General features: G+C 69.1%; 58 protein-coding genes and 1 pseudogene (2 of these 59 cut by a window edge). 13 read left to right on the forward strand and 46 right to left on the reverse strand.

The features are described 5' to 3' along the window. From nuoK to ACQR3U_RS10930, 12 genes are all read right to left on the reverse strand, one after another. On the reverse strand, nucleotides 1-27 hold the beginning of the coding sequence (nuoK, locus tag ACQR3U_RS10875; RefSeq protein WP_230810515.1) for an NADH-quinone oxidoreductase subunit NuoK. It extends 273 nt beyond the left edge of the window; 27 of the gene's 300 nt are visible here — the first part of the coding sequence; it begins with the start codon at nucleotides 25-27; the stop codon falls past the left edge of the window. After that, nucleotides 24-815, reverse strand: coding sequence for an NADH-quinone oxidoreductase subunit J (locus tag ACQR3U_RS10880; protein WP_006554036.1), 792 nt, complete (start codon nucleotides 813-815; stop codon nucleotides 24-26). The genes nuoK and ACQR3U_RS10880 overlap by 4 nt, the downstream gene beginning before the upstream one ends. Next, complete coding sequence (gene nuoI, locus ACQR3U_RS10885; RefSeq protein ID WP_006554037.1) at nucleotides 812-1,357, reverse strand: NADH-quinone oxidoreductase subunit NuoI; 546 nt, start codon at nucleotides 1,355-1,357, stop codon at nucleotides 812-814. The genes ACQR3U_RS10880 and nuoI overlap by 4 nt, the downstream gene beginning before the upstream one ends. Continuing rightward, complete coding sequence (gene nuoH / locus ACQR3U_RS10890) at nucleotides 1,357-2,658, reverse strand: NADH-quinone oxidoreductase subunit NuoH (RefSeq protein WP_006554038.1); 1,302 nt, start codon at nucleotides 2,656-2,658, stop codon at nucleotides 1,357-1,359. Before nuoH ends, nuoI begins: the two co-directional genes overlap by 1 nt. After that, nucleotides 2,655-5,126 (reverse strand): NADH-quinone oxidoreductase subunit G, encoded by a 2,472-nt coding sequence (locus tag ACQR3U_RS10895; protein ID WP_230810514.1) that lies wholly within the window; start codon nucleotides 5,124-5,126, stop codon nucleotides 2,655-2,657. The genes nuoH and ACQR3U_RS10895 overlap by 4 nt, the downstream gene beginning before the upstream one ends. Then, nucleotides 5,123-7,309 (reverse strand): NADH-quinone oxidoreductase subunit NuoF, encoded by a 2,187-nt coding sequence (nuoF, locus tag ACQR3U_RS10900; RefSeq protein WP_230810513.1) that lies wholly within the window; start codon nucleotides 7,307-7,309, stop codon nucleotides 5,123-5,125. Before nuoF ends, ACQR3U_RS10895 begins: the two co-directional genes overlap by 4 nt. Then, nucleotides 7,306-8,610 carry an NADH-quinone oxidoreductase subunit D gene (locus tag ACQR3U_RS10905; protein ID WP_006554041.1) on the reverse strand — a complete coding sequence of 435 codons (1,305 nt, stop codon included), beginning with the start codon at nucleotides 8,608-8,610 and terminating at the stop codon, nucleotides 7,306-7,308. The genes nuoF and ACQR3U_RS10905 overlap by 4 nt, the downstream gene beginning before the upstream one ends. After that, nucleotides 8,607-9,323, reverse strand: coding sequence for an NADH-quinone oxidoreductase subunit C (locus ACQR3U_RS10910; protein ID WP_006554042.1), 717 nt, complete (start codon nucleotides 9,321-9,323; stop codon nucleotides 8,607-8,609). The genes ACQR3U_RS10905 and ACQR3U_RS10910 overlap by 4 nt, the downstream gene beginning before the upstream one ends. Continuing rightward, entirely contained in the window at nucleotides 9,320-9,874 is a 555-nt protein-coding gene (locus ACQR3U_RS10915; RefSeq protein WP_006554043.1) for a NuoB/complex I 20 kDa subunit family protein, read from the reverse strand. The genes ACQR3U_RS10910 and ACQR3U_RS10915 overlap by 4 nt, the downstream gene beginning before the upstream one ends. Before the next feature lie 101 nt (nucleotides 9,875-9,975). Next, nucleotides 9,976-10,335, reverse strand: coding sequence for an NADH-quinone oxidoreductase subunit A (locus ACQR3U_RS10920; protein WP_016935086.1), 360 nt, complete (start codon nucleotides 10,333-10,335; stop codon nucleotides 9,976-9,978). A 259-nt stretch (nucleotides 10,336-10,594) separates the two neighbouring features. After that, complete coding sequence (locus tag ACQR3U_RS10925) at nucleotides 10,595-10,999, reverse strand: response regulator transcription factor (protein ID WP_080678464.1); 405 nt, start codon at nucleotides 10,997-10,999, stop codon at nucleotides 10,595-10,597. An 80-nt stretch (nucleotides 11,000-11,079) separates the two neighbouring features. Then, nucleotides 11,080-11,328 carry a hypothetical protein gene (locus ACQR3U_RS10930; RefSeq protein ID WP_230810512.1) on the reverse strand — a complete coding sequence of 83 codons (249 nt, stop codon included), beginning with the start codon at nucleotides 11,326-11,328 and terminating at the stop codon, nucleotides 11,080-11,082. Nucleotides 11,329-11,662: 334 nt separating this feature from the next. On the opposite strand from ACQR3U_RS10930, the gene ACQR3U_RS10935 reads away from it, so the two are divergent. Continuing rightward, on the forward strand, nucleotides 11,663-12,694 hold the full coding sequence (locus ACQR3U_RS10935; RefSeq protein WP_230810511.1) for an iron-siderophore ABC transporter substrate-binding protein: 1,032 nt from the start codon (nucleotides 11,663-11,665) through the stop codon (nucleotides 12,692-12,694). A 36-nt stretch (nucleotides 12,695-12,730) separates the two neighbouring features. Here ACQR3U_RS10935 and ACQR3U_RS10940 read toward each other — a convergent pair whose 3' ends face one another. The 4 genes from ACQR3U_RS10940 to ACQR3U_RS10955 all read right to left on the reverse strand — a co-directional run bounded on the left by ACQR3U_RS10940 (nucleotide 12,731) and on the right by ACQR3U_RS10955 (nucleotide 16,375). Then, nucleotides 12,731-13,399: a methionine ABC transporter permease gene (locus ACQR3U_RS10940; protein ID WP_006554049.1), complete on the reverse strand. Its 669-nt coding sequence runs from the start codon at nucleotides 13,397-13,399 to the stop codon at nucleotides 12,731-12,733. 13 nt (nucleotides 13,400-13,412) lie between these two features. Then, nucleotides 13,413-14,432, reverse strand: a complete 1,020-nt coding sequence (locus tag ACQR3U_RS10945; RefSeq protein WP_006554050.1) for a methionine ABC transporter ATP-binding protein — start codon at nucleotides 14,430-14,432, stop codon at nucleotides 13,413-13,415. Next, nucleotides 14,432-15,268 carry a MetQ/NlpA family ABC transporter substrate-binding protein gene (locus tag ACQR3U_RS10950; protein WP_019289697.1) on the reverse strand — a complete coding sequence of 279 codons (837 nt, stop codon included), beginning with the start codon at nucleotides 15,266-15,268 and terminating at the stop codon, nucleotides 14,432-14,434. Before ACQR3U_RS10950 ends, ACQR3U_RS10945 begins: the two co-directional genes overlap by 1 nt. Nucleotides 15,269-15,346: 78 nt before the next feature. Further along, nucleotides 15,347-16,375, reverse strand: a complete 1,029-nt coding sequence (locus tag ACQR3U_RS10955; protein ID WP_230810510.1) for an isopenicillin N synthase family dioxygenase — start codon at nucleotides 16,373-16,375, stop codon at nucleotides 15,347-15,349. A gap of 351 nt (nucleotides 16,376-16,726) precedes the next feature. On the opposite strand from ACQR3U_RS10955, the gene ACQR3U_RS10960 reads away from it, so the two are divergent. Together ACQR3U_RS10960 and ACQR3U_RS10965 are read left to right on the forward strand one after the other, a co-directional pair. Beyond that, nucleotides 16,727-17,344, forward strand: a complete 618-nt coding sequence (locus ACQR3U_RS10960) for a DJ-1/PfpI family protein (RefSeq protein WP_019289699.1) — start codon at nucleotides 16,727-16,729, stop codon at nucleotides 17,342-17,344. After that, nucleotides 17,341-17,838: a MarR family winged helix-turn-helix transcriptional regulator gene (locus ACQR3U_RS10965; RefSeq protein ID WP_024101204.1), complete on the forward strand. Its 498-nt coding sequence runs from the start codon at nucleotides 17,341-17,343 to the stop codon at nucleotides 17,836-17,838. The genes ACQR3U_RS10960 and ACQR3U_RS10965 overlap by 4 nt, the downstream gene beginning before the upstream one ends. On the opposite strand, the gene ACQR3U_RS10970 is transcribed toward ACQR3U_RS10965, so the two are convergent. From ACQR3U_RS10970 to ACQR3U_RS11015, 10 genes are all read right to left on the reverse strand, one after another. Then, on the reverse strand, nucleotides 17,805-18,689 hold the full coding sequence (locus tag ACQR3U_RS10970; RefSeq protein WP_230810509.1) for an acyl-CoA thioesterase II: 885 nt from the start codon (nucleotides 18,687-18,689) through the stop codon (nucleotides 17,805-17,807). The two genes, ACQR3U_RS10965 and ACQR3U_RS10970, sit on opposite strands and share 34 nt — an antisense overlap. Continuing rightward, the gene (pyk, locus tag ACQR3U_RS10975; RefSeq protein WP_006554056.1) at nucleotides 18,686-20,107 is read right to left on the reverse strand and encodes a pyruvate kinase; all 1,422 of its coding nucleotides are present in this window, start codon (nucleotides 20,105-20,107) and stop codon (nucleotides 18,686-18,688) included. The genes ACQR3U_RS10970 and pyk overlap by 4 nt, the downstream gene beginning before the upstream one ends. A 169-nt stretch (nucleotides 20,108-20,276) precedes the next feature. Next, nucleotides 20,277-21,197: a TM2 domain-containing protein gene (locus ACQR3U_RS10980; RefSeq protein ID WP_230810508.1), complete on the reverse strand. Its 921-nt coding sequence runs from the start codon at nucleotides 21,195-21,197 to the stop codon at nucleotides 20,277-20,279. After that, a complete protein-coding gene (lgt, locus tag ACQR3U_RS10985) occupies nucleotides 21,194-22,231 on the reverse strand; it encodes a prolipoprotein diacylglyceryl transferase (protein ID WP_039585217.1) in 1,038 nt (345 codons plus the stop codon). The genes ACQR3U_RS10980 and lgt overlap by 4 nt, the downstream gene beginning before the upstream one ends. Next, nucleotides 22,228-23,031 (reverse strand): tryptophan synthase subunit alpha, encoded by an 804-nt coding sequence (gene trpA, locus ACQR3U_RS10990; RefSeq protein ID WP_006554059.1) that lies wholly within the window; start codon nucleotides 23,029-23,031, stop codon nucleotides 22,228-22,230. The genes lgt and trpA overlap by 4 nt, the downstream gene beginning before the upstream one ends. After that, on the reverse strand, nucleotides 23,028-24,290 hold the full coding sequence (gene trpB / locus ACQR3U_RS10995) for a tryptophan synthase subunit beta (RefSeq protein WP_006554060.1): 1,263 nt from the start codon (nucleotides 24,288-24,290) through the stop codon (nucleotides 23,028-23,030). Before trpB ends, trpA begins: the two co-directional genes overlap by 4 nt. Nucleotides 24,291-24,402: 112 nt before the next feature. Next, the gene (gene trpC / locus ACQR3U_RS11000) at nucleotides 24,403-25,212 is read right to left on the reverse strand and encodes an indole-3-glycerol phosphate synthase TrpC (protein WP_230810507.1); all 810 of its coding nucleotides are present in this window, start codon (nucleotides 25,210-25,212) and stop codon (nucleotides 24,403-24,405) included. Nucleotides 25,213-25,303: 91 nt separating this feature from the next. Next, entirely contained in the window at nucleotides 25,304-25,969 is a 666-nt protein-coding gene (locus ACQR3U_RS11005) for a TIGR02234 family membrane protein (RefSeq protein ID WP_230810506.1), read from the reverse strand. Next, nucleotides 25,966-27,549, reverse strand: coding sequence for an anthranilate synthase component I (locus ACQR3U_RS11010; protein WP_230810505.1), 1,584 nt, complete (start codon nucleotides 27,547-27,549; stop codon nucleotides 25,966-25,968). The genes ACQR3U_RS11005 and ACQR3U_RS11010 overlap by 4 nt, the downstream gene beginning before the upstream one ends. Before the next feature lie 44 nt (nucleotides 27,550-27,593). Continuing rightward, the gene (locus ACQR3U_RS11015; RefSeq protein WP_006554064.1) at nucleotides 27,594-28,382 is read right to left on the reverse strand and encodes a dioxygenase family protein; all 789 of its coding nucleotides are present in this window, start codon (nucleotides 28,380-28,382) and stop codon (nucleotides 27,594-27,596) included. Between the two features lie 110 nt (nucleotides 28,383-28,492). Between ACQR3U_RS11015 and ACQR3U_RS11020 the strand changes: the two genes are divergently transcribed. After that, nucleotides 28,493-28,978 (forward strand): MarR family winged helix-turn-helix transcriptional regulator, encoded by a 486-nt coding sequence (locus ACQR3U_RS11020; RefSeq protein WP_006554065.1) that lies wholly within the window; start codon nucleotides 28,493-28,495, stop codon nucleotides 28,976-28,978. Nucleotides 28,979-29,245: 267 nt separating this feature from the next. Here ACQR3U_RS11020 and ACQR3U_RS11025 read toward each other — a convergent pair whose 3' ends face one another. The 7 genes and pseudogenes from ACQR3U_RS11025 to ACQR3U_RS11055 form a co-directional block, all read right to left on the reverse strand. Beyond that, nucleotides 29,246-29,425, reverse strand: coding sequence for a tautomerase family protein (locus tag ACQR3U_RS11025; protein WP_016935788.1), 180 nt, complete (start codon nucleotides 29,423-29,425; stop codon nucleotides 29,246-29,248). A 56-nt stretch (nucleotides 29,426-29,481) separates the two neighbouring features. After that, a pseudogene (locus ACQR3U_RS11030) lies at nucleotides 29,482-29,934 on the reverse strand (cutinase family protein); the annotation flags it as partial. A gap of 21 nt (nucleotides 29,935-29,955) precedes the next feature. Beyond that, the gene (hisI, locus tag ACQR3U_RS11035) at nucleotides 29,956-30,321 is read right to left on the reverse strand and encodes a phosphoribosyl-AMP cyclohydrolase (protein WP_006554067.1); all 366 of its coding nucleotides are present in this window, start codon (nucleotides 30,319-30,321) and stop codon (nucleotides 29,956-29,958) included. Further along, nucleotides 30,318-31,091: an imidazole glycerol phosphate synthase subunit HisF gene (hisF, locus tag ACQR3U_RS11040; RefSeq protein ID WP_006554068.1), complete on the reverse strand. Its 774-nt coding sequence runs from the start codon at nucleotides 31,089-31,091 to the stop codon at nucleotides 30,318-30,320. The genes hisI and hisF overlap by 4 nt, the downstream gene beginning before the upstream one ends. Then, complete coding sequence (locus ACQR3U_RS11045; RefSeq protein ID WP_033097643.1) at nucleotides 31,088-31,930, reverse strand: inositol monophosphatase family protein; 843 nt, start codon at nucleotides 31,928-31,930, stop codon at nucleotides 31,088-31,090. The genes hisF and ACQR3U_RS11045 overlap by 4 nt, the downstream gene beginning before the upstream one ends. Before the next feature lie 3 nt (nucleotides 31,931-31,933). Next, nucleotides 31,934-32,668, reverse strand: coding sequence for a bifunctional 1-(5-phosphoribosyl)-5-((5-phosphoribosylamino)methylideneamino)imidazole-4-carboxamide isomerase/phosphoribosylanthranilate isomerase PriA (gene priA / locus ACQR3U_RS11050; RefSeq protein WP_230810504.1), 735 nt, complete (start codon nucleotides 32,666-32,668; stop codon nucleotides 31,934-31,936). A gap of 215 nt (nucleotides 32,669-32,883) precedes the next feature. Next, on the reverse strand, nucleotides 32,884-35,019 hold the full coding sequence (locus tag ACQR3U_RS11055; protein ID WP_230810503.1) for an ATP-binding cassette domain-containing protein: 2,136 nt from the start codon (nucleotides 35,017-35,019) through the stop codon (nucleotides 32,884-32,886). A gap of 62 nt (nucleotides 35,020-35,081) precedes the next feature. Between ACQR3U_RS11055 and ACQR3U_RS11060 the strand changes: the two genes are divergently transcribed. Next, entirely contained in the window at nucleotides 35,082-36,068 is a 987-nt protein-coding gene (locus tag ACQR3U_RS11060; protein WP_006554070.1) for a helix-turn-helix transcriptional regulator, read from the forward strand. A 113-nt stretch (nucleotides 36,069-36,181) separates the two neighbouring features. Here ACQR3U_RS11060 and ACQR3U_RS11065 read toward each other — a convergent pair whose 3' ends face one another. The 7 genes from ACQR3U_RS11065 to hisD are packed head-to-tail and all read right to left on the reverse strand — an operon-like array spanning nucleotide 36,182 to nucleotide 41,455. Further along, a complete protein-coding gene (locus ACQR3U_RS11065) occupies nucleotides 36,182-36,436 on the reverse strand; it encodes a hypothetical protein (protein WP_006554071.1) in 255 nt (84 codons plus the stop codon). Then, nucleotides 36,433-37,068, reverse strand: coding sequence for an imidazole glycerol phosphate synthase subunit HisH (hisH, locus tag ACQR3U_RS11070; RefSeq protein WP_230810502.1), 636 nt, complete (start codon nucleotides 37,066-37,068; stop codon nucleotides 36,433-36,435). Before hisH ends, ACQR3U_RS11065 begins: the two co-directional genes overlap by 4 nt. Nucleotides 37,069-37,078: 10 nt before the next feature. Next, nucleotides 37,079-38,236: an MFS transporter gene (locus ACQR3U_RS11075; RefSeq protein ID WP_138843506.1), complete on the reverse strand. Its 1,158-nt coding sequence runs from the start codon at nucleotides 38,234-38,236 to the stop codon at nucleotides 37,079-37,081. A 1-nt stretch (nucleotide 38,237) separates the two neighbouring features. Next, a complete protein-coding gene (locus ACQR3U_RS11080) occupies nucleotides 38,238-38,393 on the reverse strand; it encodes a hypothetical protein (protein ID WP_016696019.1) in 156 nt (51 codons plus the stop codon). A gap of 4 nt (nucleotides 38,394-38,397) precedes the next feature. Continuing rightward, on the reverse strand, nucleotides 38,398-39,012 hold the full coding sequence (gene hisB, locus ACQR3U_RS11085; RefSeq protein WP_006554074.1) for an imidazoleglycerol-phosphate dehydratase HisB: 615 nt from the start codon (nucleotides 39,010-39,012) through the stop codon (nucleotides 38,398-38,400). Then, complete coding sequence (locus ACQR3U_RS11090) at nucleotides 39,009-40,136, reverse strand: histidinol-phosphate transaminase (protein WP_006554075.1); 1,128 nt, start codon at nucleotides 40,134-40,136, stop codon at nucleotides 39,009-39,011. The genes hisB and ACQR3U_RS11090 overlap by 4 nt, the downstream gene beginning before the upstream one ends. After that, entirely contained in the window at nucleotides 40,133-41,455 is a 1,323-nt protein-coding gene (gene hisD / locus ACQR3U_RS11095; protein WP_006554076.1) for a histidinol dehydrogenase, read from the reverse strand. The genes ACQR3U_RS11090 and hisD overlap by 4 nt, the downstream gene beginning before the upstream one ends. A 121-nt stretch (nucleotides 41,456-41,576) precedes the next feature. Here hisD and ACQR3U_RS11100 point away from each other — a divergent pair, with 121 nt between their 5' ends. The 4 genes from ACQR3U_RS11100 (at nucleotide 41,577) to ACQR3U_RS11115 (ending at nucleotide 45,539) form a co-directional block, all read left to right on the forward strand. Then, a complete protein-coding gene (locus ACQR3U_RS11100) occupies nucleotides 41,577-41,960 on the forward strand; it encodes a helix-turn-helix domain-containing protein (RefSeq protein WP_230810501.1) in 384 nt (127 codons plus the stop codon). A gap of 111 nt (nucleotides 41,961-42,071) precedes the next feature. Then, the gene (locus ACQR3U_RS11105) at nucleotides 42,072-43,826 is read left to right on the forward strand and encodes a PHA/PHB synthase family protein (RefSeq protein WP_230810500.1); all 1,755 of its coding nucleotides are present in this window, start codon (nucleotides 42,072-42,074) and stop codon (nucleotides 43,824-43,826) included. 109 nt (nucleotides 43,827-43,935) lie between these two features. Then, on the forward strand, nucleotides 43,936-44,355 hold the full coding sequence (locus ACQR3U_RS11110; protein ID WP_006554079.1) for a hypothetical protein: 420 nt from the start codon (nucleotides 43,936-43,938) through the stop codon (nucleotides 44,353-44,355). 65 nt (nucleotides 44,356-44,420) lie between these two features. Continuing rightward, nucleotides 44,421-45,539, forward strand: coding sequence for an alpha/beta fold hydrolase (locus ACQR3U_RS11115; RefSeq protein WP_230810499.1), 1,119 nt, complete (start codon nucleotides 44,421-44,423; stop codon nucleotides 45,537-45,539). A 52-nt stretch (nucleotides 45,540-45,591) separates the two neighbouring features. Here ACQR3U_RS11115 and ACQR3U_RS11120 read toward each other — a convergent pair whose 3' ends face one another. From ACQR3U_RS11120 to nadA, 4 genes are all read right to left on the reverse strand, one after another. Next, entirely contained in the window at nucleotides 45,592-47,034 is a 1,443-nt protein-coding gene (locus ACQR3U_RS11120) for a WS/DGAT/MGAT family O-acyltransferase (RefSeq protein WP_230810498.1), read from the reverse strand. 199 nt (nucleotides 47,035-47,233) lie between these two features. Continuing rightward, a complete protein-coding gene (gene nadC, locus ACQR3U_RS11125; protein ID WP_006554082.1) occupies nucleotides 47,234-48,100 on the reverse strand; it encodes a carboxylating nicotinate-nucleotide diphosphorylase in 867 nt (288 codons plus the stop codon). Between the two features lies 1 nt (nucleotide 48,101). After that, entirely contained in the window at nucleotides 48,102-49,673 is a 1,572-nt protein-coding gene (locus tag ACQR3U_RS11130; protein WP_230810497.1) for an L-aspartate oxidase, read from the reverse strand. Next, nucleotides 49,670-50,701, reverse strand: coding sequence for a quinolinate synthase NadA (gene nadA / locus ACQR3U_RS11135; protein WP_230810496.1), 1,032 nt, complete (start codon nucleotides 50,699-50,701; stop codon nucleotides 49,670-49,672). Before nadA ends, ACQR3U_RS11130 begins: the two co-directional genes overlap by 4 nt. Before the next feature lie 82 nt (nucleotides 50,702-50,783). Between nadA and ACQR3U_RS11140 the strand changes: the two genes are divergently transcribed. Then, complete coding sequence (locus ACQR3U_RS11140; RefSeq protein WP_071935159.1) at nucleotides 50,784-51,494, forward strand: NUDIX hydrolase; 711 nt, start codon at nucleotides 50,784-50,786, stop codon at nucleotides 51,492-51,494. Between the two features lie 15 nt (nucleotides 51,495-51,509). Here ACQR3U_RS11140 and ACQR3U_RS11145 read toward each other — a convergent pair whose 3' ends face one another. Together ACQR3U_RS11145 and ACQR3U_RS11150 are read right to left on the reverse strand one after the other, a co-directional pair. Continuing rightward, entirely contained in the window at nucleotides 51,510-51,650 is a 141-nt protein-coding gene (locus ACQR3U_RS11145) for a hypothetical protein (protein WP_006554085.1), read from the reverse strand. A 62-nt stretch (nucleotides 51,651-51,712) separates the two neighbouring features. Further along, a complete protein-coding gene (locus ACQR3U_RS11150) occupies nucleotides 51,713-52,342 on the reverse strand; it encodes a TetR/AcrR family transcriptional regulator (RefSeq protein ID WP_230810495.1) in 630 nt (209 codons plus the stop codon). A 111-nt stretch (nucleotides 52,343-52,453) separates the two neighbouring features. Here ACQR3U_RS11150 and ACQR3U_RS11155 point away from each other — a divergent pair, with 111 nt between their 5' ends. The 3 genes in view from ACQR3U_RS11155 to ACQR3U_RS11165 are tightly spaced (at most 45 nt apart) and all read left to right on the forward strand, a layout consistent with a single transcriptional unit that may run on beyond the window. After that, nucleotides 52,454-53,353 (forward strand): SDR family NAD(P)-dependent oxidoreductase, encoded by a 900-nt coding sequence (locus ACQR3U_RS11155; RefSeq protein ID WP_230810494.1) that lies wholly within the window; start codon nucleotides 52,454-52,456, stop codon nucleotides 53,351-53,353. Nucleotides 53,354-53,398: 45 nt separating this feature from the next. Continuing rightward, nucleotides 53,399-54,046, forward strand: coding sequence for a maleylpyruvate isomerase family mycothiol-dependent enzyme (locus ACQR3U_RS11160; protein ID WP_230810493.1), 648 nt, complete (start codon nucleotides 53,399-53,401; stop codon nucleotides 54,044-54,046). Nucleotides 54,047-54,061: 15 nt separating this feature from the next. Beyond that, a protein-coding gene (locus ACQR3U_RS11165) for a DUF488 family protein (protein ID WP_230810492.1) crosses the window boundary here: on the forward strand, nucleotides 54,062-54,380 show its 5' portion. Its footprint extends 248 nt past the window's final position; 319 of the gene's 567 nt are visible here — the first part of the coding sequence; the start codon lies at nucleotides 54,062-54,064; its stop codon lies beyond the right edge, outside the window.

Consider the following 54,380-nt stretch of genomic DNA (forward strand, 5'->3'; position numbering starts at 1 on the left):
CAGGTAGAGGTAGTTCTCGGGGTTCATCGCCGATCCTTCCTCGCGTCGTCGCCGGGTTCGCGCAGGCCGAGTTCGGTGTGGTCCCAGTCGCGCCCGATGCGGCCGAGCAGCTCACCGACCGACAGTTCGGAGAACGATCCGTCCGGGAGCAGGGCCGGGACGTCGGCGGCGTTGTGGCGGGCATAGACACCCGCGGCCGGCAGCGGTGTGACGCGCTCCCCTTCGCGGAACCGGCGTGCGGCGAGTTCGCGTTGGGTCTGCCTCGGCTGCAGACGTTCCCGGTGGGCGAGCACCATCGCACCGACGGTGGCGGTGATGAGCAGCGCTCCGGTGAGTTCGAACGCCCAGACGTAGTCGATGAACAGCAGCACCGCCAGGCCCTCGACGTTGCCGCCGGCGTTGGCCGCGTCGAGTCCCGCGAAGCCGGAGACCGCGGTGTTCCCGATGCCACCGATGAGCATCGCCGCGAAGCCGACCGCCACGACGATCGCGAGAACGCGCTGTCCCTTGATGGTTTCGACGAGGGAGTCGGCGGAGTCGATACCGACGAGCATGAGCACGAACAGGAACAGCATCATCACGGCGCCGGTGTAGACGACGATCTGCACCACACCGAGGAACAACGCATCCTGCGCGATGTAGAAGACGGCGAGCACGATCATCGTCATGGCGAGGAACAGCGCCGAGTACACGGCCTTCGGGGCGACGACGACACCGAGCGCCCCGAGTACCGCGACGGCACCGAGGATCCAGAACTGCACGGCCTCCCCGGTGGAGGTCGTGGTGAGTTCGGCGGCGAGCAGCGCGGTGGTCACCGGTGTTCCTCCCCGTCGGCGGCGGACGCATGTTCCGGGACGGGGATCGTGCCCCGGTAGTAGTCCTCGTCGGTGGCGCCGGGTGCCATGGGATGCGGGGGTGGCTGCATCCCGGGTTCGAGCGGCGCGAGCAGGCGGTCCTTCTCGTAGATCATGTCGGTGCGGTTGTCGGCGGCCATCTCGTACTCGTTCGTCATCGTCAGCGCGCGGGTCGGGCACGCCTCGATGCACAATCCGCAGCCGATGCACCGCAGGTAGTTGATCTGGTAGACGCGCCCGTACCGTTCGCCGGGCGAGTACCGCTCCTCGTCGGTGTTGTCGGCACCCTCGACGTGGATGGCGTCGGCGGGGCAGGCCCACGCGCACAGTTCGCAGCCGATGCACTTCTCGAGTCCGTCCGGATACCGGTTGAGCTGGTGGCGTCCGTGATAGCGGGGGGCGGTGGGTCTCTTCTGTTCCGGATACTGCTCGGTGTTGGGCTTCTTGAACATCGTCGTGAGCGTCACACCGAAACCGGCGAGCGGGCCGCGGAATTCGACCATCACGATCCTCCTGGGAGACGACCCGCCGGGGCGGGCGGACTCGATCGGGTGCTCGACCGAGCAGGTAGTGGCGGCACGGGGAAACCTCCGGCCATGGCGTCGAACTCCTCGTCGACGCCGGCGGGTGGTTCCGTCGCCTGTGCGATGCGCCGGCTCCGCCGCCCCTGCAGGGTGAGGTAGGCGAACAGCAGAGCGGTGGACAGCACCCCGGCGACGATGAGGCTCGCGGTGCCGGGCAGGACGTCGTCGGTGTCGAGGATGCGCAGCGCGGCCACGATCATCACCCACACCACCGAGACGGGGATGAGCAGTTTCCAGCCCAGGGCCATGAACTGGTCGTAGCGCAGTCGCGGCAGGGTGCTGCGCAGCCACACGAAGACGAACAGCACGACCCACACCTTGATCACGAACCACAGCAGCGGCCACCAGCCCGAGTTCGCGCCGCTCCACAGTGTCAGCGGCCACGGCGCGTGCCAGCCACCGAGGAACAGGGTGGTCGCGAGCGCGGAGACGGTGACCATGTTGACGTACTCCGCGAGCATGAACATCGCGAACCGCAGCGACGAGTACTCCGTGTGGAAACCGCCCACGAGTTCGCCCTCGGCCTCGGGCAGGTCGAAGGGGGCGCGGTTGGTCTCCCCCACCATCGACACCGAGTACACCAGGAAGGACGGCAGCAGCAGCACGACGAACCACAGGTCGTTCTGCGCGGCGACGATGCCCGAGGTCGACATCGTGCCCGCCTGCAGGAAGACCGCGGCGAACGCGAGTCCCATCGCAATCTCGTAGGAGATGACCTGCGCGGTCGAGCGGAGACCACCGAGCAGCGGATAGGTCGAACCCGAGGCCCAGCCGGCGAGCACGATCCCGTAGACGCCGACGGAGGTGATCGCCAGGACGTAGAGCACCGCGACGGGAAGATCGGTCAGCTGCAGCGGCGTCCGGTTCCCGAGGATCGACACCTCGGGCCCGAAGGGAATGACCGCGAACGCCATGAACGCCGGGGCCGTCGCGATGATCGGGGCGAGCATGTAGATCGGCTTGTCCACCCCGGTAGGGATGATGCCTTCCTTGAGCGCGAGTTTCAGACCGTCGGCGACGGTCTGGAACAGTCCCTTCGGCCCCACCCGGTCGGGTCCGACCCGCATCTGCATCCAGGCCATGATCTTGCGTTCGGCGAGGATCATCACGAGGGTCGTCAGGACGAGGAACGCGAAGATCGCCACGGCCTTGACGACGACGAGCCACCAGGGGTCGATGCCGAACATCGACAGGTCCACGGGCTGGGCGGTGACGCTCATCGCGGATCCTCCTCGTCCGATCCGGAGCCCGTCGTGGCGGTGGCCCGGATCCGCACCACGTCACCGGCGGTGACACCGAGATCGGCGTGCACCATCGATCCCGGCGAGGCGGTGGGCAGCCAGACCACGCGGTCGGGCAGGTCGTCGACCACCAGCGGCAGAGTGATCGAGCCGCGCTCGGTGGAGACGGTGAGCGAATGATGGTCGGCGGCACCGATCTCCGCGGCTGTCGCGGCGGACAACCGGGCGACGGGTTCGTGCGCCGTTCCGGCGAGGTGCGGTTCGTCGTCCTGCAACCGGCCCGCGTCGAGCAGCATCCGCCAGGTGGCCAGGACCGCTTCCCCGAGGACGGGACGTCGCGGGGGTCGCGGGGACACTCCCGGCGATTCGGGAACGGTGCCCGTCCATCGTCCGAGCTCCGCGAGTTCGTGGCGGAGGGTCTCGACGTCGTGGGGGCCGGGATCGTCGAGGCCTCCATCGAGGTCCATCGCGTCGGTGATCGCCGCGAGCACCCGGTGGTCGGGCAGTGCTCCGGTGTCGCGGAGGGCGATCGGGAAGGCACGTTCGCGTCCCTCCCAGTCGAGGAAGCTCCCGGCCTTCTCGACCACCGGCGCGACGGGGAAGACGACGTGGGCGCGGTCGGTCACCGCGCTGCGTCGCACTTCCAGACTCACGACGAAGCCGGCACCGTCGAGACCCGCGAGTGCGGCATCGGGGTCGGGCAGGTCGGCGGGGTCGACGCCGGCGACCACGAGCGCAGCCACATCACCTTCGGCGGCCGCGGCGAGGATGGCGTCGGTGTCGCGGCCCGGCTCCGACGGCAGGGTGTCAGCCGGTAGACCCCACGCCGACTCGATGTCGCGCCGGGCCTGCGGGTCGCCGATCGGGCGACCGCCGGGGAGAAGTGTCGGGAAGGCGCCGGCTTCGAGTGCTCCGCGATCACCGGCGCGGCGCGGGATCCACGCGAGGCGGGCTCTGGTCTCGTCGGCGAGGGCCGCAGCGGCGGACAGCGTGCCGGGCGATGCTGCGGCCCGCTCCCCCACCAGCACGATCGCACCGGGAGTCCCGAGCGCCGCCGCGGCATCGGCGGATGCGCCGGTGCGGATCGCGTCGAGCGCGCGTGCCTCGTCGCCCGGGACGCACTGTTCGACCCGGCCCGACAGCTTGTGGACACCGCGCGAGGCGAACGGTGCGATCGTGAAGACCTGCAGCCTGTTCCGCCGGACCGCCTTGCGCAGCCGCAGGAAGACGATCGGCGACTCCTCCTCCGGCTCGAATCCGACGAGGAGCACCGCCGGCGCGCGGTCGAGGTCGCGGTAGGTGACGTCGAGGCGCCGCCCGGCGACCCGCGAGGCGAGGAAGTCCGTCTCCTCCCCCGACAGGGCTCGACTGCGGAAGTCGATGTCGTTGGTGCCGAGCGCCGTTCGCGCGAACTTCGCGTACGCGTAGGCGTCCTCGACGGTGAGCCGGCCACCGGTCAGGACTGCGGCCCTGCCACGTGCCGCCGCGAGCCCGCGGGCGGCGACGCCGAGCGCCTCGATCCACGAGGCGGGGACGAGCGCTCCGGTGTCGTCGCGGACGAGGGGCGTGGTGAGGCGGTCGTCGGCGGTGGCGTAGGTGAACGCCCAGCGTCCCTTGTCGCAGTTCCATTCCTCGTTGACCTCGGGGTCGTCCCCGGCGAGGCGGCGCAGCACGGCTCCACGACGATGGTCGGTGCGCTGGGCGCAGCCGCTCGCGCAGTGTTCGCACACACTCGGCGTGGAGACCAGGTCGAACGGGCGGGCGCGAAACCGGTAGGCGGCGCCGGTGAGCGCGCCGACCGGACAGATCTGGACGGTGTTGCCGGAGAAGTACGACTCGAACGGTTCCTCGGTGTAGATACCGACCTGCTGCAGCGCCCCGCGGTCGAGCATGTCGACGAACCGGTCGCCCGCGATCTGGTCGGCGAAGCGGGTGCACCGCGCGCACAGCACGCACCGTTCGCGGTCGAGGAGCACCTGCGAGGAGATCGCGATGGGTTTCGGGTAGGTGCGTTTGGTGTCCTCGAAGCGGGACTCGGCGCGTCCGTTGGACATCGCCTGGTTCTGCAGCGGGCACTCGCCGCCCTTGTCGCATACCGGACAGTCGAGCGGATGGTTGATGAGCAGCAGTTCCATCACGCCGCGCTGGGCCTTGTCGGCCACCGGTGAGGTGAACTGGGTGCGCACGACCATCCCGTCGGTGACCACGGAGGTGCACGAGGCGAGCGGTTTGCGCTGGCCCTCGACCTCGACGAGGCACTGGCGGCACGCACCGACCGGTTCGAGCAGCGGGTGGTCGCAGAACCGCGGGATCTGGACCCCGATCAGTTCGGCGGCGCGGATCACGAGAGTGCCCTTGGGCACGGCGATCTCGGTGTCGTCGATGGTGACGTTCACGAGGTCGGTGGTCTCGGACTTCTCCGCACCGGCACCGGACACTGCGGTCATCGCTCGCCTCCTTTCGCGGGGGCGTCGGCGGCGAGCGTCGACAGGTGCGGGTCGAACGGGCAGCCGCCGTGCTCGAAGTGGGCGACGTATTCGTCGCGGAAGTACTTCAGCGACGACGTGATCGGGCTGGTCGCGCCGTCCCCGAGCGCGCAGAACGCCCGGCCGAGGATGTTGTCGGAGATGTCGAGCAGCTTCTCCAGGTCGGCTTCGGCGCCCCGGCCGTGTTCGAGCCGCTCGAGGATCTGCACGAGCCACCAGGTGCCCTCGCGGCAGGGGGTGCACTTGCCGCACGATTCGTGCGCGTAGAACTCGGTCCAGCGCAGCACCGTGCGGACGACGCAGGTGGTCTCGTCGAAGATCTGCAGGGCCCGGGTCCCGAGCATCGACCCGGCGGCGGCGACGTTCTCGTAGTCCAGGGGGACGTCGAGGTGTTCGTCGGTGAAGATCGGGGTCGACGAACCGCCGGGTGTCCAGAACTTGAGCCGGTGGCCGGCGCGCACACCTCCGGCGTAGCCGAGCAGCTCGCGCAGGGTGATGCCGAGCGGGGCCTCGTACTGGCCGGGGGTGGTGACGTGCCCGGACAGCGAGAACATCGCGAATCCCGGTGATTTCTCGGTGCCCATCGAGCGGTACCAGTCCACACCGTTGCGGATGACGAACGGGATGTTCGCGATGGATTCGACGTTGTTGACGACGGTCGGGCATGCGTACAGGCCGGCGACGGCGGGAAAGGGCGGGCGCAGGCGTGGTTGGCCGCGGCGGCCCTCGAGGGAGTCGAGCAGCGCCGTCTCCTCACCGCAGATGTATGCGCCCGCACCGGCGTGGACGACGAGTTCGAGGTCGTATCCGGAGCCGAGGATGTCGCGTCCGAGATAACCGGCCTCGTAGGCCTCGGCGACCGCCGCGTGCAGGCGCCGCAGCACCGGGACGGCTTCGCCGCGGAGATAGACGAACGCGTGCCGGGCGCGGATCGCGTAGGCGGCGATGATCACGCCTTCGACGAGGGCATGCGGGGTGGCCAGCATGAACGGGATGTCCTTGCAGGTGCCCGGTTCGGATTCGTCGGCGTTGACGACGAGATAGTGCGGCTTGTCGTCGCCCTGCGGGATGAACGACCACTTGGTGCCCGTGGAGAATCCGGCGCCGCCGCGACCGCGGATCCCGGAATCCTTGACTGCGGCGATGACCGCATCCGGGTCCATGCCGAGCGCGATGGGCAGGGCTTCGTATCCACCGTGCCGCCGGTAGGCGTCGAGGGTCCACGCCTGTTCCTCGGCCCAATAACGGGTGAGTACGGGGGTCAGACCTGTCGGTGATTTCGCGACGGCGACGACGGCCTCGTCATTCTCCGGCGGTTCGGGTGCCCGCATGTCGTGCTTGCGGGCGACCTCGAGCCCGGCGAGGGAGGCCGGCCCGGCGGTACCGGCGGCCTCGAGCGCACCGGGCCGGTCGTCGGGGATCCCCGCGAGCAGGCGTGCGGTGTCGCGGAAGCTGCGCAGCGGGGCGCCGCGCGTCGGTGCGGGGGTGCCGCCGGCGAGCAGGTCGTCGACGAGTTCGATCGCGGAGTCGATAGTGCGGTTGTCGAACAGTTCCCAGTCGACGGTCATCACCGGGGCGTAGTCGCACGCCGCGTTGCATTCGATGTGCTCGAGGGTGATCGCGCCGTCGGCGGTGGTCTCGTCGTGCCCGATGCCGAGCCGGGTGCACAGCGCGGAGAAGATCTCGTCGCCGCCCATCGTCGCGCACAACGCGTTCGTGCACACTCCGACGTGGTGGCGGCCGGTCGGCGAGCGGCGGTACATGGTGTAGAAGGTGGAGACGGCGGCGACCTCGGCGCCGGTGAGTCCGAGCCGCCGGGCGCAGAACTCGATGCCGGCCGGCGTGATGTAACCGTCCTCCGCCTGCACGAGGTGCAGCAGCGGCAGCAGCGCTGATCGTGGCTGCGGGTAGCGCGCGATGATCCGGTCGGCGTCGGCGTCGAGGCGGGCGCGCGCGTCGTCGGGATAGCGGCGCGGTGCGTCAGGTGGGGTGAGATAGGTGTCCTCGTCGGGTCGCGGCCCGAGCGGCACGAGGACGGGTTCGCGTCCGGCCGGTTCGGTCATCGGCACGGCGGCGGTGGTCTCGCTCGTGGCCGCGGTGCCGGTGGTCTCCGCGCCCGCAGCCCGCACGAATTCGGTGCTCATCGGTCCACTCCCCCCATCACCGGGTCGATGCTGGCGACGGCAGCGATCACGTCGGAGACCATGCCGCCCTCGCACATCGCCGCGACGGCCTGCAGATTCGTGAACGACGGGTCGCGGTAGTGCACGCGGTACGGGCGTGTGCCGCCGTCGCTGACCATGTGGACGCCGAGTTCGCCGCGTGGCGATTCGACGCCGATGTAGACCTGTCCCGCGGGGACACGTATGCCTTCGGTGACGAGCTTGAAGTGGTGGATCAGACCCTCCATCGACTCGCCCATGATGTGCCGGATGTGGTCGGGCGAGTTGCCGAGTCCGTCCGGTCCGAGCTGCAGTTCCGACGGCCAAGCGATCTTGCCGTCCTGGACCATCACCGGTCCGGGGCGGAGCCGGTCGAGGCACTGTTCGACGATCTTCAACGATTCGTGCATCTCCCCGATCCGGACGAGATAGCGCGCGTAGCAGTCGGATCCCTCTGCGGTGACGACGTCGAACTCGTAGGTCTCGTAGCCGCAGTAGGGTTCGGCGCGGCGCAGGTCGTAGGGCAGTCCGGTGGACCGTAGGATCGGTCCGGTGATCCCGAGGGCCATGCAGCCGGTGAGGTCGAGGCAGCCGATGTCGCGGGTGCGTGAGATGAAGATGGGGTTGTCGGTGAACAGGGCTTCGAGATCGGCGAGCCGGCCGGGTAGGAGGGCGAGCAGGTCGCGGATCATCGGCACGGCTTCGTCGGGCAAGTCCTGGGACAGTCCGCCGGGCCGGATGTAGGAGTGGTTCATCCGCAGTCCGGTGATCGTCTCGAAGACGTCGAGGATCAGTTCGCGTTCGCGGAAACCGAACAGCATCGGGGTGGTCGCGCCGAGTTCCATGCCACCGGTGGCCAGCGCCACCAGGTGCGAGGAGATGCGGTTGAGTTCCATGAGCATCACCCGCACGACCTGCGCGCGTTCGGGGACGAGATCCTCGATGCCGAGCAGCTTCTCGACGCCGAGGCAGTAGGCCGTCTCGTTGTGAAACGGGGCGAGGTAGTCCATGCGAGTGACGAAGGTGACGCCCTGCGTCCAGTTGCGGAATTCGAGGTTTTTCTCGATTCCGGTGTGCAGATAGCCGATTCCACATCGGGCCTCCGTGACGGTCTCGCCGTCGATCTCGAGGATCAGGCGCAACACTCCGTGGGTGGATGGGTGCTGGGGGCCCATGTTGACGACGATGTGGTCCTCGCCGCTGTCGCGTACGGCAGCGGTGATGCCGTCCCAGTCGCGTCCGACGGCGTCGAAGACGGTCTCGGTCGCGGGTTCGCTCGTCACGTGTACGCCCTCCGTTCGTCGGGTGGCGGGATCCGGGCGCCCTTGTATTCCACCGGGATGCCGCCGAGAGGGTAGTCCTTGCGTTGGGGATGTCCGTGCCAGTCGTCGGGCATCTCGATGCGGGTGAGCGCGGGGTGCCCGTCGAAGACGATTCCGAAGAAGTCGTAGGTCTCGCGCTCGTGCCAGTCGTTCGTCGGGTAGGTGCGGTAGAGCGAGGGGACGTACGGGTCGCTGTCGGGGATCGCGACCTCGAGCCGTATCCGGCGGTTGTGGGTGATCGAGACGAGCGGATACACCGCGTGCAGTTCGCGGCCCGTCTCCTGCGGGTAATGCACCCCGCTGACCCCGAGGCACAGCTCGAAGCGGAGGTCCGCATGGTCGCGCAGGGTGCGGGCCACGAGCGGCAGATGTTCGCGGCGGACGAAGACGGTCAGCTGGTGGCGGTGCGCGACGACCTTCTCGACCGCCTGGGCATAGCCGACGCCGGTGTCGCCGGATCGCTCGTCGAGGACGTCCTCGAGCGTGTCGACGAGGTCGTCGAGGTACCCGCCGTAGGGTCGCTCGGTGCTGCCGGGCAGCGTCACCCGGCGCACGAGGCGGCCGTAGCCGCTGGTGTCACCGGATCCACGCACCCCGAACATGCCGCGTCGGACGGCGATCACCTCGTCGGCGCGGTCGTCGTGGTCGGATCCTGTCCGTTCGAGATCGGTCATCGCGGCGGCACCGTCAGTTCGATGAGGGGACGTTGGGCCAGGGCCGCTTCCTCGGCGGCGCGGATCGCCTCGGCCCGGTTCACACCCAGTGGCATCTGCGCGATCTTCTCGTGCAGCATGAGGATGGCGTGCAGGAGCATCTCGGGCCGGGGCGGGCAGCCCGGAAGGTAGATGTCGACGGGGACGACGTGGTCGACCCCCTGAACGATCGCGTAGTTGTTGAACATGCCGCCCGACGAGGCGCACACGCCCATCGCGAGCACCCACTTCGGTTCGACCATCTGGTCGTAGACGCGGCGCAGGGCGGGAGCCATCTTCTGGCTGACTCGGCCGGCGACGATCATGACGTCGGCCTGTCGCGGGGAGGCCCGGAAGGCCTCCATACCGAAGCGGGCGATGTCGTAGCGGCCACCGGCGGTGGCCATCATCTCGATGGCGCAGCACGCGAGCCCGAAGGACGCCGGCCACAAGGAGCCTTTGCGCGCGAAACCGGCCAGGGTCTCGACGGTGCTGAGCAGAAAACCGCTGGGGACCTTCTCCTCGATGCCCATCGCCCGTCACCTTCCCCGGAATCGGACCGGACGCCCGGTCGTTTGTCGTCCGCTCTCGTAAACCCTTCGCTGGCAGGACATCCCGTCGTATACGCGGGTCGTCAGTCCCATGTCAGGCCTCCTCGTTTCCACTCGTAGGCGTAGGCGACGAAGACGTTGAACATGAACAGCGCCATCGCCGCCAGACCGAAGACGCCGAGCGCGTCGAAATGGACCGCCCACGGGTACAGGAAGACGATCTCGATGTCGAAGATGATGAACAGCATCGCGGTGAGGTAGTACTTCACCGGGAAGCGGCCACCTCCCACCGGCTGGGGTGTGGGGTCGATGCCGCACTCGTACGCATCGAGCTTGGCGCGGTTGTATCGGCTCGGGCCCGCGAGGCTCGCCACCGCGACGGAGAAGACCGCGAAGGCAAGCGCGATGCCACCGAGTACCAGGATCGGTACGTAAGCGTTCATGCGACCTCCGGTTGCTTGCGCGAATCCGGCCGCGGGTCTGCTCGTCGCCCGCGAACCCACCCCCGCCGTGCACCGGGCGGTTCCGTCCCGGCCCAGGGTTGTGAGTCACGGCACACACTAGTGCTGTTCGCGTCGGACTTGTCGCGATTTCACGCCCTCGATTCGGGGCGGCGTGTCGGGCTGCTCGACAACGGGAAGGAGGGTAGATTTTCCGGCCCCACATACGAGTTCGCGGCCGGGCGGTCGCGCGTCGGAAGGGTCAGGAGGGGCGGGAGCGAGGGGTGAGCAGCGCGAGGACCTGCCGGCCGAGCCGAATCGGGTCGACGGGATGACGCAGCGCCACCTCGGCGCCCGACCAGCGGGCGAGCCATTCGTCGTCGGCCCGGGCGATCAACACGATGATCGGCGGGCACGAGTCGAGTTCGTCCTCGAGTTGTTTCGCGAGGCCCATGCCGCCCGCGGGGGCGGCCTCACCGTCGAGCACGGCGAGGGCGATGTCGCCGGCGTGCATGCGTTCGACGACGACCGGCGGTGTCGCGACCTCGACGTAGTCGAGTGGAGGCAGATCCGGGTGCAGCCGGGTACCGAGGGCATCACGAACCTGTTGCCGCACGGTCGCATCGTCGCTGTAGACGAGGATGCGCAGCGAGTCGGTCACGGGCAAGATGCTAACCGAGCACACCCGCCCGTCCGGGGAACCCGCGTGTCGCGGCGGCGCCGCGACGTCGGCGGGCCGGGACGAGCTCAGGATTCGCTACCGAGCGGATGCCACCGCTCGCGGATCTCGGGACGGATGGCCGTCTCCGTCTCGTCGTCGTGGATGATCGAGGCGGGCGCGATCATCAGGTGCGCCAGCACGATGCATGCGCCGGTGAGCATGGCGAATGCGGCACCGATCAGATACGACGCGGTGAACACCGCAGCCAGGAATCCGATCGTGAGCATTCCCGTGAGCGCGATGATCGCGAGAATCCGCCGGTTCGAGCGTGGCATCGAATCGGACCTCTTATCCGTGGATGCAACCATGAGCATCTCCGTTCCTCCCCGGAACGACGCATCCGGTACCCCCGCATCCACTCATCGTTCCCGGTCGACGAATCGTCGGTGATGAGCGAACCCCCGCGGTGGCCGAGTGCGGCCGTCCCCTTTCCCGCTCGGGACGTGAGCGGTTTCGATAACAGAATTCTATCAAATATGACATCCGTCTCGTGATCCGTTTGTGGGACATCACGAAGTTGCGGACGGCCCGGAAATCTGCCGATAACCGTCATCCCCTTCAGAAGGTTAGGCTCACCTCTCGAACCGGTCCGATCAGTGAGAGGTATCCATGAAATTTCTGTCCCCGCGCCGCCTCGGGTCACGCGCGGTAGTCGCGCTCGCCGCCGCCGTCGCACTCACCGCCTGCTCGTCCGGCAGTGGCGACAACTCGAACGGTTCTCCGACGGGCGACTTCGAACCCGTCGCGATCGAGCACGCACTGGGCACCGCCGAGATCGACGCGCAGCCCGAAAGGGTCGTCACGCTCGGGATGGGTTCGGCCGAGACGGCGATCGCACTGGGTGTCACCCCAGTGGGGATGGAGGAATATCCCTGGGGCAGCGACGAAACCGGATATCTGCCCTGGATCCACGAGGAACTGACCGAACGCGGCGAGCCGCTGCCCGAGCAGTTCACCGGTGGCGCCCAGGTGGACGTCGAGGCGATCGCCCGACTCGCCCCGGACGTCATCCTCGCGCCGTGGTCGGGCATCACGCAGGAGCAGTACGACCTGCTGTCGGCGATCGCCCCGACCGTCGCCTACCCCGAACTGCCCTGGACGATCACCTGGCAGGACCAGATCGAGACCATCGGCACCGCACTCGGCAGGCACGACGAGTCGCTGGATCTGATCACGGGGATCGACGACACCTTCGAACGCACCGCGGCGGAGCATCCCGAATACGCCGGGGTGACGTTCTCGTATATCTACAACACCGGCCCCAGCACGCTGGGCGTGTTCATGCCCGACGAGCAGCGCGTGGCGATGGTCCGCGGACTCGGGCTGACGGTCGACCCGGTCGCGGAGACGCTCGAGGAGACCGAGGGCACCGACTCGGCGGTCATCGGGCTCGAGAACGCCGGACTGCTGAAGGACTCGGATCTGATCTTCACGTTCTATTCCGACCCGGCGAACCGCGCGGAGATCGAATCGCAGGCCGTCTACCAGCAAATTCCGGCGATCGCGCGCGGCTCGCTCGTCGCGCCGGAGGAACAGCCGTTCGTCACGGGATCGTCGATGATCAATCCGCTCACCGTGCCGTGGTCGATCGACCGCTACGTCCCGCTCGTCGACGAGGCGATCGCGAAGCTCGACCGCTGAGCCGGACGCACCGGTGGTGCGCCCGGCTCTCGGGCGTCACCGCCGGTGCGCGAGCCTGCGGACCATGAGATCACCGATCGACTGCATGATCTGCACCATCACGATGAGGACGACCACCGCGAGCAACAGCACCGGCGTGTTGAACCGCTGGTAGCCGTAGACGATCGCGAAGTCGCCGAGACCGCCACCACCGATGACACCGGCCATGGCCGAATAGCCCACCAGCAGCACGAGGGTGAGGGTGGCACCGGCGATCAGCGGGGACAGTGCTTCGGGCAGCAGCACCTTGCGCACGATCTGCCCGTTGGTGGCCCCCATCGCCTGGGCCGCCTCGACCCGGCCCCGGGGCACCTCCCGCAGAGCGGATTCGACGATCCGGCCGAAGAACGGGATGGCACCGATGGTCAACGGCACGATCGCCGCGGTCGGCCCGATCGCGGTACCCACGATGAAGCGGGTGAACCCGATCAGCGCGATCAGCAGGATGAGGAAGGGCAGCGACCGGAAGAGGTTGACGATCACGCCGAGGACGGTGTTGAGCGTCCTGCGCGGCCACAGTCCGGACGGGGACGTCAACTGCAACACGATTCCGACCAGCACACCACCGACGACGGTGAGCACGAAGGACACCGCAACCATGTAGAGCGTCTCGAGGGTGGCTTCCCACACCTCCGGGAAGGCGTCGTACCACTGCAGTTTGTTCATCGCGCCTGCACCGTCATTCCGTGAGTCCCTCCAATTCGGCTTCCGTCCCCCACGCCAGGCTCAGATACGGGCGTTCGGCCACGAACCCCTCGATGAGTGCCCGATCGGTACCCGCCGTGAACCGAAGGCGCATCCGGCCCACGGTGACGCTGCCGACCTGTTCGACCCGGCCGCCGACCACAGCGATGTCGGCGTCGATCGCGCGGATCATCTCCGCGAGCCACGGTCCGTGCGCGGCATCACCGATCGCGGTGACCAGAGCCGTGTCGGCACCCGAACCCGTCGACGGGTCGGTGCCGACCGGGACGAGCGCATGCCCGAGCGCCGACTCGGGATCGGCGACGAGATCGACGATCCGGCCCGTCTCGACCACCTGTCCGGCGGCGAGCCGAGCTGCCGAGCTGCAGATCCGGCGCAGCACCCCGAGTTCGTGGGTGATCACCACGACCGTGACGCCCAGTCGTCTATTCACCTCGGCGACGAGATCGAGGACCTGATCGGTGGTGTCCGGGTCCAGGGCGCTCGTGGCCTCGTCGCACAGCAGTACCTCGGGTTCGACGGCGAGTGCGCGGGCGATGCCCACGCGCTGCTGCTGTCCACCGGACAGCTGCGAGGGATAGCTCTCCCCCTTGCCGGCCAGGCCGACGAGATCGAGCAGCTCGAGCGCCCGCTTGCGGCGCTGTTCCTTGTCGATCCCCGCCACTTCGAGCGGGAATTCGACGTTCCGGATCACGGTGCGCGAGTGCAGTAGGTTGAACTGCTGGAAGACCGTCCCGATCCGGCGACGCGCCGCTCGCAGTTCCGCGCCGGACAGGGTCGACAAATCGTCCCCGCCGAGCAGGATCCGTCCCGAGGTAGGCCGCTCGAGCAGGTTCAGACAGCGCAGAAGGGTGGACTTGCCGGATCCGGACGGGCCGACGATGCCGTAGATCTCGCCGTCGGGGATCTCGAGCGACACCCCTCGCAACGCCGCGACCTCCCCGGAGCGCCCGGCTCCGGGGAAGGTCTTGACGAGGTTCTCGACGACGATCATCAGTTCGTCGAGTGGACCGGCAGCACGGCGCCGGAGTAGGTCTCCTCGATCCAGGCAGCCGTCTCGGGCGACTCGAGGGCCTCGGCCAGCGCGGTCACTGCCGGGTCGTTCTCGTTCTCGGCCCGCACGACGAGCAGGTTGGAGAAGGGGTTGTTCTCGACCTCTTCGGTGACGATGGCGTCCTCGGCCGGGTTCAGGCCGGCTTCGAGCGCGTAATTGGAGTTGATCACGGCGGCGGTGATCTGCGCGTCGTCGAGCTGACGGGCGAGCTGCGGACGCTCGATGCTGACGAGGTTCAGGTTCTTCGGGTTGGCGGTGATGTTCGATTCGGTGACCACCGACAGGTCGGCCTCCTCGAAGGGCACGTCCATCTCGAGCAGACCGGCCGATTCGAGCAGGTACAGCGCGCGGGCGTAGTTGGTGGTGTCGCGCGGCACGGCGACAGTGTCGCCGTCCTTCAGCTCGTCGAGCGAGGCGATCTTGTTCGAGTAGAGGCCGATGGGCTCGAGGTGCACGTCGGCGACGGCGACGAGGTCGTCGATACCCTTCTGCTTCTGCCAGTCCGTCAGGTAGGGCTCGTGCTGGAAGAAGTTCGCGTCGACGTCACCGGCCTCGAGCAGTTCGTTGGGATCGACCTCCCCGGTGATCTCGACGATGTCGAGCTTGTAGTCGCCCAGCGCCCCGGTGCTCACGATCTGGTCGAGGATCTCGACGTGCGGGGTGGACGACGCCGAGATCCGGAGGGTGGTGTCGTCACCTTCGGACGACGAGCAGGCCGCGAGACCCGCAGCGAGGGTGAGCGCGGCGGACGCGACGACGATACGACGCAGTGACATCGGGTGGATACCTTCCGTTGGGAATGCGGGGACGTTGGAAATGCGGGGACGTTGGAAATACGGGGACGGACAGATCGATTATCGGGGTGCGGCGAAGCGGGCGAGGAGATCCGCGTGAAAACGCTCCGCCACGTTCGGATGTGCCCGCAGGCGGGACTTGAGTGCGTTGAGGCCGTAGACGGCGTGCAGCGTGCCGCCGTGTGCGTCGGGGCCGACGCCGCGGGCGGCCGCGGCCAGATCTGCGGGCAACTCCACCGCCGAGAGTTCGCGGTCGAGACCGGGATTGAGGAAGAAGGGCAGCGACACGCGGTCGGTGCCCGCCGGGGGCGGCAGCACACGATGGACGGTCGCCTGGAGGTAACCGCCGGTGGCGACCTCGAGGAGTTCTCCGATGTTGACGATGAAATGCCCTGGGAGCGGGTCGATGTCGACCCAACGTCCGTCGCGTTCGACCTGGAAGCCGGTGCTGCCGGGTTCGGGATACAGCAACGTCAGCGCGCCGACGTCCTTGTGGCTGCCGACCCCTTGATCGGTGACCGAGCGGTCGTGCCCGGGATACCGCGCGATCTTCAGCAGCGGGTCGGGATCGGCGAAGGCGTCCTCGAAGTGATCGGCGGGGGCACCGAGGGATTCGGCCCATGCACCGAGCAGTCGGCGTCCGACGTTGCCGGCCTCGTCGATCCACCGCAGGGCCAGTTCGCGTAGTCGGGGGACCTGCTCGGGCCACAGATTGGGGCCGTGCAGCACCTCCCAGGGGCGGTCGGGGTCGACCTCGGCGACGGCATCGCGTTCCGGGCCGATGTCGAGTTGTTCGCGCCAGTCGACATAGCCCTGGGTGCGTTCGCCACCGACACGGGTGTAGCCGCGGAAGTGGGGCGAGCGGATGTTCTCGATCGCGAGCTTGTCCGCCTCGGGGAGGGCGAAGAATTCGCGTGCCGCCGCGACGAGCCCGTCGGCGAGCGCGGGCTCTATCCCGTGACCGGCGAGATGGAAGAACCCGATCTCGTGGGTGGCCTCCCGGAGGCGATCGAGCAGGGCGTTGCGTGTGGTGTCGTCGCCGTCGAGATCGGACAGATCGATGACGGGCAATACTGTCGAATCGGACATGATGTGCCTTTCGAACCGCATCGGATGCGAGGAATTCCCGGTCACCGCCGGATCGTCGGTCACAGCGGACCCAGGGGAATCGTGAGAGCAGTGCGAGCAGCCCCGACAGGGGTGATCAGCGGCAACGACAACACGCAGGAGCCACGGCGCTTCGAGCGCTTGTGCTCACAGTCTGCGCGTGAGTGTTGCCCATGTTCTCCTCCGATGAGGTCGCGTGCGACCTTCGACGACAGTGGCGCCACGACGTGGTCCTGATCAAGGCTAATCGCCGCCTGGACCACCCAGCAAATCATCCTCGACCGGCAGTGCGACACCATTGACAGCAGGCTGTCGTTTTGTCAGCATACTGTCATGACCGAAACAGTTCACGTCGCCGTATACGACACCCTGGCGGACTGGGAGATCGGATACGTCACGCCACATATCGCAGATCCCGAATGGCAGCGCAGCCCCGGCCGGTACCGCGTCCGTACCGTCGGAGCCACGACGGAACCGGTCACGACCAAGGGCGGACTCCGCATCCTTCCCGACGCCGTGCTCGCAGACATCACGCCGGAGGACAGCGCGATGCTGATCCTCGCGGGCAACGACATCTGGCCGACCGACGCCTACGCCCCGTTCGTCGACAAGACCCGGCAATTCCTCGACGCCGGCGTTCCGGTGGCCGCGATCTGTGGCGCGACCGGAGCGCTCGCGGCTGCCGGCCTGCTCGACGAGCGGCCGCACACGAGCAACGCTCCAGAATTCCTGCAGAGCGTCGGATACGGTGGCGCCGATCTGTACCGGGACGAACCTGCGGTCACGGACGGCGATCTCATCACCGCGAGCGGCATCGCCCCGGTCGACTTCGCCCGCGCGATCTTCACCCGGCTCGACATGTACGAACCGCGCGTCCTCGACGCCTGGTACGCCCTCTACGGCGAGCGCGACCCGCGCGGCTACTACGAGCTCATGTCCTCCGGCTCGTGACGGAGCAGAACGCGGCCGAGCAGCACCCGGCGGAGGCCGAACTGCTCAGCGCGGCCGCACTGACGGCCTTCCGGCTCAACGGCCAGTTTTTCGCGCTGGCCGAGACCCTGGCGCGTCCGGTGGGCCTGACCGCGGCCTGGTGGCAGGTCCTCGGCGCGGTCTCCTCCGCTCCGCTGCCGGTGTCCGCGATCGCCCGCGAGATGGGCATCACCCGGCAGAGCGTGCAGCGCATCGCCGATCTCCTCGTCGACAAGGGCCTGGCGGAGTACCGGCCCAATCCGGCGCACCGTCGCGCCAAGCTCGTCGCGATGACACCGGCCGGTCGCGACGCGATCCGTGCCATCGGCCCCGCTCACGCCGACGCCGCGCGGGCACTGTGCGAGGAGACCGGATCCGAGAACCTGGCGCGGATCGTGGAGGGCATGCGCGCGCTGTCGGCCGCCCTCGACCGATCGGCCGATCAGCTCCCCGACGGACGACGCGGCGGGAAGTGACGGATGAGCCCTTCCTGCACGACGGTCGCGACGAGTTCGCCCTCGATGGTGAAGTAGCGTCCCGTCGCCATACCACGGGAACCGGCCGCTACCGGGGATTCCGTGGCGTACAGGTGCCATTCGTCGAAGCGGAGCGGACGGTGGAACCAGATCGAATGGTTGACCGTCGCCGCCACGATCCGGTCGAGTCCCCACGACAGGCCGTGCGTGGTGAGGATCGAATCGAGGACGGTCGTGTCGGACGCGTAGGCCAGCGTGGCGACGTGGAGCAGCGGATCGTCGGGCAGTTGCCCGTCGGCGCGCATCCACACGCGGTTGTGGCCGAGCTTCTCCCCCGTTCCCCGCAACACCCAGGCGGGGTCGTTGGCGTACCGCATGTCGATCGGCTTGAGCGCGCCGACGAAATGCGGCAACTGCTCCTCGAAGCCGCGCAGGCGTTCGCCGATCGGCGGAAGCGCTTCGGGCAGGGGAACATCGGGAACGGTCACCGAGTGTTCGAGGCCTTTGCCCCACCGCTGGAAGGCGGCGAGCATGACGAACAGTTCCTGGTCGTCCTGGTAGGCGGTGACCATCCGGTTCGCGAAGTCGCGGCCGTCCCGGTGGGTGACGACGTGGTAGTCGATGGGCCGCTTGACGTCGCCGCCCCGGATGAAATGGGCGTTGATCGCGTGCACAGGACGATCACCCACGGTGCGTCCGGCCGCAATGAGCGCCTGCGCGACGAGCTGACCGCCGAAGGTGCGGCTGCCGACCTGCTCGGGATGACCACCACGGAAGACATTCTCCTCGACCTGCTCCAGATCGAGGAGGCCGAGGAGAACGCCGAGATCCGTTGTGTCCGACAGTGTCACCGGGTGTCTTTCTCACCCAACCGGTGCACGTGGATGAGGTTGGTCGAACCCGAGCGTCCCGGAGGCGCTCCGGCGACGATCACCACGAGGTCGCCGCGCTGGTACCGGCCCAGCGACAGCAACGCCGCGTCGACCTGTTCGACCATCTGGTCGGTGGTGTCGACCGGCTCGACCGAGAAGGTCTCGGTGCCCCACGTCAGCGCCAGCTGGTTGCGGATGTGCGGGACGGGCGTGAACGCGAGCAGCGGCAGCGGGGTGTGCAGCCGCGCGAGTCGTCGCACGGTGTCGCCCGACTGGGTGAACGCGACGAGCGCCTTGGCGTCGAGACGCTCGCCGATGTCGCGGGCGGCGTACGAGATGACACCGCGCTTGGTGCGCGGAACGTGCGTCAGCGCAGGCACTTCCGTCGAATCCGACTCGACGGCGGCAATAATGCGCGCCATCGTGCGGACCGTTTCGACGGGGAACTTGCCGACGGAGGTCTCACCCGAGAGCATCACGGCGTCGGTGCCGTCGAGCACGGCGTTGGCCACGTCGGAGGCCTCGGCGCGAGTGGGACGCGAGTTCTCGATCATCGATTCGAGCATCTGCGTCGCGACGATGACGGGCTTGGCGTTCTCACGTGCTATCTGGATCGCGCGCTTCTGCACGAGCGGTACTTGCTCGAGCGGAAGTTCGACGCCGAGGTCGCCGCGCGCCACCATGACCGCGTCGAAGGCGAGGACCACGGCCTCGAGATTCTCGACGGCCTCGGGCTTCTCGAGCTTGGCGATCACCGGCACGTGCCGCCCGACGCGGTCCATGACCTCGTGAACGAGTTCGACGTCGGCCGGCGACCGCACGAACGACAGGGCGATGAAGTCGACACCGAGGCGCAGTGCGAACTCGAGATCCTCGATGTCCTTCTCCGACATGGCCGGAACGGAGACGTTCATCCCCGGCAGGGAGACACCCTTGTTGTTGCTGACGGGTCCGCCCTCGATGACGCGGCAGACGACGTCGTTGCCCTCGACCGCCTCGACGACGAGACCGACCTTGCCGTCGTCGACGAGCAACCGGTCGCCGGCGACGGCGTCCTGAGCGAGTTCCTTGTAGGTGGTCGAGACGCGGTCGTGGTCTCCGACCACGTCGTCGACGGTGATGCGGACCACTTCACCGTGTTCCCACACGGTGCGGTCCTCGGCGAATCGTCCGAGCCGGATCTTCGGCCCCTGGAGATCGGCGAGGATACCGACGGCGTGCCCGGAGGCCTCCGACGCAGCGCGGACCCGGTTGTAGTGGCCCTCGTGGTCGGCGTGTTCACCGTGGCTGAAATTCAGGCGGGCGACGTCCATTCCGGCGTCGACGAGATTCCGCAGGACATCGGGGTCGGCGGTGGCCGGCCCCATAGTGCAAACGATCTTGGTGCGTCGGGTCACGCTTCGAGCCTAGCCTCCGAGCCTGCGACCCTCCATCCCAGCACCCCGGTGCGTGTCGCCGGGGTGCCGATGGGACGGAGACGTCGGGATGTCACAGGCGACGGAGTCGTCGGGATGTCACAGGCGACGGAGTCGTCGGGATGTCACAGGCGACGGAGTCGTCGGGATGTCACGGACGGAGCTGGCGTCCGTTCTTGTCGCGGACCTTGCCGGTGAGCATGAGGATGCCGTCGATCAGCGGCCAGATGCCCCCGATACCGCAGGTGAGCCAGGTGACGGCGATCTGCGCGACCGCCGTGCCCGGCTGGTCGAGGTAGAAGCGTCCGGCACCGAAGGCGCCGAGCAGGATCCCCAGCACACCTGCGGTGACCTTGCTCTTGTCGGAGTACGGCTCGCCGGTGTAGGGATCGCGTCCGAAGGGCGCTGCGGCGTCGTGACCGTACGGGTTCGACGGGTCGGGGTAGCCGTAGGCGGGCATCACCCCGTAGCCGGGCGGCGGACCGTATCCCTGTCCGCTCTGCGGAGGCGGACCGTAACCCTGCCCGCCCTGCGGAGGCGGACCGTAACCCGGCTGCTGCGTTCCCTGCGGACCGGTGTACCGGCCCTGCGACGGGTCCTGCTGCGGGGACCCGATCGGGTAGTGCGGGTCGGGTGTCCCGTAGACCGGTCCGGTGCCGGTCTCGGGCCGGCCCTGATGCTCGCCGTAGGGGTAGTCGCCCGGGGACGGATAGTCGGACTCGTGCTCGGCCGGCGGCGGGTAGCTGGGCGTGGTCCCCCAGCCCGGTCCGTTGCCGACACCCGAGTAGGTGTCCCATCCCGGTCCCGGAGTGCCGGTGGCGCCACCGAGGGAGTCGAGTGTGGGCGGTTGAGCGGACAACGAGGCCTGCGCGGTGGCGTCGTAGTCGAACGCGCGTCCGAGATCGGGCGGCGGGGTGTGCTCGCTCTCCGAGGACCGCTCCGGCGTGTCGGCGCCGGAGGCGGACTCGCTCCGCTTCGTCAGGTCGGGCTGGGCAGGCTCCGTCTTGTCGGGCTCCGGCTTGGCAGGCTCCGAATCGGATGCTCCCGAAGCTTCCGGGTCCTGTCTGGTCACGAGTGATCCCCTTTGCTGTCTCCGGACGTCGCTTCGTCGACTCTACCGGCGGCGGACGACGAGCTGTCCGACTCCGCATCCGCCGACTCCGAAGTGGGCGCGGCCTCGTCTGCGGCCGCCCCGCCCTCGTCCTGTGCGGCCGGCTCTGCGTCCGCGTTCCCGGCGACCGGATTCAGCGTCGCAGGGTCCTCGCGGCCCTTACGTGCGAGGACGAAGTAGGCGACCGCAAGCACGAATACGATGCCCGAGGTGAACGAGTTGATCCGGATACCGGCGATCTGGGTCGCCGCATCGGTGCGCATCAGCTCGATCCAGAACCGGCCCGCGCAGTACCCGGCGACGTAGAGGGCGAACAGGCGTCCGTGACCGATTGTGAACTTCCGGTCGACGAACACCAACAGCAGCACGACGGCGAGGTTCCACAGCAGCTCGTAGAGGAAGGTCGGGTGCACGACGAAGGCCACCTCGCCGGTGGACACGCCGTCGACCAGCCCGGGCGCGACCTGCCCTGCGTCGTTGCGCCGTTCGTAGATCTCGAGTCCCCACGCCACCGTGGTCTCGCGACCGTAGAGTTCCTGGTTGAACCAGTTGCCGAGGCGTCCGATGGCCTGCGCCAGCAGGATCGCCGGGGCGAGGGCGTCCCCGAACGCCGGCAGCGGGATCCCCCGCCGACGGCACCCGATCCACGCACCGAGCGCACCGAAAGCGACCGCACCCCAGATGCCGAGGCCGCCCTCCCAGATCTTCAGGGCGTCGACCGGGTCGTTGCCGTCTCCGAAGTACTTCTGCCAGTCGGTGGCCACGTGGTAGAGCCGCCCACCGATCAGACCGAAGGGCACCGCCCACACGGCGATGTCGAGGACGGTGCCGGCCTGTCCGCCGCGTGCGACCCAGCGGCGGTCGCCCCACCAGATCGCCACGACGATCCCGACGATGATGCACAGGGCGTAGGCGCGGAGGGCGAACGGTCCGAGATACCAGACGCCCTGCGGCGGACTCGGCAGATAGGCCAGAACAGACGCAGTGGATGTCACGAGTGCACGTTAGCGGAGCGAACGCCCTTCGCGAGATCCCGAGTCAGTGCGAGCAACGCGTCGGGCCCTTCGGCGACGGCGGAGACCAGCGCCGAACCGACGATCACGCCGTCGGCGTAGCCCGCGATCTCCGCGGCCTGGGCACCGTTGCGCACACCGAGACCGACACCGACCGGGATGTCGGAGTGCGTGCGCACCCGGGCGACGATCTCCGGCGCGCGGTTGTCGACGCTGTCGCGGGCGCCGGTGACACCCATGGTCGAGGTGGCGTAGACGAAGCCGCGGCACTTGTCGAGGGTGGTCGCGAGGCGCTCGTTGGTCGACGACGGTGCGACCAGGAAGATCCTGCCGAGTCCGTACTTGTCGGCCGCGGCGATCCATTCTTCCGCCTCGTCCGGGACGAGGTCGGGCGTGATGATGCCGAGTCCACCCGCGGCCGCGAGGTCGCGCGCGAAGTTCTCGACGCCGTACTTGAGCACGAGGTTCCAGTAGGTCATCACGACCGCGGCGCCGCCGGCGGCGGTGATCGCCTCGACGGCCGGGAAGACGTCGCGGACCCGGACGCCGTTGGCGATCGCTTCGAACGCCGCGTTCTGGATGGTGGTGCCGTCCATGACCGGGTCGCTGTAGGGGATGCCGACCTCGATGAGATCGCAGCCGCCCTCGACGAGCGTCTTCATCGCCTCGACGGAGCGCTCGACGGTGGGATAGCCGACCGGCAGGTAACCGACCAGTGCGGCGCGGTTCTCGGCGCGGCAGGTCGCGAAGATCTCGGTCAGGCGTTCGTGCGGGGCGCTCACTGGGCTGCTCCTTCGGGGCCGGTCCGGTCGGCGGACTCGTCGGTCGGCAGGTAACCGAACCACTTGGCGGCGGTGTCGACGTCCTTGTCCCCGCGGCCGGAGAGGTTGACCAGGACGATGGCGCCCTTGCCGAGTTCGGGGCCGAGCTCGACGGCACCGGCGACGGCGTGGGCCGACTCGATAGCGGGGATGATGCCCTCGGTGCGGCACAGCAACGCGAAGGCCTCCATGGCCTCACTGTCGGTGACGGCGCGGTACTCGGCCCGGCCGGTGTCGGCGAGCCAGGCGTGTTCGGGGCCGACGCCGGGATAGTCGAGACCGGCGGAGATCGAATGCGATTCGATGGTCTGGCCGTCCTCGTTCTGCAACAGGTACGAGAACGCGCCGTGCAGGGCACCGTGAGTGCCGCCGCCGATGGTGGCGGCGTGCCGTCCGGTCTCCACCCCGTCCCCCCCGGCCTCGCAGCCGACGAGCTTGACGGACGGGTCGTCGATGAACGGGTGGAAGATGCCGATCGCGTTCGATCCGCCGCCGACGCAGGCGACGACGGCGTCGGGCAGGCGACCGGTGAGTTCGCGGATCTGTGCGCGGGCCTCGAGGCCGATGATGCGCTGGAAGTCGCGGACCATCGCCGGGAAGGGGTGCGGGCCGGCGGCGGTGCCGAAGCAGTAGTAGGTGTTGTCGGCGTTGGTGACCCAGTCGCGCATCGCCTCGTTGATCGCGTCCTTGAGGGTGCGCGAGCCGGTCTTGGCGGCGATGACCTCGGAGCCGAGCAGACGCATGCGCGCGACGTTGAGGGCCTGCCGTTCGGTGTCGACCTCGCCCATGTAGACGCGGCATTCGAGACCGAGCAGCGCGCATGCGGTGGCGGTGGCGACGCCGTGCTGGCCGGCGCCGGTCTCGGCGATCACGCGGGTCTTGCCCATGCGCTTGGCGAGCAGCACCTGCCCGAGCACGTTGTTGATCTTGTGCGAGCCGGTGTGGTTGAGATCCTCGCGCTTGAGGAAGATGCGCGCTCCGCCGGCGTGTTCGCTCAGGCGGGTGGCCTCGTAGACCGGGGACGGGCGGCCGGTGTAGTCGCGCTGCAGGCGGTCGAGTTCCGCGAGGAAGCCCGGATCGACGCGTTCCTTCTCGTAGGCAGCGGTGACCTCCTCGATCACCGCCATGAGCGCCTCGGGCACATAGCGGCCACCGAAGACTCCGAAATGGCCGCGGACGTCGGGTTCGTGCGCGGTCGGAGTGGCGAGGGCTTCGCTCATCGAGGGAAGCCCTCGGCCTTTGGCGGAAAGTGCGGAATCGTCTGCAGTCACGCGTCCAGTCTGCCCCACCACGCGATGCGGATCACGTGGGGGTCCGGACCGGCCGGGACGGTCAGCGTGCGGGCTTGGGGCACGACGGATGCGTGCCCACCGTCACCAGTTCGGCGACTGCCTGGCGCGGATCCCCACTGGTCACCAGTCCCTCTCCGACGAGCACCGCGTCGGCGCCGGCACCCGCGTACGCGAGCAGATCGGCCGGGCCGCGGACACCGGATTCGGCGATCTTCAGCACGTTGCTGGGCAGGCCCGGCGCGATGCGCGAGAAGGTCGTCTTGTCGACCTCGAGGGTCTTGAGGTTGCGGGCGTTGATGCCGATGACGGTGGCGCCGGCCTCGAGGGCACGGTCGGCCTCCTCCTCGGTGTGCGCCTCGACCAGCGCGGTCATGCCGAGCGACTCGACGCGGTCGATCAGCGCCGTCAGGACGGTCTGTTCGAGGGCCGCGACGATGAGGAGCACGATGTCGGCGCCGTGTGCCCGCGCCTCGTGGATCTGGTAGGGACCGACCACGAAATCCTTGCGCAGTAAGGGAATACGGACAGCGCGACGGACGGCGTCGAGGTCGGCGAGGCTGCCGTGGAATCGGCGTTCCTCGGTGAGAACGCTGATGGCGCGAGCGCCTCCGGACTCGTACGCTGCTGCGAGTTCGGCGGGATCGGCGATGTCGGCGAGAGCACCCTTCGAGGGGCTGGCACGCTTCACTTCGGCGATGACCGCGATGCCCGGTTCGCGCAGCGCGGCCTTGGCGTCGATCGGTGGGGGCGCGGCTGCGGCGGCAGCCTTGACGGACGCGAGATCGAGGGCCGCCTCACGGGCGGCGACGTCTGCTCGCACTCCTTCGAGAATCGAATCGAGAACTGTCATCGTGGCTCGAGTCCTTTCCCACCCTGCTCAATCCCGATGTGATCAAGCTCATCGGATCTGTCTAGAAGAGTAGTGAAGTGGTTTACAGCGGTCACCGGCGGGTGCCCGTATCACCCTCGCCACCGTCGTCGGTGGGATCCTCACCTGCGTCCAGTGCGTCCCACAGACCGCGTTCGGACAGGGGTTCATCGTTCTCGGCGCGCCGGGCGGCCGCCTCGCGACGTGCTGCCGGGGCGTCGTACTTCGACGACAGTCCGGCCGCCTCGCGCGGGGTGCGCCACAGCGTCACCGCCGCGGCGAGGGCCGCGACGGCGCCGACGATCGCAAGGACGGCGGGCAACGGATAGGTCTCGACGGCGGTCACGGTCGCGCGGTCGGGCAGCGCGGCCACACCGGTCGCGGTCTCGGGGTCTGCGTCGCCGGTGAGCAACCGGACGGCGGGGATCGCGGCGGCGACGGCGACGGCCGCGACCACGAGCGAGACGAGACGCAGCGCGAGTCCGCGCACCGCGAAGACGGCGGCGACCGCCGCGAGCAGCACGAGAGCGAGCGGGGTCAGTGCCGCCGCCCAGCGGCCACCCTCGAGGTCGTCGACGCGGTCGATCCCGAGTCCGTCGGACGAGACCGCGGTGACCCACGTCATCCGGCTCGACGCCCAGAGCAGGGCCGCACCGACCCCGAGCAGCAGGGCGGCGATGACGGTCGGCCGGCGCCGGCGTCCGGTGGTGGGGCCGGCGTCCGGCGTCTCCGCGGTCACCGTGCGTCACCGCCGTAGGTGGTGAGGGTGGACGCGGCGGCCACTGCGGCGAGGGCGGACATGGCCTTGTTGCGGGCCTCGGTGTCCTCGGCCTCCGGATCGGAGTCGGCGACGATGCCGGCACCCGCCTGCACGTAGGCGACGCCGTCCTTGACGAGCGCGGAGCGGATCGCGATGGCGGTGTCGGCGTCGCCCGCGAAATCGAGATAGCCGACGATGCCGCCGTAGATGCCGCGGCGGGTGGGTTCGAGTTCCTCGATCAGTTCCATCGCGCGCACCTTCGGCGCCCCCGACAGGGTCCCGGCGGGGAAACACGCCGTGACGGCGTCGAGGGCGTGTTTGCCCTCCGCGAGTCGCCCGGTGACCGTGGAGACGAGGTGCATCACGTGGCTGTACCGCTCGATGTGGCGGTAGTCGTGCACCTCGACGGTGCCCGGCGTGCACACCCGGCCGAGGTCGTTGCGGCCGAGATCGACGAGCATGAGGTGCTCGGCGTTCTCCTTCTCGTCGTGGACGAGGTCCTTCTCGAGCAGGATGTCCTCCTCCTCGTTCGCGCCGCGCCACCGGGTCCCTGCGATGGGATGGGTGGTGGCCACCCCGTCCGAAACCGTCACGAGCGCCTCCGGGCTCGATCCGACGATCGAGAAGGCCGTCTCACCGTCCGGGCCGGGGATGTGGAGCAGAAACATGTACGGGCTGGGGTTGGACGCGCGGAGCATCCGGTAGACGTCGATCGGCTCTGCGTCGCAGTCGATCTCGAAGCGCTGCGAGAGCACCACCTGGAAGGCCTCACCGGCCTCGATGTCGCCGATCAGTTTGCGGACGTCCGTGCAGAACGACTCGGTGGTGCGCTGGCGGCGGTAGTCGGGTTCGGGCCGCGAGTAGGTCGCGACGGTGGCCGGTGCGGGCGCGGCGAGGGCCGCGGTCATCCGGTCGAGGCGGGCGACGGCGTCGTCGTAGGCTTCGTCGACGCGCTCGTCGGAGCCGTCCCAGTTCACGGCGTTGGCGATGAGCCAGATCATGCCCTCGTGGTGGTCGACGGCCGCGAGGTCGGTGGCCAGCAGCATCACCATTTCGGGGATCTGCAGATCGTCCTCGGCGAGCGTCGGCAGCTTCTCGAGATGGCGGACGACGTCGTAGCCGAGATAACCGACCATGCCGCTGGTCAGGGGCGGCAGTCCGTGGATGCGGTCGGTGTGGAGCAACTGGAGGGTCTCGCCGAGGACGTCGACGGGGTTGCCACCCGTGGGCGCGCCGGCCGGGACGTTGCCGTACCAGGCAGCGTCGCCATCGACGACGGTCAGCGCGGCCGGGCTCCCGGCGCCGATGAACGACCACCGCGACCACGACCGGCCGTTCTCCGCCGACTCGAGCAGGAAGGTTCCGGGGCGGTCGGCCGCGAGCTTGCGGTAGGCCGACAGCGGGGTCTCCGCGTCCGCGAGCACCTTGCGGGTCACCGGGACCACGCGGTGCTCGGCGGCCAGCTGGCGGAACTGCTCGCGGGTGGTCGTCGAATCGGAACGGCCGCCACCCGAGGAGTCGGTGGTGGCTGCGGGAATGATGGTGGGCTCGCCGGACATGCGCCCCATCATCCCAGGGACCTCGTCCGGCTCTGCAGCCGCCGTCAGGCGACCTGGAACGAGCGCTTGGCCAGGCCCATCCAGAAGCCGTCGACGACCTGGTCGATGCCGTGGCCGGGGGCGTCGGAGGCACCGAGGGTGACGAACAGCGGAGCGAAGTGCTCGACCGACGGATGCGCGTAGGGCATGCCCGGTGCGCGGTGCCGGAAGTCCAGCAGAGCGTCGACGTCGCCGCGCGCGAGTTGCTCGGCGGTCCAGTGGTCGAACTCCGACGACCAGCCAGGCGCGGCGGCCTCGGGCCGCGGGTCGCGCAGGAAGGGCAGACCGTGCGTGGTGAACCCGGACCCGATGATGAGTACGCCCTGCTCACGCAGCGGACGCAGCCGGGCGCCGAGGTGCAACAGCCGTTCCGGGTCGAGGGTGGGCAGGGAGATCTGCAGCACCGGGATGTCGGCGTCCGGGTACATGACGGTCAGCGGTACGTAGGCACCGTGGTCGAGTCCTCGGTTCGGCTGCTGCACCACCGGTTCGTCGTCGGGCATCAGTGCCGCGACCTGCCGGGCCAGTTCGGGCGCGCCGGGGCTGGTGTAGGTCACCTCGTAGAAGCGGCGCGGGAAGCCGCCGAAGTCGTACACGAGCGGGGTGCCGGTGATCGTCGACCCGATGGTCAGCGGAGCGGATTCCCAGTGCGCCGAGACCACGAGGATCGCTGTGGGTCGCGGCAGGTCGGCCGCCCAACGCTGCAGCTGCGAGACCCACAGTTCGCTGTCGACGAGCGGCGGGGCGCCGTGACTGAGGAACAGGGCGGGCGTGGTCGCGGAATCGATGGTCATGACATCCCCTCAAGTTGAAGCTTCAAGTATCATAGAGGAGAACCCGTCGCGCGGCCATTCCCATTCCCCGACCGGGTGCGACAGCGAAACCGAACGAGCGAGGAGCAGGCATGAGCAACGAGGACCCGCAGTGGCTCGATCCGGCGCAGCAGAACGCCTGGCGGGCGCTCGTCTCCGTCGTCACGCGACTGCCGGCCGCGCTCGACACCCAGATGCAGCGCGACTCCGACATGACGCACTTCGAGTACTTCGTCCTCGCGCTGCTCTCCGAGCACCCCGAGCGCAGGCTCCGTCTCAACGCCCTCGCCGCCGAGGCCAACGCGTCGCTGTCGCGGCTCTCGCACGTCGTCACCCGCCTCGAGAAGCGCGGCTGGGTGCGACGCGAACCGGTTCCGGGCAGTCGCGGTTCGTACGCAGTGCTCACCGATGCCGGCTACGACACAGTAGTCGAAGCGGCACCGAGCCACGTGAAGGCGGTGCGCAGGCTCGTGTTCGACGGCCTCGACGACAACCAGGTCCGCGCGCTCGCGCGCCTGGGCTCCGCCCTGGTCGAGCAGATCGACGAAGGTATCGCCGGCGGTATCGGCAAGGCCTGAGCCGCCGCTCGACGACCCTCCCGCGCGTGTTCGTAGGTCACGCCGATCCCGTCGTGGATCCGGATGCAGTCCTGCACCAACTCGCTGCCGTACTGCCCGATGTAGGCCTTTGCGGCACAGAAGAGTTCGTCCGCATCGGGGCTCGATGTCGCGACCGCACGCCCCTTCACCCCGTCGTCAGAAGACAGCACTCTCAATACAGAGAACACTAGTCTCATCGGATAAGAAACGGGTACGCGAGGACGGACTCGGGTGGACCGAGTCGGTTCAGCCGAGCGGAGTTCCGCCCACGCCCCAGTTCTCGCGGGGCACCTCGGTGATCGTCACCCACACCGACGACGGATTCTTGCCCGAGGCCTCGGCGTACGCGCGGGTCACTGCGGAGATCACCTCGGCCTTCTGCTCGTCGGACAGGCCCGGCGTCTGGCTGATCTGGATGAGAGGCATGCGGGCATTGTTGCAGCCCGTCGCACGACCCGCTGATCGGTCCTGCGCCGTGTCCGTCACGGTACGATCCGGACCTCCGTCGTCCGCGGATGCTCGACGAGCGCAACCATCGCATCGACGAACGGGACACCGTCGACCACCGGCGTCGAATAGTGCTGGCGCAGAGCGCAATAGCCCTCGATGCGGCCCGCGGCGCCCGTGGGATCCGACAGCGGATCGACCATGTCGCACACGGCGTCGCCGGCGGCGCACACGGTGGCCACCGGAACGTCCCCGAAGCCCGCTCGCGCCCCGCTCGGCGAGATACCGGGCAGGGCGGCGGGCACCACGACCTCCGCGCCGGTCCCGGACGTCCGCGGATCGGCGATGAGCAGACCGGAGAGATCGGCCGGTCGGTCGGAGGCGTGCGCGAGGTCGGCGAGGACGTCACCGGCCACAGCGGCGCCCTGCGAGAAACCGACGATGCGCACCGCGGCCTCAGGGCACTCCGTCTGCGCCCGCACGACCTGCCGGTGGAGTTCGGCAACCCGCTACTCGGCGATCTGCGGTGCCTCGAGTAGGACGTCGGTATCGAAGCAGGTGTGCGTGCCGGTGTGGCAGGCGGCGCCGACCTGGTCGACGACGAGCAGCACCGTGTCGCCGTCGCAGTCGAGACGCACCTCGTGCACGTACTGGGTGTGCCCGGACGTCTCGCCCTTGACCCAGTACTGCTGCCGCGACCGCGAGTAGTAGGTGGCCTTGCGGGTCGCGAGGGTGCGGGCGAGCGCCTCGTCGTCCATCCACGCCATCATCAGCACGGCGCCGGTGGCCCGCTCCTGCACGACGGCGGCGAACAGACCGTCGTCGTTGCGCTTCAGCCGGGCGGCGATCGCCGGATTCAGGATGTCGCTGCTCATCGAACCGTGATCCCTTCCGCACGCATCGCGTCCTTGACCTCGCCGATCGTCAGCTCCCGGAAGTGGAAGACGCTCGCGGCGAGCACCGCGTCGGCACCGGCCTGCACGGCGGGCGCGAAATGCTCGACGGCTCCGGCGCCCCCGGAGGCGATGACGGGCACGTGCACGGCCCCGCGCACGGCCTCGATCATCTTCAGGTCGAATCCGTTCTTCGTGCCGTCGGCGTCCATCGAGTTGAGCAGGATCTCGCCGACGCCGAGTTCCTCGCCGCGCCGGGCCCACTCGACCGCGTCGATCCCCGTACCGCGGCGGCCGCCGTGCGTGGTGACCTCCCAGCCGCTCGGCGTCGGTTCCTGACCGGCGGGCACGGTGCGCGCGTCGACCGACAGCACGATGCACTGCGAGCCGAAGCGCTCGGACATCTCGCGCAGCACCTCGGGCCGGGCGATGGCCGCGGTGTTGACCGAGACCTTGTCGGCGCCGGCACGCAGCAGCCGGTCGACGTCCTCGACGGTGCGGACGCCGCCTCCGACCGTGAGCGGGATGAACACCTGCTCGGCGGTGCGCGTGACGACGTCGAGCATGGTGCCGCGGTCGCCGCTCGACGCGGTGACGTCGAGGAAGGTCAGTTCGTCGGCACCCTGCTCGTTGTAGAGCGCGGCGAGTTCGACCGGGTCACCCGCATCGCGCAGGTTCTCGAAGTTGACACCCTTGACCACCCGCCCCGCGTCCACGTCGAGGCACGGGATGACCCGCACGGCCAGTGTCATGTTCGATCTCCTTCGGAACCCGACTGCTCGGCCACGGACCGTTCCGTCGCCGACTGCACAATCTTCAGTATCTCGCCGTGCACTCCGGGCGCTGCAGCGACCACCGATCCGGACCCGATCCGCCAGGGCCGGCCCGCGAAGTCGGTGGCGATGCCACCGGCGGCCCGCACGAGTGCGACACCAGCGGCGTTGTCCCAGGGGTGGTGGCCGAACACGACGGCACCGCCGATCGCGCCTCCCGCGGTGAACGCGAGGTCGGCACCGGTGGAGCCGTGCATCCGCAGCCGGGCGACGCGCCGGCTCAGCTCGGTGATGACGGCGAGACGCCGGGTGCCGGGCACCCGACCGCGACTGTCGATGTCGAAACTGCCGACCGCGATCATCACGTCCTCGAGCCGCGCCGGTTGCAGCGGTTCGGTGGGCTCGCCGTTCACGAGCAGCGGCCCGTCGGCGATTCCCGCGAAGCGCTGATTCGTCAGCGGCAGCCACGTGAGGCCGAGGACCGGTTCGCCGTCCTCGACGAGAGCGAGGAGGATCCCGGCCATCGGCAGCCCGGCGGAGTAGTTGATGGTGCCGTCGATCGGGTCGAGCAACCAGACGGTGCCCTCCCCCGCGGACGGGCCGCCGAACTCCTCACCGTGCACGGGGATACCGGTGCGCTCGGCGAGGGCACCGGAGATCCGCCGCTCGAGTTCGAGATCGAGGTCGGTCGCGAAGTCGTTCGGCCCCTTGTCGACGGAACGCGGCGCACCGTGCCCGGCGACGAATCGTTCCGCGACCTCGTCGAGTACACCGCTCGCGACGGCGAGCAGCCGGTTCAGGTCTGCGGGATCGGCCATGGGTCAGCGCGAGACGGCGTCGAGCGCCTCGGTCAGCGTGAATCGGCCCGCGTACAGCGCCTTTCCGATGATGGCACCTTCGACACCCTCGTCGACGAGCGTCGCGATGGCACGCAGGTCGTCGACGGTCGAGACGCCACCGGAGGCGACGACCGGCGATTCGGTGGCCGCGCACACCTCGCGGAGCAGGTCGAGATTGGGGCCGGAGAGGGTGCCGTCCTTGGTGACGTCGGTGACGACGTAGCGCGAGCAGCCGTCGCGTTCGAGGCGTTCGAGCACCTCCCACAGGTCGCCGCCGTCGGAGACCCAGCCGCGGCCGCGCAGCCGCCACTGGCCGTCGAGGAGCTTGACGTCGAGGCCCACGGCGATGCGGTCGCCGAACTCGCCGATGACGCGCGAGCACCACTCGGGATTCTCGATCGCGGCGGTGCCGAGGTTGACGCGGGCGCAGCCGGTCGCGAGGGCGGCGGCGAGGGTCTCGTCGTCGCGGATGCCGCCCGACAGCTCGACCTTCACGTCGAGTTCGCCGATGACCTCGGCGAGGAGGGCGCGGTTGTCGCCGCGACCGAACGCCGCGTCGAGGTCGACCATGTGCACCCATTCGGCGCCGGCGTTCTGCCATTCGAGGGCGGCGTCGCGGGGCGAACCGTAGCCGGTCTCGCTGCCCGCCTCTCCCCGAACGAGGCGAACTGCTTCACCGTTGACGACGTCGACTGCGGGCAAAAGGACCAGGCTCACTGCGTACACATTAGTGCCTGTACCTGTGACATCGCCAAACGCGTGGCCGGGGCGCCGGGAAAGCGCCGCGCGTCATGCCGACCGTGCTGCGTCGAGGGCCCGGCAGGTCGGGGTCGGACGGCCGGTGTACTCGTCGACGGACCCCTCGTACAGCACGGTTCCGCCGTGCCGTCCAGGTCCCGGCCCGAGGTCGACGATGTGGTCGGCGTGCCGGATCACGTCGAGGTGGTGTTCGATGACGACACGGTGTGCCCTCGGTCGACGAGGTCGTCGAAGACGCACAGGAGGGTGCCGACGTCCTCGGCGTGCAGGCCGGTGGTCGGCTCGTCGAGGACGTAGAGGGTCGGCGTCTTCGCTCGTCCGAGTTCCTTGGCGATCTTCACCCGTTGACACTCGCCACCGGAGAGCGTGTCGAGCGACTGTCCGAGGCGGAGGTAGTCGAGGCCCACCCCGGCGAGCGCACTCAGTCGGTGCGCGATCTCCGCGTGCGGCAGTTCCTCGATGGCGCGACCGACGGTGAGGTCGTCGACATCGGCGATCGACAGGCCGTTCACGGTGTGCCCGAGCACCTCGGCGGTGAACCGGCGGCCGTGGCAGGTGTCGCAGACGACCTCGCGTCCGTCCATGAAGGCGAGGTCGATGTACACGACACCGGCCCCCGTGCAGGTCGGGCACGCACCCGCCGAGTTCGCGCTGAACAGGCTCGCCGGCACACCGTTGTGTTCGGCGAACATCCGCCGCAGGGTGGGTGCGATGCCGGCGTAGGTGATCGGGGTGGAGCGGCGATTGGTGCTCACCGGCCGCTGGTCGATCACCGTGGCGTCGTACTGATCGACGAGTTCGGCTGCGAGACTGGACTTTCCCGAACCAGCGACCCCGGTGAACACGGTGAGCACGCCGGTGGGGATCCGCACCGTCAGGTCGCGGAGGTTGTTGCGACACGCATCGGCGATCGTGAGACGACCGGTCGCCTCGCGGGCGGGGTGACCGCGGCCGATGTCGCGCCGCAGCGATCGGCCGGTGGGAGTGTCGGCCGTTCGGAGCCGGTCGAAAGTGCCCTGGAAGACGAGGCGACCACCGGACGAGCCCGCACCGGGACCGATCTCGATCACCTGGTCGGCCCGGGCCATCACGCTCGGGTCGTGTTCGACGACGAGGACGGTGTTGCCGCTGTCGCGGAGCCGTTCAAGGAGGTCGATCATCGTCTCCACGTCGGCGGGATGCAGACCGACCGTTGGTTCGTCGACGACATAGGTCATCTCCGTCAGGCTCGACCCGAGGTGCCGGACCAACTTGATCCGTTGCGATTCGCCGCCCGAGAGCGTGGTGGTCGCCCGGGCGAGCGCGAGATAGCCGAGGCCGATCGTCACCATCGCCTCGAGACGGCCCACCAGTGCGGACACCACAGGTGCGGCGCGCGAGTCGTCGATCGTGCGCACGAATTCGAGCAGCTCGATGATCTCGAGGCGGGACAGCTCCCCGATCGTGCGGCCGCGAAGGGTGACCGCCCGCGCGGCCGCGTTCAGCCGTTCTCCGGCGCAGTCCGGGCACGTCTCGGCGCGGGTGAAACGTCGGATGACGTCCTGTTTGCGTTCGGAGAGGTTGTCGGAGGTGTGCAGGTGGATGCGCTCGAACCTCTCGACGACGCCCTCGTATCCGTCCGGCGGTTTGTGGCCCAGCGCCGCTGCGGCCTCGCCGCCGTAGAGCAGTGCCTCCCGCTCGGCGGGCTTCCACTCGCGCAGGGGTGTGTCCGCGTCGAAGGAACCGATGTCGGCGTACTGGGAGTACCAGTACCCACCGTTGCCGAAGCCGGGCACCAAGATCGCGCCCTCGGCGAGGGACCTGTCGAGATCGAGGAACCGCTCGACGGCACTGACGACGATCTCGCCGAGCCCGGAGCAGGTCGGGCACATCCCGGTGGGGTCGTTGAACGAGAAGCGGTTCGACTCCCCGAGGACGGGTGTGCCCACACGGGAATACAGCAGCCGCAGATAGGTCCAGGTGTCGGTGATGGTGCCGACCGTCGAGCGGGCGTTGCCGCCGAGGCGGCGCTGGTCGACGACGATCACCGGCGTCAGACCGTCGATGTGGTCGACGTCGGGTCGTGTCCACTTCGGCAACCGATTGCGCGTGAACGGCGGGTACGTCTCGTTGAGCTGGTAGCCGGCCTCCGCGGCGATCGTGTCGAAGACGAGCGACGACTTCCCGGAGCCGGACACCCCGACGATCACCACGAGCCGGTTGCGCGGAACGGTCAGATCGACGTCGGCCAGGTTGTGGGTGCGGACGCGACGGATCGTGATGGCGCGGCCTCGCACTGCCGCCTCGGTGGTCGTGACGGTGGTGGTCATGGATTCGACGCTACGACCGGTTGCGGCCGGATCCTGACCGCAACCGGTGGGAGGATGACGGCATGGCGGACGTCACCGAGCGGATGCTCGCGTTGTTGTCGATCCTGCAGACCGGACGCGCGATCGGCGGGGACGAGCTGGCCCGGCGGCAGCAGGTGAGCCGCCGGACGCTCCGCCGCGACGTCGACCGGCTGCGCGGCTACGGATATCCCGTCGAAACCCGCTCCGGGCCCGGCGGTTTCTACCGTCTCGCGTCGGGACGTTCGATGCCGCCGCTGGTGCTCGACGACGACGAGGCCGTCGCGGTGCTTCTGGGGCTCGGCGCTCTCGCCGCGACCGGGCCGGCCGAAGGCGGACTCGACGATGCTGCCACCCGCGCCTACGGCAAGCTCGACCAGTTCCTGCCCGCGCGGCTGCGCCCGCGGGTCGCGGCCGTCCGCAGCGCGGTGGAGACGAGTGCGCTGCAGGCGCCCAGCGTGTCGGCGGAGCTGCTCGGCTCCGTGGCGGAGGCGATCGCACGGTGTGACACGCTCACCTTCGACTACGTCGACGCGCAGGGCTCGCCGACCTCGCGCAGGGTCGAGCCGTACCGGCAGGTCCACCACCTGCTGCGGTGGTACCTCCTCGGATGGGACGTCGATCGCGAGGACTGGCGGGTCTTCCGCCTCGATCGTGTGCGCGACCTGCTCCGCACCGGCCGACGGTTCGCACCCCGCCGACTTCCCGCCGGGTCCGCCACGGAATACCTGCGGCAAGGACTCCGGCAGGGGCGGACACCGGTGCACCTGGACGTGGCGGCCTCGGCCACGCACGTCGCCGACGCGCTGAAGTACCAAGACGCCGAGATCCGGCCGACGGGTGACGACCGGACCGAGGTGCACCTCGCGGTCGAGTCGTGGCAGTGGCTCGTCCTCGCGCTCGCCACCCTCGACGCCGACGTCCGGATGCGCGCGGACCCGGAGATCGTCCGGGCCTGCGCGGTGTTCGCCGATCGTCTGCGCGCGGCGGCGCAGGACGCCGTCGTCCCCTCCGAGGACGGCGCGAGGTGAATCTGGGCGCGGCAGATCGATTTCGAGTTCCGCACAGCTGCGTTACGAAGCTCCTCGCGCGCCCGACCGGGGTTCGCTACCGCAACACGCCGGGCGAAATCCGGTTCGGCGCGTCAGCTTCCGGGGCGGTCGTCCTCGGCGGGACCGAAGGCGCGGCGGGCCGACCGCGTCGACACGACACCCATCGCCACGACGGCCGCCACGATGCCGACGAGTGCGACGACCAGCCCGACGACCGGCGTGGGACGGACCGCCACGACGACGATCGCGGTGACGAGCAGCACGACGGTCGCCGTGCCGACGGACATCAGGGCGTGACGGCCGAAGGAGAACTCTCCGCCCGGCCGACCGCGCCGCGGCCCGGTCACAACGAGTCGACCCAGTTCTGCAGCAACTGTGCGCCGGCGTCGCCGGACTTCTCCGGGTGGAACTGGGTGGCCGACAGCGGACCGTTCTCGACGGCGGCGACGAACCGGCTGCCGTGCTCGGCCCAGGTCACCTTCGGCGGGGCGAGACGCTCGGGAGCATCCAGTTCCCACGTGCGGGCGGCGTAGGTGTGGACGAAATAGAACCGGGTGTCGGCGTCCATGCCGGCGAAGAGCACCGAATCGGCGGAGGCCTCGACGGTGTTCCAGCCCATATGCGGCAGCACCGGCGCGTCCAGACGCTCGACCGTGCCCGGCCACTCCCCGCAGCCCTCGGTCTCGATGCCGTGCTCGACGCCGCGTTCGAACAGGATCTGCATGCCGACGCAGATGCCGAGCACCGGACGACCGCCTGCGAGGCGGGTGCCGATGATCTTGTCTCCGCCGACGCTGCGCAGGCCCTTCATGCACGCGTCGAAGGCACCGACGCCGGGGACGACGAGTCCGTCGGCGGCGAGCGCGATCTTCGGGTCGGCGGTGACCTCCACGTGCACGCCGGTACGGGCGACTGCCCGCGTGGCGGAGTGGAGATTGCCCGAGCCGTAGTCGAGGACGGCGACCGTGGTTGCGCTCATGATGTCGATTCTATGTGGTGGGACGGGGACGTTCCGACGGCCCGGCCAGTCGGGCCAGCAACGGCAGCGCCGGAACCAGGACGGCGGCCGCGGCGAAGGCCGCGGAGTATCCGGCCACGGCTGCCACCGCGCCGAGGGCGAACGAACCGGCGCCGGTGCCCGCATCGAAGCCGATGTTCCAGGCGGCGCTCGCCGAGCCGGTGTTGCCGGCCCCGGCGCGACTGAACGCGACGAGCAGCGCCTCGTTCTGCACGACACCGAAGCCGAAGCCGAAGGCGATCGCGGCGACGATCAGCAGTATCGCTCCCCCTCGGTCGTCGGCGACGAGTGCGAAGGGAATCATCGCCAGCCCCGCCAAGCCGAGACCGACGGGCAGCAATTTGCCGGCGCCGATCCGGTCGGCGACCGAACCGGCCGCGTACCGTCCGATCAGCGAGGCCGCGCTGAGCACGGCCAACGCCGCCGCGACGGGCAGACCGGCGACCGCGATACGCAGCAGCGAGGTGAGACCGCCGTAGGCGATCGCACCCGCGCCGACCGCGACCAGCGGGAACAACAGCACGACCGGAGGCACTCGTCGCGCCGTCCGGGATTGTTTCGCGGTCAGCCGTGGCAGACGGATCGCGGCGAGCAGACCGGCGGACGAGATGATCGCGCCGAGCACGAACACCGGCGTGGTGGAGAACCGCTCGGCGATCGCCAGCCCGGCGGGCAGACCGATCGTCTGGGACGCGGCGATGGCGATGCCGAGCATGCCGGTGGCCCGGCCGAGCAATCGCGGCGGCGCGAGTTCGCCGACGAGGGCGGCCGCCGCCACGGTGATCATGCCGAAGCCGATACCGCGCAGCGCGGAGATCCCGAGCACGGCCGCCGGGGCCATCGACACGAGGAACAGCAGCGACGGCGGCCCGAGGAACAGGCAGCCGGCCACGAGCGTCGCGCGGTGACCGAACGCGCGCAACAGTCGCGGCATCGCGAGCTGGGTGAGGACGGTGGTGAACATGAACACCGCCGTCACCGACCCGGCGAGCATGTCGCTGCCGCCGGCCTCGGCGATCGCCCACGGCACGACCGGCAGCAGCAGCGAGAAGCCGCCGAAGGCCGCAGCGGACGTCGACCACGCCGGGATCAGACCACGAACGGTGAACAGTCCTTGTTGTTCCGCCACGTCAGAGCAGCCGGAAGACGCCCGCGGCGGCGGCCAGCACGGTCAGAGCCAGCAGCACACCCGCGAACAACGTGTTGCGCGCCTTCCACATCGACCACGTTCCGCCTGCCGCGAATCCGGCCACGATGAAGCACAGGTAGGTGAGGACGACATCCATATGGTCAGAGACTGCCCTTCGTCGACGGGATGCCGGTCACACGCGGGTCGGGTTCGACGGCCTCGCGCAGCGCGCGGGCGACCGCTTTGAACTCGGCCTCGGTGATGTGGTGCGGGTCGCGGCCGTAGAGCACCCGCACGTGCAGGGCGATGCGGGCGTGGAAGGCGAACGACTCGAACACGTGCCGGTTGATCACCGTCGAGTAGGGCACGCCGGGATATCCCCCGATCACCGAGTGCACCATGTAGTCGGGTTCACCGGTGAACACGCAGTAGGGACGGCCGGAGACGTCGACCGACGCGTGCGCGAGGGTCTCGTCCATCGGGATGAAGCAGTCGCCGAAGCGCCGGATGCCGCGCTTGTCGCCGAGGGCCTGACCGAAGGCCTGGCCGAGGACGATGGCGGTGTCCTCGACGGTGTGGTGGGCCTCGATCTCGATGTCGCCCTGCGCCTGCACGGTGAGATCGAACGAACCGTGCTGGCCGAGCGCGGTGAGCATGTGGTCGTAGAACGGGATCCCCGTGGAGATCTCGGTGCGGCCGGTCCCGTCGAGGTCGATCTCGACGGTGATGCTCGATTCCTTGGTGGTGCGTTCGACGCGCGCGATGCGGTCGCTCATCGGGTTTCCTCGATTTCCGTGGCCGCGAGCTTCTCGCTCACTCGCAGCAACTCGTCGTTCTCGTGGGTCAGGCCGATCGTGGTGCGCAGGTAGCCGGGGATCCCGACGTCGCGGATGAGTACACCCTCGTCGAGATACCGCTGCCAGGTGGCAGGGGCGTCCGCGAAGCGGCCGAACAGGATGAAGTTGGCGTCGGAGGGGATCACGTCGTAGCCGAACCGGGCGAGTTCGGCGGCGACGCGGTCGCGCTGGGCGGCCAGTTCCGCAACCGACGCGAGAGTTTCGGCGGCGTGCCGCAGGGCCGCACGCGCGGCGGCCTGGGTGATGACCGACAGGTGGTAGGGCAGGCGGACGAGCAGCAACGCGTCGATCATCGCGGGGGCTGCGGCGAGATAGCCGAGCCGTCCACCGGCGAAGGCGAAGGCCTTGCTCATCGTCCGCGAGACGACGATCTTCGTCGGGTACTCGTCGATCAGCGACAGAGCGCTCGGCTGCGAGGAGAACTCGACATACGCCTCGTCGACGATCACGATGCCGGGGGCGGCGTCGAGGATCACCCGCAACTGGTCGAGCGGGATGCTGTGTCCCGTCGGGTTGTTGGGGCTGGTGACGAAGACGACGTCGGGCCGCCGCTCGCGCACGGCGGCGGCGGATGCGTCGACGTCGAGGGTGAAGTCGTCGCGCCGGTAGGTGGCCAGCCACTCGGTCTGGGTGCCGTCGGCGATGATCGGGTGCATCGAGTACGACGGCACGAAGCCCATCGACGTGCGCCCGGGGCCACCGAAGGCCTGCAGGAGCTGCTGCAGGATCTCGTTGGAACCGTTCGCGGCCCAGACGTTCTCGACGCCGAGGGGAACACCGGACGCCTTCGTCAGATAAGCGGCGAGGTCGGTGCGCAGCGCGACCGCGTCGCGGTCGGGATAGCGGTGCAGCTGCGTCGCCGCCTCACGCACGGCCTCGGCGACGTCGTCGACGAGCGCCTGCGTGGGCGGGTGCGGGTTCTCGTTGGTGTTGAGCTGGACGGGCACCGTCAGCTGCGGTGCACCGTAGGGCGACTTGCCGCGCAGATTCTCGCGCAACGGCAGGTCGGCGAGGGTGATGCGGGAGCCGGGGATCTGGGTCACTTCAGCGCCTCGAATCGCAGACGGACGGCTTCACCGTGGGCGGGCAGGTCCTCGGCGTTCGCGAGGGTGATGACGTGACCGGAGACGTCCTTCAGGGCCGCCTCGGTGTACTCGACGACGTGGATGCCGCGCAGGAAGGTCTGCACGCTCAGGCCCGACGAGTGCCGGGCGCAGCCGGCGGTGGGCAGCACGTGGTTCGATCCGGCGCAGTAGTCGCCGAGGGAGACCGGCGCCCACGGCCCGACGAAGATCGCGCCCGCCGACCGGACACGCGCGGCGACCTCGGAGGCGTTCTCGGTCTGGATCTCGAGGTGCTCGGCGGCGTAGGCGTTGACGACCTTCAGGCCCTGCTCGATGTCGTCGACGAGGACGATGCCGGACTGGCTGCCGGACAGCGCGGTGGTGACGCGCTCGCGGTGCTCGGTGAGCTCGAGCTGCGCGGCGAGCGCGGTATCGACGGCGTCGGCGAGGTCGGTGCTGGTGGTGACGAGCACCGAGGCGGCCATGACGTCGTGCTCGGCCTGACTGATCAGGTCGGCGGCGACGTGCACCGCGTCGGCGGTGTGGTCGGCGAGGATCGCGATCTCGGTGGGACCGGCCTCGGCGTCGATGCCGACGACCGCGCGGCACAGCCGCTTGGCGGCGGTGACGTAGATGTTGCCGGGGCCGGTGATCATGTCGACCGGGGCGAGTTCGGCGCCGTCGGTGTCGGTGCCGCCGTAGGACAGTAGTGCGACACCCTGTGCGCCGCCGACGGCCCACACCTCCTCGACGCCGAGCAGGGCCGCGGCGGCGAGGATCGTCGGGTGCGGCAGTCCGCCGAAGTTCTTCTGCGGCGGCGAGGCGATGACGAGCGATTCGACGCCGGCGGCCTGCGCCGGCACGACGTTCATCACGACCGACGACGGGTAGACCGCGTTGCCACCCGGCACGTAGAGGCCGACGCGTTCGACCGGCACCCAGCGTTCGGTGACGGTACCGCCGGGGACGACCTCGGTGGTGACGTCGGTGCGGCGCTGGGCCGCGTGCACGACGCGCGTGCGCGCGATGGCCTCCTCGAGAGCGGCACGGACGGCGGGGGCGAGTTCGGCCAGCGCGCGGCCGAGTTCCGCGGCGGGAACACGTACCGAGGCGGGGCGGACCCCGTCGAACTTCTCGCAGTAGTCGAGCGCGGCCTCGGCGCCGCGATCGCGTATGTCGTCGACGACGGGACGGACCTGATGGAGCACCGCGTCCACATCCACTCCGCCGCGGGGCAGTGCGCCCCTGAGCTCCGCAGTGGTGGGAGTACGACCGCGCAGGTCGGTGCGGGCAAGCATGAGGTGTCCTCTCTCGTCGAACAGGGGTCACCTTCTACTATCTCGCATCGAGTGGTGACGTTCGAAGTCGCGCCCGCGTGAGGATGCTCTCGACACGGATCACCGTGCTTATGCTGACGGCATGGACGAGGACGAGTCGCGCCCGAGCACGTTGGGCGAATTGATCCGCCGCCAGCGTGAGCTCGCAGAACTGCCCATGCGTCAACTCGCGGCGATGGTGGGCATTTCGAATCCGTACCTGTCGCAGATCGAGCGGAACCTGCGGGCGCCGAGCGAGCGTGTGCTGCAAGCGATCGCCGAACAGTTGCACCTGTCAGCGGACACCCTCGCGACCCACGCGCAGGCCGACGACGGAGCGGAGTCCGCGGTCCTGCGGGCGATCCGCGAGGATCCCGACCTGACCAATCCCCAACGGCGTTCGCTCGAGGAGATGTACGAGGCGTTCCGCGAGCTCACCGTCGCGCGCCGTCGGCGTGGTGGAGGACGCGAAGCACACGAGAAGTGAGCATTCTCACAATCGGTACCGAGTGCGTTCGTGCGCCACCCAGTGTCCGAGGTCAGCCCGATTTCGTCGCCTCATCGACGAACATGCAGGTAGCACGTACCTGGAGGTAAGATGCGCACCTTTCTCGGCGACGTCACCATCGGCTCCGGACCATTCACCCAGTTCTGGAGTTGCTCGGTGCTCAACCATCTGCAGAAGAAGCTCACCTCCTCCCTCGACCCGATCGGGTGGGGACCGGCCGTCGCATCCGTCGCCGGCCGTGCAGTGAAGAATCCGCGGGCCGTGGCCGGCGCGACCACGGAGTACGCCACCCGCCTGGCGAACATCCCGGCAGCGGCGACACGCGTGTGGAACGCCGCCGATCCGCAGCCCCCGATGCCGCTGGATTCTGAGGACCGCCGGTTCTCCGATGCCGCCTGGAAGGAGAACCCGGCCTACTTCTCGCTGCTGCAGAGCTATCTCGCCACCCGCGAGTACGTCGAGGATCTCGCCGACGCCGGCTCGGGCGATCCCGTGCAGGACGGCAAGGCCCGCCAGTTCGCGAACTTGATGTTCGACGCACTCGCCCCCTCGAACTTCCTCATCAACCCGGGTGTGCTCGTGCGCGCGCTCGACACCGGTGGCGCAAGCCTGTTCCGCGGCGCGAAGTACGCCATCGAGGATGTCGTGCACCGGAAGGGCCTGCCGCTCAAGGTCGACCGCGAGGCGTTCACCCTCGGGGAGAACATGGCCGCGACCCCCGGCAAGGTCGTCTTCCGCAACGACCTCATCGAGGTCATCCAGTACGCCCCCCAGACCGGTGAGGTGCACGAGATCCCGATCCTGGCGGCGCCACCGTGGATCAACAAGTACTACATCCTCGACCTCGCGCCGCAGCGCAGCCTCATCGAGTGGGCCGTGCAGCACAACCGCACCGTGTTCGCGATCTCGTACCGCAACCCGGACGAGTCGATGCACGAGATCACGATGGACGACTACTACCGGCAGGGTGTCGCGGCGGCTCTCGACGCCGTCGAGGAGATCACCGGATCCTCGCGTATCGAGGTGCTGTCGATCTGCCTGGGCGGCGCGATGGCGGCGATGGCCGCGGCCCGCATGGGCAGGCTGGGCGACAAGCGGATCAGCGCGTTCACGATGCTCAACACACTCCTGGACTACAGCGAGGTCGGCGAGCTGGCACTGCTGACCGACCCGGCCACACTCGACCGCGTCGAGTTCCGGATGAGCAAGCAGGGCTTCCTCTCCGGCAACGAGATGGCCGGCAGCTTCGACATGATCCGCGCGCGCGATCTGATCTTCAACTACTGGGTGTCGCGGTGGATGAAGGGCGAGAAGCCCGCCGCCTTCGACATCCTCGCGTGGAACGAGGACAGCACCCGCATGCCGGCGAAGATGCACTCGCACTACCTGCGGTCGCTGTACGGCCGCAACGAGCTCGCGCGCGGCGTGTACGAGCTCGACGGCGAGGTCCTCGACCTGTCGGACATCACGTGCGACACCTATGTGGTGGGCGCGATCAACGACCACATCGTGCCGTGGACGTCATCGTATAAGGCCACGGGCCTGCTCGGCGGGTCGGTCCGGTACGTCCTGACCAGCGGCGGCCATGTGGCCGGCGCGGTCAATCCCCCCAACCCGAAGGCCTGGTTCGAGGCCGTCGGCGCGCCCGACGGCGAGAAGCTGCCGACGCTGCCCGAGGACCCGAAGGCGTGGTCGGAGAAGGCCACTCGCACCGCCGGGTCGTGGTGGGAGGACTGGACCGCATGGTCGACGAAGCGCGCCGGTGAGCTGGTCGCTCCCCCGGCGATGGGCAGCGCGCAGCATCCGCCGCGGTGCGATGCCCCGGGAACCTATGTCTTCGAGTGACGTTGCGTGTTAGCTATCATATTGCTAACCTGCTAACAGCGCTGATCCGAGCGCACCCCCACAGGGGAAGCCCCGCTCCTGTCACGAGCGCCCACGGAAGGTACACACCATGACCGCACCGACCAAGACCACCGCCGCCAAGGCCACCGATGCCACGGCCAAGGCGACCGAAGCCGCCACGAAGGCCGCCGCCGAGGCCACCGCAACGGCCCAGCAGTCGGCCGAGAAGCTGACCTCGACGGCCGCTGCGGTTGCCGACAAGGCCGCGACCGAGTTCACCAAGACCGTCGACGAGGCCACCGAGCGCTTCCAGGAGTTCAACGCGAAGTTCGTCGACGCCGCGAAGCAGAGCGGAAACCTCGGTGTCGACACCTACGAGAAGGCCGTCTCGAGCCTCCTGGATCTGCAGGAGAAGGTCGCCGACGCCACCCCCGTCGAGTGGGTCGCCGATCTCGCCAAGGCGCAGGTCTCCTTCGCTCGCGAGCTCACCACCACCGTCACGAGCACTGCTCGCGACCTGCTGAAGTAATCGTCGACTCACTCGATGCAGTCGATACCGAACACCGCATCAGCGGACGTTCTCCGGTGCAGTGCATGCTGACACTGACACCAGCCCGGATCGCCGCGGCCCCGTTTCGTCTCGGGACCGCGGCGATCGCCGGCTGGAGCGGCTATCTCGCCGGCCTCGTACGACGCGGCGCCACGCCGTGCACGCTGATCTCCGACGCGAACCGGTACAGCCGCGCCCTGACATCGGCCACGCCGCCGCGCTGGACCACGGACTGGCCGGTCGTGCGCCGGTGGCCCCTCGGAGGCCTGCGTGATTGCAGCACCTCCGACCCCGCACGCGACGAGATCCCGACGCTGCTGTTGCCGCCGCAGGCGGGCACCCATTCGTGCATCGTCGACCATTCCGCCGACCGCAGTCAGGTCGAAGCCCTCCGAGCCGGTGGCCTGACCCGCCTGCACTGTCTCGACTGGGCGCCCGCGACCCTCGCGACGGACGGCTGCTCGATCGACGAGCACCTGGCGGTCGTCGCCGAGGCCGTCGACCATCTCGGTGACCGGGTGAACCTGATCGGCGACAGTCAGGGCGGGTGGCTCGGCACGGTCTACGCGGCATTGCATCCCGAGCGCGTGCACTCGCTGACCGTGGCGGGAGCACCCATCGACTTCCACGTCGACCAGCCGGCGTTGTCGGTGCTGGCCCGCGCGCCCCACGGTGCCGCGGCCACAACGATCGACTTCTGGTACGGGGCGGCTCGGACCGTCGGAGTGCCGACCACCGATCCGATCGGTGAGATCGAACGAGCGATGACGCTGCTCGCCCTGCTCCACGATCCCGACGAAGTGGCGCGCTGGGAGGCCGAACGGCACTGGTTCACGTGGAAGCAGGAGATCCCTTCGGCCTTCCGCGCGTGGATAATGCGCCACCTGTTCGTGGGCAACGAACTCGTCGCCGGCAGCCTGAAGGCCGAAGGACGCGTCGTCGATCTCGCGGCCGTCGACTGCCCGGTCCATCTGATCGCCGGCTCCGCCGACCCGATCGCGACTCCCCGGCAGGTCACCACGCTCGCGGAGTACGTATCGACCCCGCCGCAGAGGATCACCACCACCGTCGCCGACGCCGGTCACATCGGGCTGTTCATCGGCCGCCGCACCCTCACCGAAGTGTGGACGCCGCACGCCCGCCGTGTGGCGGCGACGTCCTGACTCATCCCGGGCCGTTCGGCGATGCGGCGCGCCGATTCTCGAAACGGCACGGTCAGTCGTTCCCGGCGTCGTCCTCCCCGCTCTCCTCGTCGTCGACCTCCACCCGGACGCCGAGGGCGGATTCCAGCGCCTCGAGTTCCTCGTCGAAGCGATCGAGCAGCCAGACGAGATCCGGGACCGTGCGACCGCACGCCGTGAGACCGAAGGCGATCTCGTCGTCGGTGCTCGTGCACGTGATGTTCAGCGCCTGCCCGTCGACGGGCACCGACAGCGGATACAACGCGTCGACGCGCGCACCGTTCCAGTACAACGGCGCATCGGGACCCGGCACGTTCGAGACGATCACGTTGAACGGCGGCCGCGGCAGCGCCCGGTTGCCGGTAAGTACTCCCACCGCCAGAGGCGCCACACCCACCGCGCTCGTCGCGAGACGACCGAGCTTCGACATCGAGTTCATCGCGTGCTTGCCCTCGATCATCGAACCACGCACGCGCGCAAGACGTTCTACCGGATCCACGCACTGCGTCCCGAGCGTGCACATGAGAATGCCGATCTCGTTGCCCGACGAGCTCCTGCTCTGACGCAACGAGACCGGGACCATCGCCACCAGCGAATCCTCCGGCAGCGCATCGTGTTCGGAGAGATACGCCCGCAACGCCCCACCGGACAGTTCGAGGACGACGTCGTTGAGCGTCGCGTCGGCCGCCTTGGCCGCCATTCGCAGTCGCTCGATCGGCCAGGACCGGGCCGCGAATCTGCGCGATCCGGAGATCTTCCGGTTGAGGATCGTGTTCGGAGCGCCCAGCGACAACGAACCACCGCGATTGTGCAGGGCACGGTCGACGGTGCCGACGAGGGCCGGGACCAGCGCCATCGCCTCGGACACCATGTTCACCGCGTCGTTCACCACGCCGGTCGCCGCACGGACGACCGCACCGGGGAACCCGATCGCGGTGCCCATCGCCGAGCGGCTCGGCGACCGGGCGTCGTCGACCGCCCACGGCGCCGGCATGTCGGTGCGTTCCGGGTCGGTGCTGAGCGCGCGGCGCATCAGACGCATGGCCCCCACCCCGTCGGCGAGCGCGTGGTGGATCTTCACGTACAGGGCGTAGCGACCGTCTGCCAGCCCTTCGATCAGATGCATCTCCCACAGTGGGCGCGTGCGGTCGAGCAGCGAGGCGTGCAGACGGGAGACGAGTTCCCACAGATCGTCCATCGTGCCCGGGGACGGCAGCGCGTTGAACCGGACGTGGTAGTCGATCGAGAAACGCGGATCGTCCTCCCAGGCCCATTGCCCGAGGGTGAACAGCGAGCGGGTGGGCCGCTTGCGCCACAGCGGCCCGGCGGGTTCCTCCCGGGCGAGCGCCTCGGCGAACATCGACTTCAGGTCACTCGCGTCCTTGCCCTCCGGCGGCTGGAACAGCAGGAGACCGCCGACATGCATCGGGTGGTCGCGCGACTCGCCGAGCAGGAACATCGAGTCGGTCGGTGACATCGGTAACCGCATCGTGTTCTGTCTTCCTCCCCCACCCGGCACCGGCGACAACCGGAGCACCGCCCCTACGTGACCGGTACCGGCACGTCGATGTGCTGTCAGTTCTACCCCAGAAAGCGCACGTGCGGGGACCGTCTCACCGACGGATGTTCCGGTGGCGCGTCCGATTCATCCGTGCCGCGACCTGCGACCTACACGCTCACATGTCGAGGCCGAAGTCCAGGACGGTCACAGAGTGGGTGAGCGCACCCACCGCGAGGAAGTCGACGCCCGTGCGCGCGTAGTCCGCGGCGACGTCGAGGGACAGGCCGCCCGAGGATTCGAGTCGTGTCTGCGGCGCGTGGGTGTTGCGCCGCTGCACCGCGATCTGCGTCTGCCACAGCGGGAAGTTGTCGAGCAGGATCAACTCGACGTTCTCGGCGAGCACCTCGTCGAACTGTTCGAGGGTGTCGACCTCCACCTCGCACGCGATGTCGGGGGCATGCTCGCGGACGGCTCGCAGCGCCGCGACCACCGAACCGGCCGCCGCGACATGGTTGTCCTTGATCAGCGCCTCGTCGCCGAGCCCCATGCGGTGGTTGACGCCGCCACCCATCCGCACCGCGTACTTCTGCAGCGCGCGCATTCCCGGCAGTGTCTTGCGGCTGTCGCGGATCTTCGCCTCGGTGCCCGTCACCGCATCGACCCAGTGCGAGGTCGCCGTCGCGATGCCCGACAGGTGACACAGGAGATTGAGCATCGTGCGCTCGGCGGTGAGCAGGCCGCGGGTCGGCGCCTCGACGGTCAGGACCGAATCGCCGGGCAGCACCCGCTCCCCGTCGGACCTGCGATCGAGCACGCCGTAATGATCGGCACCGATGACCTCGTCGAGGACGAGCAGACCGACGTCCAGACCGGCGAGGGTGCCGGCCTGCCGCGCGACCACCGAGGCGGTGGCGACAGCGTCGGCGGGCACGGTGGCGTCGGTGGTGACGTCCGGTCCGTAGCGCAGGTCCTCGTCGAGCGCCTTCCGGACCAGCTCGCGGGTCTCGGCGAGGTCGAGTCCGTCGGGCAGGGCGGTGGTCATCTCAGTTGACTCCTGTCAGTTCCGGTGTGGTGAAGGACAACTCGCCGTCATCGTCGATGCGCAGTTCGAGGCTGCGTGCCTGCGTCGGGTCGGTGTCCGGACGGTCGCTGCGGGTGTGGCATCCCCGCGATTCGGTGCGGCGCTGCGCCGCGAGCAGCAGGGCCCGCGCGGTGACGGTGAGGGCCGAGTCCTCGAGCCGATCGGCGTCGGTACAGCTTGCAGCGACGCTCATCCTGTCGAGTTCGACTGCGGCAGCGGCCAGTCCGTTCGCGTCGCGCACGACCAGCGCGTGCCGGGTCATGAGCTGCTGCAGCACCGTCCGATCACAGACGGTCGGGGCGACGGCGGGAATGCCGTCGGTCTCGACACGCGTTCCGGCCCGTTCGATCGCCGCGGCCATCCCCGCGCGCTCGCCGAGGACGAGCCCTTCGAGAAGGCTGTTGGAGGCGAGCCGGTTCGCGCCGTGCAGGCCGGTGCGTGCCACCTCACCGGCCGCGTACAGACCGGGAATGCGGGTGCGGCCGTGCACATCGGTGACGACACCGCCGCACGAATAGTGCGCGGCGGGAGCGACCGGCAGCAGATCACGGGCCGGATCGAGACCGGCGTCGGCACACATCGCCGTGATGGTCGGAAAACGCGTGGCGAAGCCGTCGAGGTGACGGGCGTCGAGGTACACGTGATCCTCACCGAGTGCAGTGAGTCGCTCGGCGATGGCCCGCGAGACGACGTCGCGGGGTGCGAGGTCGCCGAGCGGATGCACACCCTCGGTGATCGATCGGCCGCGGGAGTCGACCAATCGTGCTCCCTCCCCGCGCACTGCTTCGCTGATGAGCGGCCGACGTCCGGTACCGCCTTCCGCGAACAGCACGGTCGGGTGGAACTGGACGAATTCGAGGTCGGCGACACCGGCGCCGGCGGCCAGGGCCAGCGCGATGCCGTCGGCCGTGGCGCCGGGCGGATTCGTGCTGCACGCGTACAACTGCCCGAGGCCACCGGTCGCGAGCAACACGGCCGGGGCGTGAACGACGCCGTACCCGCGCTCGTCGAGGACGAGCAGTCCGGTGACACCCCGCGCGTCGGTGAGGACCCGGGCGGCAGCGGCGCCGAACAGGACGGGCAAGCCCGCCTCGCCGAGGGCGCGCTGAACTTCGGCGCCGGTCGCGTCGCCACCGGCGTGAATGATGCGGCGGGTGCTGTGCCCACCCTCGCGGGTGCGGGCGATGTCGCCGTCTCCGGCGGTGTCGAACACCGCGCCGAGATCGCGCAGAGCGGTGACGGCATCGGGGCCGGCGGTGACGATCGAGCGCACCGCGTCCTCGTCGCACAGTCCCCCGCCCGCCGCGAGGGTGTCGGCGACGTGGGCGTCGACGCTGTCGCCCACCGGCGCCACCACGGCGATACCGCCCTGGGCGTACTGGGTGGCCGTGTCGGTGGGGCCCCCTTTGCTCACCGTGAGCACCCGCGCGCCGCGCCGGGAGGCGGCGCGCGCGGCCGTGAGACCGGCGACGCCACCCCCGACGACCACCAGGTCGGCGTGGTCCTCCCACGCGACCGTGATGGCGGTGGTCACTCGCCGCTGCCCGGGTTGCCGATGGCGATCATGCGCTGCACCGACAGGCGGGCCCGCTCGGCGACGTCGGCGGCGACGTGGACCTCGTCGCGTCCCTCCTGCAGGCAGCGCAGCAGCGCGGCGGGCGTGATCATCTTCATGTAGGGGCACGACGCCCGGTCGTTGACCGCCTGGAAGTCGATGCCGGGCGCGGCCTTGCGGAGCTGGTGCAGCATGCCGACCTCGGTGGCGACGAGGACCTGCTTCGCGCCGGTCTCCCGGGCGGCGTCGATCATCCCGCCGGTGGACAGGATTCTGACCTTGTCGTCGGGCACGAAGCCCTCCCCGGCGAGATACAGCGCCGAGGTGGCGCAGCCGCACTCGGGGTGGACGAACAGGTCGGCGTCGGGGTGCGCCTTGGCCTGCGCGGCGAGCTCGTCGCCGTTGATGCCGGCGTGCACGTGGCACTCCCCGACCCAGATGTGCATGTTCTCGCGGCCGGTGACGCGCTTGACATGGGCGCCGAGGAACTGGTCGGGCAGGAACAGCACCTCGCGGTCGGGGTCGATGGACGCGACGACGTCGACGGCGTTCGAGGACGTGCAGCAGATGTCGGTCAGGCCTTTGACCTCGGCGGTGGTGTTGACGTACGAGACCACCACGGCGTCGGGGTGGTCGGCCTTCCACTCGCGCAGCTGGTCGGCGGTGATCGAGTCGGCGAGCGAGCAGCCGGCGCGCTCGTCGGGGATGAGCACCGTCTTGTTCGGGCTGAGGATCTTCGCGGTCTCGGCCATGAAGTGCACGCCGCAGAAGACGATGGTGTCCTCCTCGGCCTCGGCGGCGATACGCGAGAGCGCGAGCGAGTCGCCGACGTGGTCGGCGACGTCCTGGATCGCGGGAAGCTGGTAGTTGTGCGCGAGCAGCGTGGCGTTGCGCTCACGGGCCAACCGGCGGACCTCCTCGGCCCACTCCGGCGTCGCCTCGACGCCCGTGTATCCGCCGGGGCCGTCGACGATGGTGGCGGCTCCCGCCCACTCGGTCGTGGTCATGGCCTAGCTCCTTCGAGGGTGTCATCCCGGCGGGTTCTACCGGAATTGCCGTATTCGAGGTTTTCGACTTAGGATCGAAAACATGACACATGGTAACACCCGTCACGAAGTGCTCATCGCTGTGTTCCAGGTTCGCCGCTTCCCGGACGCCTCGGGAGCCCTCCGCGAGGAGCCCGAACTCGGGGTGCTGCTGTGGCAGCGGGCCCTCGATCCGCAGGTCGGCACGTGGTCGCTCCCCGGCGGCCAACTACGCAACGACGAGGACCTCACGACGTCGGCGAGGCGGCAACTGGCGGAGAAGGTCGACGTCCGCGAGGTCGCGCACCTCGAACAGCTGTCGGTCTTCTCCGACCCGGATCGGGTGCCGGGACCGCGCACGATCGCGTCGACCTATCTCGGTCTGATCCCCCTCACCTCGGATCCCCAGCTGCCGTCCGATACGGCCTGGCATCCGGTCTCGGACCTTCCCGCGATGTCCTTCGACCACGGGGTGATGGTGGCGAACGCCCATGCGCGCCTTGCCGCGAAGCTGTCGTACACGAACATCGCATTCGGCCTCGCACCGGCGGAGTTCTCGATGTCCACGCTGCGCGACATCTATTGCGCTGCATTGGGTTACGAGGTGGATGCCACCAATCTCCAACGGGTGCTGGCGCGCCGGAACGTGCTCACCCGCACCGGCAACACCGCACCGTCCGGCAAAGCGGGAGGTCGCCCCCCGGCGCTCTACCGCTTCACCGATTCCCGGCTGCGCGTGACGGACGAATTCGCCGCCCTGCGACCGCCGGTGTGAACCTCCCGGAGGAGATCAGAAAGGCCGTCCCATGATGACCTCGAGCAACTGCAGCGGCATCGTCAGGAAGGCCGACCCGACGAACAGCGCCGAGCGCAGCGGGTCGCCCGCCAGATAACCTTCGCGGATCCATTCCAGAACATCGACCGAACCCATGCTGTCCCTCCCCTGATCGTCATGTGATTCCGACGTGTGTGTCGGGCAGGAGGAGTCGTACGTTACAGATCGGCGGACCGGTCGCCCTCGGACGGACGCGTCAGGCCGGAGAGAACGGTCTCGACCAGAGTGCGGACATAGTCGTCCGACGGGGGCTCGCCGGCGGTCGACCACTTCTGAGCGACAGGCGCGAACAACATGTCCACGGCGACATCGAGATCGAGGTCGTCCGGCAGTTGCCCCGCACTCTGCGCGGCCCGGAGCCTGGCCTTCTTCATCTCCCGCATCGGCGCGTCGAGGCGGTGTTCGTATTCCGCTGCGAGCCCGGGGTCTTCGAGTACCGCCACGGTCAACGCACGCAGCGGGACGGCGAACGTCGGATCACGCAACTCCGCCACGGTGGCCTGCAGCACCGCGACGAGGTCCGCGCGGAGATCGCCGGTGTCGGGCAGCGAGGCCTCGTCCCCGGCATCGCCCTGCGTGTGTGCCAGATACGCGTCGAGGAGGACGGCTCCTTTCGACGGCCACCAGCGATAGATCGTCTGCTTCCCGACGCCGGCCCGGGCAGCGATCGCCTCGATACCGAGTTTCGTGTAGCCGACCTCGGCGACCAGGTCGAAAGCGGCATCGAGGATCGCTTTCCGCGAGGCGAGGTTCCGCCGGGAGTGTCCGGTTTCGGGGCGTGCAGACATGGGACGACGATATCGCATCGAGACGAGACGTTGCGTCTTGACAGGCGCCCTCCGGAGGGTCATCCTCGAATGAACGAGACGGACCGTCTCGTCTCACTCAGGAGGTATGCATTGAAGACCCAACCGACGACCGCGTCCCCCGCCACTCCCGGCGTCCGTCCCCGCACCTGGTTGATCACCGGCGCGAGCCGCGGTCTGGGCAGGGAGTTCGCCCGTGCGGCGCTGTCGAGAGGCGACAACGTCGTGGCCGTCTCACGATCGATCGAATCGGCCGATCTCCCCCGGGATCCGGAACGTCTCCTCCGACTCCCGGCCGACGTCACCGACCGCACGGCGGTGTTCGCCGCTTTCGACACCGCCCGCGAGCATTTCGGAGGCCTCGACATCGTCGTCGACAACGCGGGCACCATGGCCTACGGATTCGTCGAGGAGTTCACCGAGGAGCAGGCGCGTGCACAGTTCGAGACGAACTTCTTCGGAGCGATGTGGGTCAGCCAGGCCGCCATGGCGGCCTTCCGGAGCCGAGGACGCGGGCATCTCGTGCAGATCTCGAGCATCGGGGGCGTACTGAGCGGGCCCGGCACAGGGCTGTACAGCGCGAGCAAGTTCGCCCTCGAAGGACTCAGTGAAGCCCTGGCTCTCGAGGCCGCGCATTTCGGCATCGACGTGACGATCGTCGAGCCGGGCGGCTACTGGACCGACCTCTATACCACCATGACGGTGAGCGCTCCGCGATCGGACTACGATTCGCTGCGAGCCGAGATCGAGGAGCAGAGCGCGTCCACGAGCATCGACAGCCACCCCGCCCTGGCCGCGCGGGCACTCCTCGAGGTCGTCGATGCCGACCGACCGCCGCGACGCATCGTCCTGGGTAGCGCCGTCCTGGATGCGGCCGTTGCCGCCACCAGGGAGAAGGTCGACACCTGGCTCGAGTGGGAGTCGGTGAGCCGTGCCGCGGAAGATGCCGTACCGGCACCGGAATCCTCGGGTGGGGCACGATCCGCGATCTAGAATGGGTGGATCGTGTGTCGGGCGGAGCACAGGTCGGGTGATCCCATGAACGTCGACGACATCTGGAACACCGTCGACGAGCAGCGCGCACGAACTGCCGACCTGCTGGAACAACTGACCGAGGACGAGTGGAGCCGGCCGTCGCTGTGCGAGGGCTGGACCGTGCGCGACGTCGCGGCCCACCTCACGCTACAGCAGCTCACCGTGGTCGACCTCGTTCGGATGGCGCTGCGTCATCCCGGTGGCGTGAACACGATCATCCGTGAGTCCTCCCGGCACCGCGCCCGACAGCCGACGGCCGAGTTGATCGCCGACCTCCGGGGAATGATCGGCTCCCGCCGGCACAACGTGGGCATCACCCCGCTCGAGACGATGATCGATCTGCTCGTCCACGGCCAGGACATCGCGATACCCCTGCAGCGCGACCTGCCGATGCCGCCGGACGCCGCAACAGCGGGCGCCACTCGGTTGTGGTCCACCCGCGGGACCGGGAAGGCCCGTGTCTTCGCCGACCTCCCGCTCGACGGATTCCGTCTCACCGCAACCGATGCCGAGTGGTCCTCCGGTTCCGGACCCGAGGTGCGGGGACCGATCTCCGCGATCCTGCTGCCGCTCTCGGGCCGTCGCGCGGGGTTGTCCCGATTGGAGGGCGACGGCGCCGGCGAACTGCGCCGCCGGCTGGCGCACGCGTGATGGCACGATGGAAGCATGAGTGCCGACACCCGCGTCCTGTGGACCATCGGCCACTGGACGTGTCCGCAGTCCGTCCTGCTCGACACGCTGACCTCGGCCGACATCGAACTCGTCGTCGACGTACGGAAGATGCCCGGTTCGCGCCGCAGCCCACAGTTCGACGCCGACGAGATGCCCTCCTGGCTCGACAGCGCCGGGATCGGCTACGTGCACCTCACCGAACTCGGCGGCAGGCGGCCGAAGCAGAAGGGCATCGATCCGGCCGTCAACGCGGGCTGGAAGAACGCGAGTTTCAAGAACTACGCCGATTACACCCTCACCGACGACTTCGAGG

The sequence above is a fragment of the Rhodococcus sp. IEGM1339 genome, assembly GCF_050321925.1.
Lineage (GTDB): Bacteria > Actinomycetota > Actinomycetes > Mycobacteriales > Mycobacteriaceae > Rhodococcus > Rhodococcus pyridinivorans.

Bases quoted from the DNA above. Each gene is read 5' to 3' on its own strand.
- nuoH (WP_006554038.1), bottom strand. From the start codon at position 2,658: ATGAGCGTCACCGCCCAGCCCGTGGACCTGTCGATGTTCGGCATCGAC.
- trpB (WP_006554060.1), bottom strand. From the start codon at position 24,290: ATGAGCGAAGCCCTCGCCACTCCGACCGCGCACGAACCCGACGTCCGC.
- ACQR3U_RS11055 (WP_230810503.1), bottom strand. From the start codon at position 35,019: ATGACCACCACCGTCACGACCACCGAGGCGGCAGTGCGAGGCCGCGCC.
- trpC (WP_230810507.1), bottom strand. From the start codon at position 25,212: ATGACAGTTCTCGATTCGATTCTCGAAGGAGTGCGAGCAGACGTCGCC.
- ACQR3U_RS11045 (WP_033097643.1), bottom strand. From the start codon at position 31,930: ATGGCCGATCCCGCAGACCTGAACCGGCTGCTCGCCGTCGCGAGCGGT.
- ACQR3U_RS10915 (WP_006554043.1), bottom strand. From the start codon at position 9,874: ATGGGCATCGAGGAGAAGGTCCCCAGCGGTTTTCTGCTCAGCACCGTC.
- nuoF (WP_230810513.1), bottom strand. From the start codon at position 7,309: ATGAGCACCGAATTCGTGCGGGCTGCGGGCGCGGAGACCACCGGCACC.
- ACQR3U_RS10895 (WP_230810514.1), bottom strand. From the start codon at position 5,126: ATGACCGCAGTGTCCGGTGCCGGTGCGGAGAAGTCCGAGACCACCGAC.
- ACQR3U_RS10935 (WP_230810511.1), top strand. From the start codon at position 11,663: ATGAAATTTCTGTCCCCGCGCCGCCTCGGGTCACGCGCGGTAGTCGCG.
- ACQR3U_RS10960 (WP_019289699.1), top strand. From the start codon at position 16,727: ATGACCGAAACAGTTCACGTCGCCGTATACGACACCCTGGCGGACTGG.
- nuoI (WP_006554037.1), bottom strand. From the start codon at position 1,357: ATGGTCGAATTCCGCGGCCCGCTCGCCGGTTTCGGTGTGACGCTCACG.
- hisD (WP_006554076.1), bottom strand. From the start codon at position 41,455: ATGCTTGCCCGCACCGACCTGCGCGGTCGTACTCCCACCACTGCGGAG.
- ACQR3U_RS11060 (WP_006554070.1), top strand. From the start codon at position 35,082: ATGGCGGACGTCACCGAGCGGATGCTCGCGTTGTTGTCGATCCTGCAG.
- nadC (WP_006554082.1), bottom strand. From the start codon at position 48,100: ATGACCACCGCCCTGCCCGACGGACTCGACCTCGCCGAGACCCGCGAG.
- hisH (WP_230810502.1), bottom strand. From the start codon at position 37,068: ATGAGCGCAACCACGGTCGCCGTCCTCGACTACGGCTCGGGCAATCTC.
- ACQR3U_RS11015 (WP_006554064.1), bottom strand. From the start codon at position 28,382: ATGACCATCGATTCCGCGACCACGCCCGCCCTGTTCCTCAGTCACGGC.
- ACQR3U_RS10920 (WP_016935086.1), bottom strand. From the start codon at position 10,335: ATGAACGCTTACGTACCGATCCTGGTACTCGGTGGCATCGCGCTTGCC.
- ACQR3U_RS10950 (WP_019289697.1), bottom strand. From the start codon at position 15,268: ATGTCACTGCGTCGTATCGTCGTCGCGTCCGCCGCGCTCACCCTCGCT.
- ACQR3U_RS11025 (WP_016935788.1), bottom strand. From the start codon at position 29,425: ATGCCTCTCATCCAGATCAGCCAGACGCCGGGCCTGTCCGACGAGCAG.
- hisI (WP_006554067.1), bottom strand. From the start codon at position 30,321: ATGAGCAGCGACATCCTGAATCCGGCGATCGCCGCCCGGCTGAAGCGC.
- ACQR3U_RS11105 (WP_230810500.1), top strand. From the start codon at position 42,072: ATGCGCACCTTTCTCGGCGACGTCACCATCGGCTCCGGACCATTCACC.
- ACQR3U_RS11110 (WP_006554079.1), top strand. From the start codon at position 43,936: ATGACCGCACCGACCAAGACCACCGCCGCCAAGGCCACCGATGCCACG.
- ACQR3U_RS10955 (WP_230810510.1), bottom strand. From the start codon at position 16,375: ATGTCCGATTCGACAGTATTGCCCGTCATCGATCTGTCCGATCTCGAC.
- ACQR3U_RS11020 (WP_006554065.1), top strand. From the start codon at position 28,493: ATGAGCAACGAGGACCCGCAGTGGCTCGATCCGGCGCAGCAGAACGCC.
- ACQR3U_RS10945 (WP_006554050.1), bottom strand. From the start codon at position 14,432: ATGATCGTCGTCGAGAACCTCGTCAAGACCTTCCCCGGAGCCGGGCGC.
- hisF (WP_006554068.1), bottom strand. From the start codon at position 31,091: ATGACACTGGCCGTGCGGGTCATCCCGTGCCTCGACGTGGACGCGGGG.
- ACQR3U_RS11080 (WP_016696019.1), bottom strand. From the start codon at position 38,393: ATGGATGTCGTCCTCACCTACCTGTGCTTCATCGTGGCCGGATTCGCG.
- ACQR3U_RS10910 (WP_006554042.1), bottom strand. From the start codon at position 9,323: ATGACCGATCTCGAACGGACAGGATCCGACCACGACGACCGCGCCGAC.
- ACQR3U_RS11140 (WP_071935159.1), top strand. From the start codon at position 50,784: ATGACACATGGTAACACCCGTCACGAAGTGCTCATCGCTGTGTTCCAG.
- ACQR3U_RS11100 (WP_230810501.1), top strand. From the start codon at position 41,577: ATGGACGAGGACGAGTCGCGCCCGAGCACGTTGGGCGAATTGATCCGC.
- ACQR3U_RS11120 (WP_230810498.1), bottom strand. From the start codon at position 47,034: ATGTCACCGACCGACTCGATGTTCCTGCTCGGCGAGTCGCGCGACCAC.
- ACQR3U_RS11010 (WP_230810505.1), bottom strand. From the start codon at position 27,549: ATGTCCGGCGAGCCCACCATCATTCCCGCAGCCACCACCGACTCCTCG.
- ACQR3U_RS10930 (WP_230810512.1), bottom strand. From the start codon at position 11,328: ATGCCACGCTCGAACCGGCGGATTCTCGCGATCATCGCGCTCACGGGA.
- ACQR3U_RS11145 (WP_006554085.1), bottom strand. From the start codon at position 51,650: ATGGGTTCGGTCGATGTTCTGGAATGGATCCGCGAAGGTTATCTGGCG.
- hisB (WP_006554074.1), bottom strand. From the start codon at position 39,012: ATGAGCGACCGCATCGCGCGCGTCGAACGCACCACCAAGGAATCGAGC.
- ACQR3U_RS10940 (WP_006554049.1), bottom strand. From the start codon at position 13,399: ATGAACAAACTGCAGTGGTACGACGCCTTCCCGGAGGTGTGGGAAGCC.
- ACQR3U_RS11160 (WP_230810493.1), top strand. From the start codon at position 53,399: ATGAACGTCGACGACATCTGGAACACCGTCGACGAGCAGCGCGCACGA.
- ACQR3U_RS11150 (WP_230810495.1), bottom strand. From the start codon at position 52,342: ATGTCTGCACGCCCCGAAACCGGACACTCCCGGCGGAACCTCGCCTCG.
- ACQR3U_RS11115 (WP_230810499.1), top strand. From the start codon at position 44,421: ATGCTGACACTGACACCAGCCCGGATCGCCGCGGCCCCGTTTCGTCTC.
- nadA (WP_230810496.1), bottom strand. From the start codon at position 50,701: ATGACCACGACCGAGTGGGCGGGAGCCGCCACCATCGTCGACGGCCCC.